General features: G+C 69.5%; 47 protein-coding genes and 2 tRNA genes (1 of these 49 running past the window's edge). 19 read left to right on the forward strand and 30 right to left on the reverse strand.

Going from position 1 to position 57671, the window contains the following annotated elements; all coding sequences use genetic code 11:
* The 14 genes from AC068D_RS06755 to AC068D_RS06820 form a co-directional block, all read right to left on the reverse strand.
* Positions 1 to 300: hypothetical protein (locus AC068D_RS06755; protein ID WP_478821864.1), on the reverse strand; the 300-nt coding region annotated here is incomplete at its 3' end.
* 286 nt (positions 301 to 586) lie between these two features.
* Entirely contained in the window at positions 587 to 1351 is a 765-nt protein-coding gene (locus AC068D_RS06760) for a TIGR03936 family radical SAM-associated protein (protein ID WP_478821865.1), read from the reverse strand.
* A gap of 125 nt (positions 1352 to 1476) precedes the next feature.
* Complete coding sequence (locus AC068D_RS06765) at positions 1477 to 1842, reverse strand: hypothetical protein (RefSeq protein ID WP_478821866.1); 366 nt, start codon at positions 1840 to 1842, stop codon at positions 1477 to 1479.
* A gap of 363 nt (positions 1843 to 2205) precedes the next feature.
* The gene (locus tag AC068D_RS06770) at positions 2206 to 4140 is read right to left on the reverse strand and encodes a TIGR03960 family B12-binding radical SAM protein (protein ID WP_478821867.1); all 1935 of its coding nucleotides are present in this window, start codon (positions 4138 to 4140) and stop codon (positions 2206 to 2208) included.
* A 109-nt stretch (positions 4141 to 4249) separates the two neighbouring features.
* Complete coding sequence (locus AC068D_RS06775; RefSeq protein WP_478821868.1) at positions 4250 to 5956, reverse strand: CYTH and CHAD domain-containing protein; 1707 nt, start codon at positions 5954 to 5956, stop codon at positions 4250 to 4252.
* Between the two features lie 461 nt (positions 5957 to 6417).
* Complete coding sequence (gene rodA / locus AC068D_RS06780; protein ID WP_478821869.1) at positions 6418 to 7617, reverse strand: rod shape-determining protein RodA; 1200 nt, start codon at positions 7615 to 7617, stop codon at positions 6418 to 6420.
* Positions 7618 to 7620: 3 nt separating this feature from the next.
* Complete coding sequence (gene mrdA / locus AC068D_RS06785) at positions 7621 to 9789, reverse strand: penicillin-binding protein 2 (protein WP_478821870.1); 2169 nt, start codon at positions 9787 to 9789, stop codon at positions 7621 to 7623.
* Positions 9790 to 9808: 19 nt separating this feature from the next.
* Positions 9809 to 10477, reverse strand: coding sequence for a rod shape-determining protein MreD (mreD, locus tag AC068D_RS06790; protein ID WP_478821871.1), 669 nt, complete (start codon positions 10475 to 10477; stop codon positions 9809 to 9811).
* Positions 10478 to 10494: 17 nt separating this feature from the next.
* On the reverse strand, positions 10495 to 11502 hold the full coding sequence (gene mreC / locus AC068D_RS06795) for a rod shape-determining protein MreC (protein WP_478821872.1): 1008 nt from the start codon (positions 11500 to 11502) through the stop codon (positions 10495 to 10497).
* Positions 11503 to 11651: 149 nt separating this feature from the next.
* Positions 11652 to 12671, reverse strand: a complete 1020-nt coding sequence (locus tag AC068D_RS06800; RefSeq protein WP_478821873.1) for a rod shape-determining protein — start codon at positions 12669 to 12671, stop codon at positions 11652 to 11654.
* Positions 12672 to 12934: 263 nt separating this feature from the next.
* Positions 12935 to 13348 carry a nucleoside-diphosphate kinase gene (gene ndk, locus AC068D_RS06805; protein WP_478821874.1) on the reverse strand — a complete coding sequence of 138 codons (414 nt, stop codon included), beginning with the start codon at positions 13346 to 13348 and terminating at the stop codon, positions 12935 to 12937.
* Between the two features lie 154 nt (positions 13349 to 13502).
* Complete coding sequence (locus AC068D_RS06810) at positions 13503 to 13868, reverse strand: DUF4233 domain-containing protein (RefSeq protein WP_478821875.1); 366 nt, start codon at positions 13866 to 13868, stop codon at positions 13503 to 13505.
* 5 nt (positions 13869 to 13873) lie between these two features.
* The gene (gene folC / locus AC068D_RS06815; RefSeq protein ID WP_478821876.1) at positions 13874 to 15385 is read right to left on the reverse strand and encodes a bifunctional tetrahydrofolate synthase/dihydrofolate synthase; all 1512 of its coding nucleotides are present in this window, start codon (positions 15383 to 15385) and stop codon (positions 13874 to 13876) included.
* A 248-nt stretch (positions 15386 to 15633) separates the two neighbouring features.
* Positions 15634 to 18255, reverse strand: a complete 2622-nt coding sequence (locus AC068D_RS06820; protein ID WP_478821877.1) for a valine--tRNA ligase — start codon at positions 18253 to 18255, stop codon at positions 15634 to 15636.
* A 137-nt stretch (positions 18256 to 18392) separates the two neighbouring features.
* Here AC068D_RS06820 and AC068D_RS06825 point away from each other — a divergent pair, with 137 nt between their 5' ends.
* Entirely contained in the window at positions 18393 to 19415 is a 1023-nt protein-coding gene (locus AC068D_RS06825) for a hypothetical protein (RefSeq protein ID WP_478821878.1), read from the forward strand.
* A gap of 342 nt (positions 19416 to 19757) precedes the next feature.
* Complete coding sequence (locus AC068D_RS06830; RefSeq protein ID WP_478821879.1) at positions 19758 to 20018, forward strand: hypothetical protein; 261 nt, start codon at positions 19758 to 19760, stop codon at positions 20016 to 20018.
* A gap of 78 nt (positions 20019 to 20096) precedes the next feature.
* Here the strand turns inward: AC068D_RS06830 and clpX are convergent, their stop codons facing one another.
* The 5 genes from clpX to AC068D_RS06855 form a co-directional block, all read right to left on the reverse strand.
* Positions 20097 to 21380, reverse strand: a complete 1284-nt coding sequence (gene clpX, locus AC068D_RS06835) for an ATP-dependent Clp protease ATP-binding subunit ClpX (protein WP_318106826.1) — start codon at positions 21378 to 21380, stop codon at positions 20097 to 20099.
* A gap of 143 nt (positions 21381 to 21523) precedes the next feature.
* The gene (locus tag AC068D_RS06840) at positions 21524 to 22201 is read right to left on the reverse strand and encodes an ATP-dependent Clp protease proteolytic subunit (protein WP_351566859.1); all 678 of its coding nucleotides are present in this window, start codon (positions 22199 to 22201) and stop codon (positions 21524 to 21526) included.
* 92 nt (positions 22202 to 22293) lie between these two features.
* Positions 22294 to 22899: an ATP-dependent Clp protease proteolytic subunit gene (locus AC068D_RS06845; protein WP_478822034.1), complete on the reverse strand. Its 606-nt coding sequence runs from the start codon at positions 22897 to 22899 to the stop codon at positions 22294 to 22296.
* Between the two features lie 425 nt (positions 22900 to 23324).
* Complete coding sequence (gene tig / locus AC068D_RS06850; RefSeq protein WP_478821880.1) at positions 23325 to 24710, reverse strand: trigger factor; 1386 nt, start codon at positions 24708 to 24710, stop codon at positions 23325 to 23327.
* A 191-nt stretch (positions 24711 to 24901) separates the two neighbouring features.
* Positions 24902 to 24978 (reverse strand) — tRNA-Pro (locus AC068D_RS06855).
* Positions 24979 to 25133: 155 nt separating this feature from the next.
* Between AC068D_RS06855 and AC068D_RS06860 the strand changes: the two genes are divergently transcribed.
* Positions 25134 to 25204 (forward strand) — tRNA-Gly (locus tag AC068D_RS06860).
* A gap of 522 nt (positions 25205 to 25726) precedes the next feature.
* On the forward strand, positions 25727 to 26233 hold the full coding sequence (locus AC068D_RS06865; protein ID WP_478821881.1) for a hypothetical protein: 507 nt from the start codon (positions 25727 to 25729) through the stop codon (positions 26231 to 26233).
* 194 nt (positions 26234 to 26427) lie between these two features.
* Here the strand turns inward: AC068D_RS06865 and AC068D_RS06870 are convergent, their stop codons facing one another.
* Positions 26428 to 26622: a hypothetical protein gene (locus AC068D_RS06870; protein WP_478821882.1), complete on the reverse strand. Its 195-nt coding sequence runs from the start codon at positions 26620 to 26622 to the stop codon at positions 26428 to 26430.
* Between the two features lie 404 nt (positions 26623 to 27026).
* On the opposite strand from AC068D_RS06870, the gene AC068D_RS06875 reads away from it, so the two are divergent.
* Positions 27027 to 28193, forward strand: a complete 1167-nt coding sequence (locus AC068D_RS06875) for an acyltransferase family protein (RefSeq protein ID WP_478821883.1) — start codon at positions 27027 to 27029, stop codon at positions 28191 to 28193.
* Here the strand turns inward: AC068D_RS06875 and AC068D_RS06880 are convergent.
* Both AC068D_RS06880 and AC068D_RS06885 read right to left on the reverse strand, forming a co-directional pair.
* Positions 28141 to 28590 (reverse strand): HD domain-containing protein, encoded by a 450-nt coding sequence (locus AC068D_RS06880; protein WP_478821884.1) that lies wholly within the window; start codon positions 28588 to 28590, stop codon positions 28141 to 28143. The two genes, AC068D_RS06875 and AC068D_RS06880, sit on opposite strands and share 53 nt — an antisense overlap.
* 151 nt (positions 28591 to 28741) lie before the next feature.
* Positions 28742 to 29884 carry a SpoIIE family protein phosphatase gene (locus AC068D_RS06885; RefSeq protein ID WP_478821885.1) on the reverse strand — a complete coding sequence of 381 codons (1143 nt, stop codon included), beginning with the start codon at positions 29882 to 29884 and terminating at the stop codon, positions 28742 to 28744.
* Positions 29885 to 29991: 107 nt separating this feature from the next.
* On the opposite strand from AC068D_RS06885, the gene AC068D_RS06890 reads away from it, so the two are divergent.
* Entirely contained in the window at positions 29992 to 31221 is a 1230-nt protein-coding gene (locus tag AC068D_RS06890; RefSeq protein WP_478821886.1) for a GNAT family N-acetyltransferase, read from the forward strand.
* Positions 31222 to 31332: 111 nt separating this feature from the next.
* Here AC068D_RS06890 and AC068D_RS06895 read toward each other — a convergent pair whose 3' ends face one another.
* Positions 31333 to 32151 carry an Fpg/Nei family DNA glycosylase gene (locus tag AC068D_RS06895; protein WP_478821887.1) on the reverse strand — a complete coding sequence of 273 codons (819 nt, stop codon included), beginning with the start codon at positions 32149 to 32151 and terminating at the stop codon, positions 31333 to 31335.
* On the reverse strand, positions 32151 to 32645 hold the full coding sequence (locus tag AC068D_RS06900) for a ribose-5-phosphate isomerase (protein ID WP_478821888.1): 495 nt from the start codon (positions 32643 to 32645) through the stop codon (positions 32151 to 32153). The genes AC068D_RS06895 and AC068D_RS06900 overlap by 1 nt, the downstream gene beginning before the upstream one ends.
* 181 nt (positions 32646 to 32826) lie before the next feature.
* Here AC068D_RS06900 and AC068D_RS06905 point away from each other — a divergent pair, with 181 nt between their 5' ends.
* Complete coding sequence (locus AC068D_RS06905; protein WP_478821889.1) at positions 32827 to 34260, forward strand: amino acid permease; 1434 nt, start codon at positions 32827 to 32829, stop codon at positions 34258 to 34260.
* A gap of 123 nt (positions 34261 to 34383) precedes the next feature.
* Here AC068D_RS06905 and AC068D_RS06910 read toward each other — a convergent pair whose 3' ends face one another.
* Entirely contained in the window at positions 34384 to 34977 is a 594-nt protein-coding gene (locus AC068D_RS06910; protein ID WP_478821890.1) for a biotin transporter BioY, read from the reverse strand.
* Between the two features lie 274 nt (positions 34978 to 35251).
* Here AC068D_RS06910 and AC068D_RS06915 point away from each other — a divergent pair, with 274 nt between their 5' ends.
* The 3 genes from AC068D_RS06915 (at position 35252) to AC068D_RS06925 (ending at position 39111) form a co-directional block, all read left to right on the forward strand.
* Positions 35252 to 36646 (forward strand): amino acid permease, encoded by a 1395-nt coding sequence (locus AC068D_RS06915; RefSeq protein WP_478821891.1) that lies wholly within the window; start codon positions 35252 to 35254, stop codon positions 36644 to 36646.
* A gap of 177 nt (positions 36647 to 36823) precedes the next feature.
* Positions 36824 to 38314, forward strand: a complete 1491-nt coding sequence (locus AC068D_RS06920) for an amino acid permease (RefSeq protein ID WP_478821892.1) — start codon at positions 36824 to 36826, stop codon at positions 38312 to 38314.
* A 161-nt stretch (positions 38315 to 38475) separates the two neighbouring features.
* The gene (locus tag AC068D_RS06925; protein WP_478821893.1) at positions 38476 to 39111 is read left to right on the forward strand and encodes a superoxide dismutase; all 636 of its coding nucleotides are present in this window, start codon (positions 38476 to 38478) and stop codon (positions 39109 to 39111) included.
* Positions 39112 to 39296: 185 nt separating this feature from the next.
* On the opposite strand, the gene AC068D_RS06930 is transcribed toward AC068D_RS06925, so the two are convergent.
* The gene (locus tag AC068D_RS06930) at positions 39297 to 39935 is read right to left on the reverse strand and encodes a mycothiol-dependent nitroreductase Rv2466c family protein (RefSeq protein WP_478821894.1); all 639 of its coding nucleotides are present in this window, start codon (positions 39933 to 39935) and stop codon (positions 39297 to 39299) included.
* Positions 39936 to 40065: 130 nt separating this feature from the next.
* On the opposite strand from AC068D_RS06930, the gene pepN (AC068D_RS06935) reads away from it, so the two are divergent.
* Complete coding sequence (gene pepN, locus AC068D_RS06935; RefSeq protein WP_478821895.1) at positions 40066 to 42657, forward strand: aminopeptidase N; 2592 nt, start codon at positions 40066 to 40068, stop codon at positions 42655 to 42657.
* Positions 42658 to 43073: 416 nt separating this feature from the next.
* Positions 43074 to 44087 (forward strand): hypothetical protein, encoded by a 1014-nt coding sequence (locus tag AC068D_RS06940; RefSeq protein WP_478821896.1) that lies wholly within the window; start codon positions 43074 to 43076, stop codon positions 44085 to 44087.
* Positions 44088 to 44724: 637 nt separating this feature from the next.
* Here the strand turns inward: AC068D_RS06940 and AC068D_RS06945 are convergent.
* The 4 genes from AC068D_RS06945 to AC068D_RS06960 all read right to left on the reverse strand — a co-directional run bounded on the left by AC068D_RS06945 (position 44725) and on the right by AC068D_RS06960 (position 47132).
* Positions 44725 to 45192 carry an NUDIX hydrolase gene (locus tag AC068D_RS06945; protein ID WP_478821897.1) on the reverse strand — a complete coding sequence of 156 codons (468 nt, stop codon included), beginning with the start codon at positions 45190 to 45192 and terminating at the stop codon, positions 44725 to 44727.
* Between the two features lie 78 nt (positions 45193 to 45270).
* Positions 45271 to 45750 carry an HPP family protein gene (locus tag AC068D_RS06950; RefSeq protein WP_478821898.1) on the reverse strand — a complete coding sequence of 160 codons (480 nt, stop codon included), beginning with the start codon at positions 45748 to 45750 and terminating at the stop codon, positions 45271 to 45273.
* Between the two features lie 3 nt (positions 45751 to 45753).
* Positions 45754 to 46659: a pyridoxamine 5'-phosphate oxidase family protein gene (locus AC068D_RS06955; RefSeq protein WP_478821899.1), complete on the reverse strand. Its 906-nt coding sequence runs from the start codon at positions 46657 to 46659 to the stop codon at positions 45754 to 45756.
* A gap of 14 nt (positions 46660 to 46673) precedes the next feature.
* Positions 46674 to 47132, reverse strand: a complete 459-nt coding sequence (locus tag AC068D_RS06960; protein WP_478821900.1) for a VOC family protein — start codon at positions 47130 to 47132, stop codon at positions 46674 to 46676.
* A 122-nt stretch (positions 47133 to 47254) separates the two neighbouring features.
* Between AC068D_RS06960 and AC068D_RS06965 the strand changes: the two genes are divergently transcribed.
* The 7 genes from AC068D_RS06965 to AC068D_RS06995 form a co-directional block, all read left to right on the forward strand.
* Complete coding sequence (locus AC068D_RS06965) at positions 47255 to 47806, forward strand: CGNR zinc finger domain-containing protein (RefSeq protein WP_478821901.1); 552 nt, start codon at positions 47255 to 47257, stop codon at positions 47804 to 47806.
* 301 nt (positions 47807 to 48107) lie between these two features.
* A complete protein-coding gene (locus AC068D_RS06970; RefSeq protein WP_478821902.1) occupies positions 48108 to 51446 on the forward strand; it encodes a S8 family serine peptidase in 3339 nt (1112 codons plus the stop codon).
* Between the two features lie 174 nt (positions 51447 to 51620).
* On the forward strand, positions 51621 to 52649 hold the full coding sequence (locus AC068D_RS06975; protein ID WP_478821903.1) for an aspartate-semialdehyde dehydrogenase: 1029 nt from the start codon (positions 51621 to 51623) through the stop codon (positions 52647 to 52649).
* A 196-nt stretch (positions 52650 to 52845) separates the two neighbouring features.
* Positions 52846 to 55416 carry an aminopeptidase N gene (gene pepN / locus AC068D_RS06980; RefSeq protein WP_478821904.1) on the forward strand — a complete coding sequence of 857 codons (2571 nt, stop codon included), beginning with the start codon at positions 52846 to 52848 and terminating at the stop codon, positions 55414 to 55416.
* Between the two features lie 203 nt (positions 55417 to 55619).
* Positions 55620 to 57134, forward strand: coding sequence for a sensor histidine kinase (locus AC068D_RS06985; RefSeq protein WP_478822035.1), 1515 nt, complete (start codon positions 55620 to 55622; stop codon positions 57132 to 57134).
* Entirely contained in the window at positions 57131 to 57556 is a 426-nt protein-coding gene (locus AC068D_RS06990) for a roadblock/LC7 domain-containing protein (RefSeq protein ID WP_478821905.1), read from the forward strand. Before AC068D_RS06985 ends, AC068D_RS06990 begins: the two co-directional genes overlap by 4 nt.
* On the forward strand, positions 57553 to 57671 hold the 5' portion of the coding sequence (locus AC068D_RS06995) for a DUF742 domain-containing protein (protein WP_478821906.1). 244 nt of this gene lie beyond the right edge of the window; the window shows 119 of its 363 coding nt (coding positions 1–119); its start codon is at positions 57553 to 57555; its stop codon lies off the right edge, out of view. The genes AC068D_RS06990 and AC068D_RS06995 overlap by 4 nt, the downstream gene beginning before the upstream one ends.

Consider the following 57671-nt stretch of genomic DNA (forward strand, 5'->3'; position numbering starts at 1 on the left):
CGCAGGCGCGGTCGCCTTACGAGCAGCCCGACGACGCGTACGCGGCGCGGGCGCCTCGGCGGCCACGGTCGCGGCGCCCTCCGCGGAGGCTGTCTCCTCCGCGGGCGCGGCCGGTATGGCCGCGGCGACGGACGCGGTCACATCGGTGACGTTCTCCACCGTGGCGGCACCCGTCGGAGGGCCCGCCGGGCGCGAAGCGGCGCGGCGACGGCGGCGCGGCGGCAGCGTGTCGCTGGGGGTGGAGTTCTCGTTGTCTTCTGTGTTGTCCCCGGTCGTACCGGGGACGTTCTGCTCGAGCATGCGGGCGGTTCTCCCGTCACGCTCCCGGGCGCCGCGTCTGGTTCCGGTCCGGCGGCACGTCCGCGTGATGCGCGGAGGCCGCTGTCCGGGGCGCGGGCGCCGCACGGGAGCTGTATGTCTGGCTCGCCGGTTCCGTACGCGATGTACGCACGGCCTGGCGAAAGTCTCCTGGTCTGCGCGCTGCCCGACCCAGGTGGCTCCCGAGTACGAGGGCGGCGCTTCGACGACTGCCCCTACGCGGGACCGGCACCTGCAGGCGCCGTCGCTGGGGATCCCCCCAGCGGAGCTAGGGGGAGGCGAGTCCGGCGACCCCTGAGCGATCGGCTGGGGCGGCCGTGACTGCCTCGCGGTCGGGCGCGAGCGGGTCGGTCACCGTGCCGGACTCCTCGTCGAAGAGCCCCTGCGCCAGCCTGGTCACCGCTGCGGGGACCGGCGGCGCCAGGTCGGCCACAGCTCGGAGACCGGACAGGACGTCGTCGGGTCGCACGGCAGGTGTCACGTGCCGCACAACCAGCCGCAGTATCGCACAGGGCCCCTCTCCCGGCCTATCAGCCTGTGGAGAGTCCGCCCTCAGCCCGGCCACGGCACCCCGTGCGTCGAACGTCCGGATGCCGTTCTTGGTCTTGCGCTGCACCTCCACCGTCTCGGCGGCGAGGAACGACTCCACGGCACGCTCGGCGTCCTCGACACCGACGCCGTCGAGCCGCAGTTCCCAGACGGAGGCGGTCAGCCGGTCCGCGAGGCCCGACGTGCGTGCCTCGACCGCGTCGGTGATGTCGAGCCCGGCGGGCAGTGACTCGTCGAGCAGGGCCCTGAGTTTCTCGGGGTCCCGGGCCTCGGTGAGTGCGATCTCCAGGTACTCGGCCTCGGAGCCCGTGCCGGTCGGCGCGGCGTTCGCGTACGACACCTTCGGATGCGGGGTGAAGCCGGCCGAGTACGCCATGGGCACCTCGGCCCGGCGCAGCGCACGCTCGAAGGCGCGCTGGAAGTCGCGGTGGCTGGTGAACCGGAGGCGGCCGCGCTTGGTGTAGCGCAGTCGGATGCGCTGCACCGCGGGTGCGGGCGGCGGGCCTTCGGGCTGTCGCTTGCCCAGTGGTTCTTCTCCTCGGTGCGGGGCGTGCGCGGTGGGGCGCCGCCCTTCTGTGGCTTGCGGTGTCCCCGTGGGGCCCGCCCGGCTCACACCCGCTTGTGCAGGGAGATCTCGGGTCCGGGCGCCGCGCCGGGGACGGTCTGTGTGTGTTGCCTACCTCCCAGATTACGCTCGCGGGCCCGTGCCGGTTCCACGGCCTCGGGCGGGCGCGGTCCGCCGACCAGTACCCGCCAGGCCTCACGACGGGCCTGCCGCACGGTTTCGCGGGCCGCTGCGAGCGCCCCCCGGACGACTCGTCCGGCCTCGGCGGCGGTCCGCCGTGCGGGTGTCCAGAGCTGATCGCGCACGAAGTGGCCGAGCGGAGTGCAGACGTTGCGGTAGGTCCAGGCCGCCGGCCGGCCGAGGAGATTCCGGCCGAGCCACTTCAGTGCGCGGCCGGCAGCCGTTTCCACACGGGCGGGCCTTCGCCGGAGTGTCGCCGGTGATCGTCTTCATGACGGAGCCGGCGAACGTTTCGGACCGGTCGTCCCATGGGCCCGCACCGCCGTCGAGGGCGCCGGGAGCCGAGCGACCGCACGCCGGGGGCCGCTCCGGGTGATCAACGCAGTCAAGGAGCATCAGCATGCCGACGGCGGCGGAATGTGCGCCACCGCTGAGGCCGTCCGTGAATCCGCCGGGCACGGTCAGTTGCACGGGCCGAATGCGGCAGGAATCGCCCGGAAACCATGGGCATGGGTTTCACGGGCGTTCGTACCGACAATGCCCCGCCCCTCGGAACCACCCACTTCCGGAGTGGTTCTGAGGGGGCCCGTCGGTCAGCTGCCGCCGTTCACCACGCTGAGTGGCAGCAGCTTCTTGCCGGTCGGGCCGATCTGGATGTCGAGGCCGAGCTGCGGGCAGACACCGCAGTCGAAGCACGGCGTCCACCGGCAGTCCTCGACCTCGGTCTCGTCGAGCGCGTCCTGCCAGTCCTCCCACAGCCAGTCCTTGTCGAGACCGGAGTCCAGGTGGTCCCAGGGCAGGACTTCCTCGTAGGTGCGCTCGCGGGTGGTGTACCAGTCGACGTCGACGCCGAACGCGGGCAGCGTCTTGCCCGCGCAGTCCATCCAGCGGTCGTACGAGAAGTGCTCGCGCCAGCCGTCGAAGCGGCCGCCGTCCTCGTAGACCGCACGGATGACGGCCCCGACGCGGCGGTCGCCACGGGAGAGCAGGCCCTCGACGATGCCGGGCTTGCCGTCGTGGTAGCGGAAGCCGATGGAGCGGCCGTACTTCTTGTCGCCGCGGATCTTGTCGCGGAGCTTCTCCAGTCGGGCGTCGGTCTCCTCGGCGGAGAGCTGCGGCGCCCACTGGAACGGGGTGTGCGGCTTGGGCACGAATCCGCCGATCGACACCGTGCAGCGGATGTCGTTCGAGCCGGAGACCTCCCGCCCCTTGGCGATGACGTTGACCGCCATGTCCCCGATCTGGAGCACGTCGTCGTCGGTCTCGGTGGGCAGACCGCACATGAAGTACAGCTTCACCTGGCGCCAGCCGTTGCCGTACGCGGTGGCAACGGTGCGGATCAGGTCCTCCTCCGAGACCATCTTGTTGATGACCTTGCGCATGCGCTCGGAGCCGCCCTCGGGGGCGAAGGTGAGGCCGGAGCGACGGCCGTTGCGGGTCAGCTCGTTGGCCAGGTCGACGTTGAACGCGTCCACGCGGGTGGACGGGAGGGACAACCCGATCTTGTCCGCCTCGTACCGGTCGGCCAGGCCCTTGGCGATGTCGCCGATCTCGCTGTGGTCGGCAGAGGACAGCGACAGCAGCCCGACCTCCTCGAAGCCGGTCGCCTTGAGCCCCTTGTCGACCATGTCGCCGATACCGGTGATGCTCCGCTCCCGCACGGGGCGCGTGATCATGCCGGCCTGGCAGAAGCGACAGCCACGCGTACAGCCCCGGAAGATCTCCACGGACATCCGCTCGTGGACCGTCTCCGCGAGGGGGACGAGCGGCTGCTTGGGGTACGGCCACTCGTCGAGGTCCATGACGGTGTGCTTGGACACGCGCCACGGGACGCCCGACTTCTTCGGTACGACGCGGCCGATGCGGCCGTCGGGCAGGTACTCGACGTCGTAGAACCCGGGGACGTACACCCCGCCGGTCCTGGCGAGCCGGAACAGCAACTCCTCGCGGCCGCCGGGCCGGCCCTCGGCCTTCCAGGCCCTGATGATCTCGGTGATCTCCAGAACGGCCTGCTCGCCGTCGCCGATGACCGCGCAGTCGATGAAGTCCGCGATCGGCTCGGGGTTGAAGGCCGCGTGGCCGCCCGCGAGGACGATCGGGTCGTCGATCGTGCGGTCCTTGGCCTCCAGCGGGATACCGGCGAGGTCCAGGGCCGTGAGCATGTTGGTGTAACCGAGCTCGGTGGAAAAGCTCAGGCCCAGGACGTCGAAGGCCTTCACCGGTCGGTGGCTGTCGACGGTGAACTGCGGGACGCCGTGCTCCCGCATCAGCTCCTCGAGGTCCGGCCAGACGCTGTACGTGCGCTCGGCGAGGACGCCCTCGCGCTCGTTGAGCACCTCGTAGAGGATCATGACGCCCTGGTTGGGCAGGCCGACCTCGTAGGCGTCGGGGTACATGAGCGCCCAGCGCACGTCGCAGCTCTCCCACGGCTTGACGGTGGAGTTCAGCTCACCACCGACGTACTGGATGGGCTTCTGCACATGCGGGAGCAGAGCTTCGAGCTGTGGGAAGACCGACTCGGCAGACATCAGGAACCTTCGTGGCTGACAGAGGGAGCGACTCTCAAGCGTAACCCGATCGCAGGGCCCTCCTGTCCGCGCGGCGGCCCGCACCGTCGGGCCGCCGCGCGGAGCGACGTCAGGTCCGGAGCGCCTTGCGCAGCCCGGGCCGGGAGGCTTCCTCCCACACGCCCGGCAGCTCCCGCTCCCGTTCGGCGGCCGCAGCCTCCTCCCTGCCGTGGAGAAGTCCCCAGGTGAACGCGGATTCGCCGGCCGCGTGGGCCTGGATCGCGAGGTCGCGGAGGGTTCCGCGGGCGACGACGCTGTCCTGGTGATCCCCGAGCACCGTCTGTACGGCCTTCATGCGTGCGGCGAACTTCTTCGCCGGTTTTCCGAGCGCGGGAGTCACGGCCTCGGCGGCATACCGGGCACGCTTGGCGGCCTTGCGTGCGTCGTGCATGGCGAGATCGCGGTCATGACCGGCTGGGAGACCCAGTGCGTGCGCCACTCGCCCCGCCAGGCGCCGGTAGTCCTTGAGGACGGCTTTGGGCAGGGCGTCGCCGGGCCTGGCAGTGGCCGCCTTGAGCAGCGGCGGCTCGTCGAGCAGGGCGTCCAGGGTGCCCAGGAGGGCGAGATAGCGCTTGGTGTCCAGCACGGCGACGGAGCGGCGTCGCGCATCGGCGCGATGCGCGGTGCCCCAGATCCGCAGCCTGGCGCGGACCGGGCCGAGCACCAGCGTCTTCGGCAGTTCGCCGATCCGCCCGCGCATCCGCTCGGCGAGCACCTCCTGGTCCCGGGCGACGCCCAGTTCACCGGCGAGCCACTTGAGCTCGTCCCCGATCGGGTCGGTGACCCCGCGGTCGACGATCTTCCGGAACGTCTTGAAGGCGCTGCGCATCCGGCGTGTGGCGACCCGCATCTGGTGCACGGAGTCGGGGAGGTCGCGCCGCACGGCGGGGTCGAGGGCGACGATCGCGTCGCGCTGCTCCCGGAGATACGCGAGGACGTGCTCCCCGGCGTCCTTGGAGCCGAGCCGTGCGCCGCGGTCCCGGACGCTCGCCGCGGCGTCGCGAGCCTTGGGGGCCTTGTGCGACCTGGCGTCCGGCCGTGGTGTGGCGTCGGCGTCGCGGGACGACTGCAGCTCCGTGCTCCCCGTGTCCGCCGTACCGGCGGAGGCCTTGGCGCCTCGCTCCGCCGCGCTCCTCGCCGCCGAGGCGGCGGCTGCCGCGGCGGGGACGGGCTCCGTCGGCTCCGTCTCCGAGAGGGCGCGGGCCAGCTTGGACTTCGAGGACGACGGACGGACACCTCCCTTGCGAAGGCGCTTGTCCACTGCGTCGAGCACCGCCGGATCGGTGTCGTCGGCGAGTTCGACCTCGATCTCGGTCCAGGACGTCGTGCCGCCGCCTGCCGTGAGGCGTTCCGCGCGCACGGTGTCGACGGACAGTTCGGCGAGGAGTTCACCGTCCTCGTCGACCAGATGGCTGACGTCACGGGAGGACAGCAGGCGCACGACCGGGGAGACTGCGGCGTCGCGCGTACGGGAGCGGACGAGGCCCGCGAGGGCACGCGGCAGGGTGTCGGCCAGGGGCGCCCGGATCTCGTCCCGAATGCCGGTGGACACCGGGAACTTCAGGTGCCAGCCCTCGTCGTCCCCGCCGGTGCGCCGGCGCAGTGTGATGTCGTCGGCCGCGAGGCGCAGCTCCGCGGTGTCGTAGTAGACGGCATCCAGCTCCACGACGCCCTTGCCGGTGACGGCCGACACCCCGCCCGCACCGGTCAGGTCCGGCAGCCGGATCCCGGCCTCGGCTTCATACTTGCGTTCTATCTCTCGCTTCGTGTCCGCCATGAACCGAATCTAGTCGCCCGGACGCGGGTACGGCAGTACGCCCCGGCCGTCACCGCCCCTTGCCCCCGGTCGGTCGTCCGTCGGACTCCGTCGCTGCCGGTCCTCACACACCTGCTGACCCGCGCCTTTGAACGGCGGGTCAGGATATGTCGACGCCGTCCTCGGTGCCCCGCCGTGTGCCGGGCCCGACCGAGTACGTCCGGGTGCGGGGCGCCCCCTCGGCCCGGCGCCCCGCGCGCCGGACGCACGGAACGCCTCAGGCCCCGCCCTTCGGGCGGACGACGCTGTTCTGCGGACCAGTCCCAGGGTCTTTCGTCTGGATCGGGCTGGATCGGGCTGGATCGGTGAGCGGGTCCGGTGCGTGCGATCGCAAGGCGGAGGAAGGAGCCCACGCGGAGCGTGGGCGACCGACGACGTGCGTGCCGGGGCACGCGAGCCCGGCAAGGTCCGAACGAGAGGCCCTAGGCCGTCAGCGGCCGTTGGACCCGGATCGACTGGAGCAGTCCGACGGCCACCCACACCGCGAACATGGACGAGCCGCCGTACGACACGAACGGCAGCGGCAGCCCGGCGACCGGCATGATGCCGAGCGTCATGCCGATGTTCTCGAAGGACTGGAAGGCGAACCAGGCGATGATGCCGGCCGCGACGATCGTGCCGTACAGCTCGGTTGTCTCGCGGGCGATCCGGCAGGCCCGCCACATCACCACACCCAGCAGAACGAGGATGAAGCCCGCTCCCACGAAGCCGAGTTCCTCCCCCGCCACGGTGAAGACGAAGTCCGTCTGCTGCTCCGGCACGAACTGACCGGTCGTCTGCGAGCCCTTGAAGAGGCCGGTGCCGAGCAGTCCGCCCGAGCCGATCGCGATGCGTGCCTGGTTGGTGTTGTAGCCGACGCCGGCCGGGTCGAGATCGGGGTTGGCGAAGGCCGCGAAGCGGTTGATCTGGTACTCGTCGAGCAGTCCGAGCATCGTGACCAGGACGGCGCCCACGACACCGGTGCCGATCAGCCCGAGAACCCATCGGTTGGAGGCGCCGGAGGCGAGCAGCACCCCGAGCACGATCACGGCCATCACCATGACCGAGCCGAGGTCCGGCATCAGCATCACGATCGCCATGGGGACGGCCGCAAGGACGAGCGACTTGGCGACGATGCTGTGGTCGGGATGGTCGTGGTCGCCCGCGTCGACCTGCGCCGCCAGCATCATCGCCATGCCCAGGATGATCGTGATCTTCACGAACTCGGAGGGTTGCAGCGAGAAGCCGCCGCCGATGACGATCCAGGCATGCGCGCCGTTGATCGTCGCACCGAGCGGGGTGAGGACCAGCAGGACCAGCAGGACGGAGATGCCGTACAGCACGGGCACGGCGCCGCGCAGTGTGCGGTGGCCGAGCCAGATGGTGCCGACCATCAGGGCCACACCGATTCCGGTGTTCAGCGCGTGGCGGAACAGGAAGTAGTACGGGTCGCCCTGGTTGAGCTCGGTGCGGTTGCGGGTCGCCGACCACACGAGCAGGGCGCCGATGAACGACAGCGCGAGGGCCGAGAGCAGCATCGGCCAGTCGAGCCGGCGCAGCATCGAGTCGCGGGCGGTGAGCCTGGCCCAGGGGCCGCGCTCGGGCCCGTAGCGCGAGACCGAGAAACGAAGGGTTCCGGACACGGCTCAGTCCCTCCGTCCCGTGGCGGGCGGACCTGCGAGCACCGGATCCTCCGGCTTGGGCTTCTGAGGGGCGTAGGGCTTGATCTTCGGGGCGTCGATCGAGCCGTCCGGCTGGATCTTCGGCAGCGTCTTCTGCGGCTTCGGCAGCAGGGCCTTCTTCAGGTCCTGGTTGCCCTCCATGTCGAGCCCGTACAGCGCGTTGTAGATGTTGCGCACGGCGGGGCCCGATGCCCCGGAGCCGGTACCACCCTGGGAGATCGTCATGACGATCGAGTAGTCCTTGGTGTACGTGGCGAACCACGAGGTCGTCTGCTTGCCGTGGACCTCGGCCGTGCCAGTCTTGGCGTGCATCGGGATCTTGTCCTGCGGCCAGCCGCCGAATCGCCAGGCGGCGGTACCGCGGGTCGCGACTCCCGCGAGGGCTTCGTCTATCAGGTCGCGCGTCTTCGCGTTCATCGGCAGCTTGCCGTGCGGCGTGGGCTTGATCTGCCGCACCCGCTTGCCGTCCGCGCTGACGACCGCCTTGCCGACGGTCGGGTCGTAGAGGGTGCCACCGTTGGAGATGGCCGCATAGATCGCGGCCATCTGGATCGGGGTGACGAGCGTGTCGCCCTGGCCGATGGAGTAGTTGACGGAGTCACCGGCGCGCATCAGATTGCCTTCGAGGCAGTTCTCGTAGGAGAGCTGCTGGACGTAGCTGCCGCCCTTCTTTCCGATCTTGCACCAGTAGTCCTTGTTGGCCTCCCAGAACTTCTGCTTCCAGCGGCGGTCGGGGACCCGGCCGGTCTCCTCGTTGGGCAGATCGATGCCGGTCTCGGCGCCGAGGCCGAACTGGTGGGCGGTCTTGTAGAACCAGTCGTTCGCGTTCTTCTTGGGCTTCATACCGCCGTCCTTCTTCCACTGCTCGTGGGAGAGGGCGTAGTAGACGGTGTCGCAGGAGACCTCGAGGGCCTGGCCGAGGGTGATGCTGCCGTGGCCCTGCGACTCGAAGTTCTTGAAGACCTGGTTGCCGATCGAGTACGAGCTCGGGCAGGGGTAACGGCCGTTGAAGTCGTAGCCTGCGTTGACGGCGGCGGTGGTCGGGATGACCTTGAAGATGGAGCCCGGAGCCGCCTGTCCCTGGATGGCCCGGTTGAGCAGCGGGAAGTTGGACTTCTTGCCGGTGAGCCTGGCGTAGTCCTTGGCCGAGATGCCGCCGACCCAGGCGTTGGGGTCGTAGTGGGGCAGCGAGGCCATCGCCACCACACGGCCGGTCTTGGCCTCCATGACGACCACGGCGCCGGAGTCCGCCTTGTAGTTCTCGTTGGTGTTGTCGTCGAAGACCTTGCGGGCTTCCTTCATCGCGTGGTTCAGCTCCCACTCGGCGACCGCCTGGACGCGGGCGTCGATGGAGGTGACGACGTTGGCTCCGGGCTCGGCGGGGTCCGCCTTGGCCTGGCCCATGACCCGGCCGAGGTTGTCGACCTCGTAGCGGGTGACGCCGGCCTTGCCGCGCAGCTCCTTGTCGTAGCTGCGCTCGAGCCCCGAGCGGCCGACCTGGTCGGAACGGAGGAACGGCGAGTCGGTGTCCTTGGCCTTCTCGATCTCCTCGTCGGTCACGGGCGAGAGATAGCCGAGCACCTGCGCGGTGTTGGCCTTGCCGGGCGCACCGTAACGGCGTACGGCGGTGGGCTCCGCGGTGATGCCGGGAAAGTCCTCCGCGCGCTCCCGGATCTGCAGGGCCTGCTGGGTGGTGGCTTCGTCGGTGACCGGGATCGGCTGATAAGGCGAACCGTTCCAGCAGGGCTGCGGGGTCTTGGCGTCGCAGAGCCGGACCTTGTCCATGACGTCCTTCGGCTTCAGGCCGAGGACCGCTGCGAGCCTGGTGAGGACGCCCTTGCCGTCGTCCTTCATCTTCATCAGCTCGGTGCGGGACGCGGAGACGACGAGGCGGGTCTCGTTGTCGGCGAGCGGAACACCGCGTGCATCGAGGATCGAGCCGCGGACGGCAGGCTGGACGACCTGCTGGACGCCGTTGCCCGACGCCTCCTTCGCGTACTCCTCACCGTTGCGGATCTGGATGTACCAGAGACGGCCGCCGAGGGTGGCGAGGAGGGAGAAGACCAGGATCTGGATGACGACGAGCCGGATCTGGACCCGGGGTGTCCGCCCGGTTTCGGGGATGTTGGTCACGCTGGCGATGCCCCCTCGGTCACAGTCGCTTGATTCCCTTGATGCGTCCGGCCCTGGACGCTCTGTTCCTGGCCGCCTTCACCCGAAGTCCGCCGCCGCGCTGGCCTCCGATGCGCAGTCCGGTGCCGAACGAGGTCCAGCCGCCCGACACGTCCGAGGCGCCGGACTGGCTGTCGGCGAGCGGGTCGTTCTCGGCGCGTCTGGCGAGCGCCATGATCAGCGGCACGGTGAACGGCGCGAGCAGCAGGTCGTACACGGCCGCGGTGAACAGCAATGAGCCGAGGCCGACATGGCGGGCGGCGGTGTCGCCCACCAGGGCTCCGACGCCGGCGTAGAGCAGGGTGGACCCGATGGCGGCACCCACGACCACGAGCATCGGTGCCGTGGCCGAGGTGAGCCTGCCGCTCTCCGGCCTGACGAGACCCGCCAGATAGCCGATGACGCACAGCACGAGGGCATAGCGCCCCACGGCGTGGTCGGCCGGCGGGGCCAGGTCGGCGAGCAGGCCCGCACCGAAGCCGATGAGCGCGCCGCTGGTGTGTCCGTACACGAGCGCAAGGGCCAGGACCACGAGCAGCAGCAGGTCCGGGACGGCCCCGGGGAGCTGGAGGCGGGCGAGGACGGTGACCTGGACGACGAGTGCGACCACGACGAGGGTGGTGGAGAGCAGCATCCGGTTGAAGCGCATGGTGTTCACTCCTCCTGCTACTCGTCGTCCCGGCCCGCGCCGGTGCCTGTGCCGGTGTCCGTGCCGGTGCCCACGTCCGTGCCGGCGCCCGGGCCTTCGTCCGCGCCCCTGCCGTTCGGCGACGGGGTCACCGTCACGGTGACGGTGGGCGTGGGGGTCGGCTTCGGCTTGGCCGGGAGCACGGAGTCGCGCGGGTCGGTGCGCGGCGCCTGGACCACCACTCCCACGATGTCGAGCTTGGAGAAGGCGGCGTAGGGGCGGACGAAGACGTTGCGCGTCAGGTCGCCCCTCGAGGGGTCGACGCGGACGACCTCGCCCACCGGCACCCCGGGCACGAACGGTTTGCCGGCCTGCGATCCGAAGGTGACCAGCCGGTCGCCCTTGTGCACCTTCGCCTTGCCGTTGAGGAGCTGAACGGAGAGCGGCCGGTCGCCCTGGCCGGTGGCGAAGCCGAGCTCGTCGGTGCGCTCCATGCGGGTACCGACCGTGAAGTCCGGGTCGTTGGCGAGGAGTACGGTCGCGGTGTCCGGGCCGACGGTGGTGACCCGGCCGACCAACCCGTCACCGTTGAGCACGGTCATGTCGCGCTGGATGCCGTCCCGGGAACCGATGTCGATGGTGACGGTCCAGGAGAAGCCCTGGGCTGCTCCTATGGCGATGACCTCCGCGGCCTTGATGCCGTACTGCCCGTTGGCCGCCTTCTTCAGCATGTCGTCGAGCTGGCGGATCCGGCTGCGGTTGCGGTCGTCGCTGCCGAGCCGTGCCTTGAGGGCCGTGTTCTCCCGCTCCAGAACGGCGATGCGGTCGTGGCGCTCCCCCGAGTCCCGGATCGCGCCTATGGCGTTGCCGATCGGATCGACTGCGGCCGCCACGCCGTTCTCGACCGGTCCGAAGGCTGCGGCGGCTGCCTGCCGGGCGCCGTCCACCGGTGACTCCTGGCCGCCGCGGATATCCACCGTGATCAGCGCGAACGCGATGGCGATCAGCAGGACCAGGAGCAGCCGGCTCTCTTTCGTGTCCCTCACGTGCGGCGGCCGTGCCTTCCTCGTCGGAATGTGTGTGCGTGCCGTTGCTTTGTGCCGTTATACCAACGATCGTCCGTATGGGTCGGCAGCGCCCATACGGGGCGTCCCCCGGACCGGACCCGGCCCGGGGGAAGGATCCGCTTGTGCCGCTATCTGCGCGGCTGGGCGTCCAGCACCTGCTGGAGCGCCTCGAACTCCTCGACGCACTTGCCCGACCCGAGCGCGACGGAGTCCAGGGGATCCTCGGCGATGTGGATCGGCATGCCGGTCTCGTGACGCAGCCGCTCGTCGAGGCCGCGCAGCAGGGCGCCGCCGCCGGTGAGGACGATCCCGCGGTCCATGACGTCGCCGGACAGCTCCGGCGGGCACTTGTCGAGCGTGGTCTTCACCGCGTCGACGATCGCGTTGACCGGTTCCTCGATGGCCTTGCGCACCTCCGCGGCCGAGATGACCACCGTCTTGGGCAGACCGGAGACCAGGTCGCGGCCGCGGATCTCGGTGTGCTCGTCCTTGTCGAGGTCGTACGCCGAACCGATGGTGATCTTGATGCTCTCGGCGGTCCGCTCACCGAGAAGGAGGCTGTACTCCTTCTTGACGTGCTGGATGATCGCATTGTCGAGCTCGTCACCGGCGACCCGGATGGACTGTGCCGTGACGATTCCCCCGAGCGAGATCACGGCGACCTCGGTGGTGCCGCCGCCGATGTCCACCACCATGTTGCCGGTGGCCTCGTGGACGGGGAGACCGGCTCCGATGGCAGCGGCCATCGGCTCCTCGATGATGTGCACCTGGCGGGCACCGGCCTGGGTGGACGCCTCGATGACGGCGCGGCGCTCAACACCGGTAATACCGGAGGGCACGCAGACGACAATGCGCGGGCGGGCCGCCCAGCGCCGCTTGTGGATCTTGAGAATGAAATAGCGGAGCATCCGCTCCGTGATCTCGAAGTCGGCGATCACGCCGTCCTTCAACGGGCGCACCGCCACGATGTTCCCGGGCGTGCGGCCGATCATCTTCTTGGCTTCGGAGCCCACCGCGAGGATGCCGCCGGTGTTGGTGTTGATGGCGACGACGGACGGCTCGTTGAGGACGATCCCACGACCCCTGACGTACACCAGCGTGTTGGCGGTCCCGAGGTCGACAGCCATGTCACGGCCGATGAACGACATTGAGTTCCCCTTGTTTCCCATGAGGATGCGTCGGGCCTTCCCAAATCGAGCTTTGATGGCTTATTAGGTCGGCGAGGAGGGTGCTGCGGCGTGAAGGCTTCCATCGTAGTGCCGCCTTCACGGACACCGCGCGCTGGGCCCACCTCAATAAGGGTGACGCCGAGTCGGAGCGATGCGTTCCCGCAATCGCGGCACGTATGCCGAAGGGCGACCGAAATTCCTTCGGTCGCCCCAGGTACGAGCGCTGGATGGCTGACGATCAATCAGGAAAGACCCGGAAAGAAAATCTTCAGTTCCCGGATGGCGGACTCCTCGGAGTCCGAGGCGTGGATCAGGTTCTCCCGGACGATCGTGCCGTAGTCGCCCCGGATGGAGCCCGGTGCGGCCGCGATCGGGTCGGTCGGGCCGGCCAGGGCGCGCACGCCCTCGATGACACGCTCGCCCTCGACGACCACGGCGACGACCGGGCCGGAGGACATGAAGGCGACCAGCGGCTCGTAGAAGGGCTTGCCCTTGTGCTCGCCGTAGTGCTGCTCCAGGGTCTCCTGGTCCAGCTCACGCAGCTCCAGCGCGGTGATCTGCCAGCCGGCCTTCCGCTCGATGCGGCCGATGATCTCGCCGATCAGGCCGCGGCGTACGGCGTCGGGCTTGAGCAGGACGAGCGTGCGCTGGCTCACGGGCGGGCTCCTTCGAGTGCGGGTCTCAGGGCGAGTCCATGGACGAGTCCGGAGACGGGTTCAGATGGCATCCCGGACGAGTCCCGGAATGAGGGTCATACGGGAAATGGGTCTTGCTGCACTTCAGAGGCTACAGGGCGGCAGGGGTGACCCGTCACGCAGCGTCAGGCCCTGGGGATGCCCCGGCTGCCTCCTGCGCCGCCCACCGGGCCTTGGCCTCGTCGATCTTCCGCCCGTAGTGCACCGAGGCCCACCACAGACCGGCGAACACCGCACCCAGGATGAACATCATCGGGACGACGAATCCGCTGGCCACGAGCCCCAGCTGCAGCGCCCAGCCGAGCTGCACCCCGCCGGGACGGGTGATCATTCCGCACAGCAGCACGGACAGCAGCATCGCGACGCCGCAGACCGTCCAGACCGTGGTCATGGTCAGGCCGGGTTCCTTCATCGCCACCAGCCCGGCGAAGCCGATCACGAAGAACTCACCGATCAGAGTGGACGCACAGAGCGTACGCATGGGATTCAGCCCCTCCCCAGCAGCAGCCGGGCCTCGCCGACCGTGATCACGGAGCCGGTCACCAGGACGCCCGCGCCCGAGTACTCCGCCTCCTCCTCGGCCAGCGTGATCGCCGCCTCCAGCGCGTCGTCCAGGCGTGGCTCGACGACTACGCGCTCGTCGCCGAAGACCTCCACGGCGATCGCTGCCAGCTCGTCGGCGTTCATCGCCCGATGGCTGGAATTCTGTGTGACGACGATCTCCGTGAAGACCGGCTCGAACGCCTCGAGGACGGCCTTCACGTCCTTGTCCCCGCTCGCCCCGACCACACCGATGAGACGTGAGAACCCGAACGCCTCCGTGATGCCCTCGGCGGCCGCCCGCGCTCCCGCGGGATTGTGCGCGGCGTCCAGGACGACGGTCGGGCTCCGGCGCACGACCTCAAGGCGGCCCGGCGAGACGACGGACGCGAACGCGGAACGCACCGTGTCCGCATCGAGCGTGCTCGCGTGCTGCTCCCCGATGCCGAAGAACGCCTCGACCGCGGCCAGCGCCACCGCCGCGTTGTGCGCCTGGTGGGCGCCGTACAGAGGAAGGAAGATCTCCTCGTACTCCCCGCCGAGCCCGCGCAGCGTCAGCAGCTGCCCGCCGACCGCGACCTCACGCGACACGACACCGAACTCCATGCCCTCGCGGGCCACTGTCGCGTCCACCTCGACGGCCTTCTTCAGCATGACCTGAGCGGCGTCCACCGGCTGCTGCGCCAGGATCACCGTCGCGCCCTGCTTGATGACGCCCGCCTTCTCGCCCGCGATCTCACCCGCGGTGGTGCCGAGCCGGTCGGTGTGGTCCAGGTCGATCGGAGTGACCACGGCAACCGAACCGTCGATGACATTGGTCGCGTCCCAGCTCCCGCCCATCCCGACCTCGACGACGGCCACGTCCACCGGTGCGTCCGCGAAGGCGGCGTACGCCATACCGGTCAGCACTTCGAAGAACGAGAGCCTGAACTCCTGGGAAGCGTCGACCATCTCGACGTAGGGCTTGATGTCGTCGTAGGTGGCGATGAAACGCTCGGCCTCGATCGGCGCGCCGTCCAGGCTGATCCGCTCGGTGATCGACTGGACGTGCGGTGAGGTGTACCGCCCGGTGCGCAGTTCGAAGGCGCCGAGCAGCGCCTCGATCATCCGGGCCGTGGAGGTCTTGCCGTTGGTGCCGGTGATGTGGATCGAGGGGTAGGCCCGCTGAGGCTCACCGAGCACGTCCATCAGCGCGGCGATACGGCCGACCGACGGCTCGAGCTTCGTCTCGCCCCAGCGGGTGGCGAGATCCGCCTCGACCTCGCGCAAGGCCTTGTCCACCTCGGGGTCGGCCGGACGGGACGGCACCTGGTCGCCCTGGGGCGGTCCGGCCTGGGTGCGCAGCGTACGGCTGCCGGCCTCGATCACCGCCAGGTCGGGGTCACGATCGGTCTCTGCGTCGACGATCTCGTCGAACTCATCGGGCTCATCGAAGGGGCGCGGCTGCTGCTCACTCACGCTGCCAGTCTACGGAGGCCCCGCCGGGGTCCCGACGGGAGCAGGGCCGAAACGTGGTGTGCGCCGTTCCTCCGCGGTATGTCCCCCTGCCGTCCGGGGGACATGGGGGTGCAGATGCGCAGACCCCCGGGGCCGGCGTGGCTCCGGGGGTCTGCTGTGCGAACGGAACGGTCCCGGTCGGCGGACCGGTCACAGGCGCGGGCCCGGCGACCGTCGGGCCCGCCCGGGCCGCCCCGCCCTGAAGCGGATCAGGCCTGCGGCAGGTTCGCCAGCTGGGCGCCGATGCGCGCGATGTCCTCCTCGGCCTTGGCGAGGCGGCCACGGATCTTTTCGACCACATTGTCCGGAGCCTTCGCCAGGAACGCCTCGTTGCCGAGCTTCGCCGTGGCCTGGGCCTTCTCCTTCTCGGCAGCGGCCAGGTCCTTCGCGAGCCGCTTGCGCTCCGCGGCGACGTCGATCGCCCCGGACAGGTCCAGCACGACCTCCGCACCCGCGACCGGCAGCGTCGCCGTCGCGTGGAACGACTCGCCCTCCGGCTGCAGCCGCAGCAGCTGTCGGATGGCGCCCTCGTGCGGCGCCAGGGCGGTGCCGTCGAGGGTGAGGCGGGCCGGGACCTTCTGACCGGGCTGCAGCCCCTGGTCGGAGCGGAACCGGCGGACCTCGGTGACGACCCGCTGGACGAGCTCGATCTCCTTCTCCGCCGCCTCGTCGCGGAAGCCGGAGTCCCCGGGCCAGTCGGCGATGACGAGCGACTCACCGCCCGTGAGCGTGGTCCACAGCGTCTCGGTGACGAAGGGGACCACCGGGTGCAGCAGACGCAGCGTGACGTCGAGGACCTCGCCCAGAACGCGGGCGGAGACCTTCGCGGGCTCGCCACCGGCCATGAACGTGGTCTTGGACAGCTCGACGTACCAGTCGAAGACCTCGTCCCACGCGAAGTGGAACAGCGTGTCGGACAGCTTCGCGAACTGGTAGTCCTCGTAGTACGCGTCGACCTCGGCGACCACCCTGTTCAGCCGCGACAGGATCCAGCGGTCCGTCGCCGACATCTGCTCGGGCGACGGCATCGAGCCCTCGACCGTGGCGCCGTTCATCAGCGCGAAGCGGGTCGCGTTCCAGATCTTGTTGGCGAAGTTGCGCGAGCCCTGGACCCAGTCCTCGCCGATCGGGACGTCGACACCCGGGTTGGCGCCGCGGGCCAGGGTGAACCGCAGCGCGTCGGAGCCGTACTTGTCCATCCAGTCCAGCGGGTTGACCGCGTTGCCGAAGGACTTCGACATCTTCTTGCCGAACTGGTCGCGGACCATCCCGTGCAGGGCGATGGTGTGGAACGGCGGGGTACCCTCCATCGCGTACAGGCCGAACATCATCATCCGGGCGACCCAGAAGAAGAGGATGTCGTAGCCGGTGACCAGGACGGAGTTCGGATAGAACTTCGCGAGGCTCTCGGTCTGCGCCGGCCAGCCCATCGTGGAGAAGGGCCACAGGCCGGAGGAGAACCAGGTGTCGAGGACGTCGGTGTCCTGGTGCCAGCCCTCGCCGGACGGCGGCTCCTCGTCGGGGCCGACGCAGACGACCTCGCCCTCCGGGCCGTACCAGACCGGGATGCGGTGGCCCCACCACAGCTGACGCGAGATGCACCAGTCGTGGAGGTTGTCGACCCAGTCGAAGTACCGCTTCTCCATCTCCTGCGGATGGATCTTGACCTTGCCGTCACGGACGGCGTCACCGGCAGCCTTGGCCAGCGGGCCGACCTTGACCCACCACTGCATCGACAGCCGCGGCTCGATCGTGGTCTTGCAGCGCGAGCAGTGGCCGACGGAGTGGACGTACGGACGCTTCTCGGCGACGATCCGGCCCTCGGCGCGCAGCGCGGCGACGATCGCGGAGCGGGCCTCCAGGCGGTCCAGGCCCTGGAACGGGCCGTGGGCGGTGATGACGGCGCGCTCGTCCATGACGGCGAGGTTCGGCAGACCGTGCCGCTGGCCGATCTCGAAGTCGTTCGGGTCGTGCGCGGGCGTGACCTTGACGGCGCCCGTGCCGAACTCGGGGTCGACGTGCTCGTCGGCGACGACCGGGATACGGCGGCCGGTGAGCGGCAGCTCGATCTCCTTGCCGACGAGGTGCTTGTAGCGCTCGTCCTCGGGGTGGACGGCGACGGCCGTGTCACCCAGCATCGTCTCGGCACGGGTCGTGGCGACGACGATGGAGTCCTCGCCCTCCCCGTAGCGGATCGAGACGAGCTCGCCGTCGTCGTCCTGGTACTCGACCTCGATGTCCGAAATGGCGGTGAGGCAGCGCGGGCACCAGTTGATGATGCGCTCGGCGCGGTAGATCAGCTCGTCGTCGTAGAGCCTCTTGAAAATGGTCTGGACCGCCTGGGACAGGCCCTCGTCCATCGTGAAACGCTCACGGGACCAGGCGACACCGTCACCAAGACGCTTCATCTGCCCGGAGATCTGGCCGCCGGACTCGCCCTTCCACTGCCAGACGCGCTCGACGAACGCCTCACGCCCCAGGTCGTGGCGGGACTTGCCCTCCTTGGCGAGCTCACGCTCGACGACGTTCTGCGTGGCGATACCCGCGTGGTCCATGCCGGGCTGCCAGAGCGTCTCGTAGCCCTGCATCCGCTTGCGGCGGGTGAGGGCGTCGATCAGCGTGTGCTCGAAGGCATGGCCCAGGTGCAGGCTGCCCGTGACGTTCGGCGGCGGAATGACGACGGTGTACGGGGGCTTCTCGCTCTTCGCGTCCGCCTCGAAGTAACCGCGGTCTACCCAGCGCTCGTACAACTTCCCCTCTACCTCGGCCGGCGCGTACGTGGTCGGCAGTTCGGGGTTGCTGGCTGGCTGCTGCTGAGTGTTTTCGGTCACGGGCCACAGTTTAGAGGTGTCACGGTCCCGTTCTGAAACGGGAATGTTCCGTAACGGTGTGAGCCCCGGTGCCCCGGCCCTGCGCCCGTTCCGACAGGATGTTCGGTACGCATAAGCATCTGGAGGGGAACCCAGTAATGAGCTACAACCAGCCGGGCCCGTACGGCGGTCAGCCCCAGCAGCCCGGACCGTACGGCCAGCCGGGCCCCTACGGCCAGCCAGGTCCTCACGGCCAGCCGCCGCAGGCCCCGCAGCCCGGCTACGGCCAGCCGCCGCAGGCACCCCAGCCCGGCTACGGCTACCCGCAGCAGGCCCCGCCGCCGCAGCAGGGATACGGATTCCCCCAGCCCCAGCAGCCCGGCCCCTACGGCCAGCCGCCCCTGGGGGCACCTCCCGGGCCGCAAGGCCCAGGGGGACAGCCCCCGTACGGCGCAGGCCCGGGCGCCTACCCGCCTCCCCCGCCGGCTCAGGGCGGCGGCGGCAAGAAGGCCGGCCTGGTCATCGGCGGGGTGGCCGTGGTCGTGGCGATCGGCGTGGGCGCGTACTTCGTGCTCGGGGGCAGCGCGGTGGCCGATGACACCAAGGGATACAAGATCACCCCGGCGGCCACGGTCGGTGAGTTCAAGAAGGACAAGGACAGCCCGGAGGCTCTTACCGCCAAGGAGAAGAAGGAAGTCGAAACCCTCCTGGGGATCAAGAACCCTCAGCAAGCGGGCGCCACATACAAGGCGGGGGACCCGAGCGATCCGTCGAAGGCGAAGTCTCTGAGCCTCAACGGACTGTGGGGCGAGATCCCCGACCCGGAGAAGGCGATCGACGGCTACTTCCGGAAGCTCGAGGAGGGGGAGAAGGACGACGAGGAGGACTTCAAGGTCGAGCTGGTCGGCAGCCCCACCGCTGTCGAGCCCGAAGGCTTCGAAGGTGCGCTCATGAAGTGCCAGAGCGCCAAGTTCACGCCCACCGGCGACGCTGCCCCGTCGGGCTTCGGATCCAAGGAGCTCGAGCTTCCGATCTGCGTCTGGGCCGACTACAGCACCATCGCCGCCGTGAACGTCATCAACGTGGCGCAGATCGTGGGCACGGGCGGCAAGGCCGTCCCGCAGGACGAGGTCGCAGGCTTGGCGGCCAAGCTCTACAACGCCTCGCGCACCAAGGTCTGATCCGCGGGCACAGACGGCACGGAGGGGCGCTCGACCAGCCGGCGGGACCGGCGCGGCGTCCGAGTGGTCCTCTCGACATTCCCATCCAGAACTGGCATTCGATAGGCTGGAGTCGATCAAGTCTGACCAACTCGACCATTCTTGGGGGCAATTGTGCGCAGGCGAGCCATGTATGCGATAGCTGGAGGTGTTGCATGCCTCCTCGTGCCATTGGCCGCCACACCGGCTGCCGCGGCCCATTACGACTCGAGATGCAGCCCTGTGATCGGCGGTGTCATCGTCACGCCGCCGGCAACCGGTGGGGGAACGTGGAACTTCGCGAGCCGCACGCGCCTGAACCCTGTGACGCTCACGGTCCAGGACCGCAAGGCGGACGGAATGACCGTCGGCGTCCGGCTCGTCACCCGCAAGAGCAACGGCACCAATCACGCCTGGCCGTGGAAGCGTCTCCACTCCGGTTCCGGGACATCCCAGAGCTGGGGAACCTCTGCCACGGACAGCGGAGGCATCCGACTGGCCTGGACGCAGGTGGGAGTGTTTGACGGCAACACTCTGAAAATGATGTGCGACACGGCCAAAGGAACCAATCTCCACTGGGGGTAGCGGCAGAAACGGCACCGAGGCGCCCGGCCGGTTCGTCGAACCGGCCGGGCGCCTCGGTCTTCGTACGTGCGTCCAGCGCTACGCGCTCTTCTCGTGCCGCCCGTCGTTCTTCACGATCCGCGGCACCAGCGTCGGGTTCACGTTGTTGTGGACCACGTCCGCCGTGATGACGACGCGGGCCACGTCCTTGCGGGAAGGCACCTCGTACATCACCGACATCAAGACCTCTTCCATGATGGCCCGCAGACCGCGCGCGCCCGTGCCGCGCAGGATCGCCTGGTCGGCGATGGCCTCGAGGGCCGGGCGGTCGAAGTCCAGCTCGACACCGTCGAGTTCGAAGAGGCGCTGGTACTGCTTGACCAGGGCGTTGCGCGGCTCGACCAGGATCTTGAGCAGTGCCTCACGGTCCAGGTTGTGCACCGAGGTGATGACCGGCAGTCGGCCGATGAACTCGGGGATCATGCCGAACTTCACCAGGTCCTCGGGCATGACCTCCTGGAACTGGTCGCTCGCCTCGATCTCGCGCTTGGAGCGGATCGTGGCGCCGAAACCGATGCCCTTGGCGCCCGCGCGCGATTCGATGATCTTCTCCAGGCCGGCGAAGGCGCCGCCGACGATGAAGAGGACGTTGGTCGTGTCGATCTGGATGAATTCCTGGTGGGGGTGCTTCCGTCCGCCCTGGGGCGGGACCGAGGCGGTCGTGCCCTCCAGGATCTTCAGCAGTGCCTGCTGGACGCCTTCACCGCTCACATCCCGTGTGATCGACGGGTTTTCGCTCTTTCGGGCGACCTTGTCGATCTCATCGATGTAGATGATCCCGGTCTCGGCCTTCTTGACGTCGTAGTCCGCGGCCTGGATCAGCTTCAGCAGGATGTTCTCGACATCCTCGCCCACATAGCCCGCCTCGGTGAGCGCCGTGGCGTCGGCGATGGCGAACGGGACGTTGAGCATGCGGGCCAGCGTCTGGGCCAGCAGTGTCTTGCCGGAGCCCGTGGGGCCCAGCAGCAGAATGTTGGACTTGGCGAGCTCGATCGCGTCGTCCCGGCCCTGCGCGCCGCCGTTCTCACCGGCCTGGACACGCTTGTAGTGGTTGTACACCGCGACCGAGAGGGCCTTCTTCGCGGGCTCCTGCCCGACGACGTACCCCTCGAGGAACTCGTAGATCTCGCGCGGCTTCGGGAGTTCCTCCCACCGCACCTCGGAGGTCTCGGCGAGCTCCTCCTCGATGATCTCGTTGCAGAGGTCGATGCACTCGTCGCAGATGTACACCCCGGGGCCTGCGATGAGCTTCTTCACCTGCTTCTGGCTCTTTCCGCAGAACGAGCACTTGAGCAGGTCGCCGCCATCACCGATGCGTGCCACGAGGTGCTTCCCCTTCGCCTGGGAGCGCTTGGTTCAGCGGCTCCTGGTGCCTCATATCCGACGGTACCTTGCCGGGCCCCTCGTTCGGGCCCCCCTTGGCGCGGTTCACATTGACGTGTACCGCGCCAAGGGAAGGTCGGGCGTCAGGCGGCCGCTGCGGCCGTGCTCTTACGGGTCGACACGATCTGGTCGACCAGGCCGTACGCAAGGGCGTCCTCGGCGGTCAGGATCTTGTCCCGCTCGATGTCCTCGCGGACCTTCTCGATCGGCGTCGAGGAGTGCTTGGCCAGCATCTCCTCGAGCTGCTCACGCATCCGGAGGATCTCGTTGGCCGCGATCTCCAGGTCCGAGAGCTGCTCCCGGCCGGTCTGCGAGGACGGCTGGTGGATCAGCACACGGGCGTGCGGAAGGGCCATCCGCTTGCCGGGGGTGCCGGCTGCCAGCAGGACGGCGGCGGCGGAGGCCGCCTGGCCCATGCAGACCGTCTGGATGTCCGGCTTCACGAACTGCATGGTGTCGTAGATGGCGGTCAGCGCGGTGAAGGAGCCACCAGGGCTGTTGATGTAGATCGAGATGTCGCGGTCCGGGTCCATCGACTCCAGGCACAGCAGCTGCGCCATGACGTCGTTGGCGGAGGCATCGTCGATCTGGACGCCGAGGAAGATCACGCGCTCCTCGAAGAGCTTCGCGTACGGGTCGTACTCGCGCACACCCTGCGAGGTGCGCTCGACGAAGCGGGGGACGACATAGCGGTTGTCCACCTGCGGGCCCGTGTAGAGGCCGCTCGCGGAGAGGTTGTTCTGCATATCGGTGTTCACCATCCTGGTGGCGTTCAGCGGGCTTGAAGGTATGGGTGGGCGGGCCGGGTCCGGGTTCTCGGTCCGGGGGCCGGAGGGGCCCCCGGTACGGAGGCTCAGGCCCCGGTGCCGCCGCCGCCCGGAACGCCCGAAGCGGCGGAGATGATCTCGTCGATGAGCCCGTAGTCCTTGGCTTCCTCGGCGGTGAACCAGCGGTCGCGGTCGCCGTCGCGGATGATCGTGTCGACGGTCTGGCCGGAGTGGTGGGCGGTGATCTGCGCCATCCGCTGCTTGGTCCGGAGCAGGTACTCGGCCTGGATCTTGATGTCCGAGGCCGTACCGCCGATACCGGCCGAGCCCTGATGCATCAGGATGTCGGTGTGCGGCAGCGCGAAGCGCTTGCCGGTGGCGCCGCCGGTGAGCAGGAACTGGCCCATCGAAGCGGCCATGCCCATGCCGATGGTGACGACGTCGTTCGGGATGTACTGCATGGTGTCGTAGATCGCCATGCCGGCCGTCACCGAGCCACCGGGGCTGTTGATGTAGAGGTAAATGTCCTTCTCGGGGTCTGCAGCCAGGAGAAGGAGCTGCGCCGTGATCTTGTTGGCGATGTCGTCGTCGACCTGCTGGCCCAGGAAGATGATGCGCTCGCCGAGCAGCCGGCTGTAGACCTGGTCGCCGAGGCCTCCACCGATGGACGGCTCACCGGCGGCGTTAGGCATCAGAATCGTCACGTAATCCACCTGCTCGTCTCTGACGGCTGCGGCCGTCTCAGCGTCTTCAGTACTGCCGAGGGCCGGCCCCGCTGCCCAGGACTGGCCCCGGGGCGGAGAGTCCCCTGCCCTCGTATTCAAGGACCCTAACGCGCTGGTGGGCGGGCGCCATCCCGGTTCCCGAACTGTTCGCTGGGAGCGCAAGGTGCGGGGGCGCGCGGCCGGGCCGCGCGCCGTCGGCCCGGGACCGGTACGACGACGGGCCAGTACGACGACGGGCCAGTACGACGACGGGCCAGTACGACGACGGGCCAGTACGACGACGGGCCAGTACGACGACGGGCCCGGCCGCGCACGGGGCGCGGCCGGGCCCGTCGTACGACTCCCGTCGTACGGAGCCGGCGCCAAGCTCAGGCTTCGGTCGAGCGCGAGGCTCAGGCCTCGGTCTTCTCGTCGGCGTCGCCGGACGCCGCGGCGGCGACCTCGGCGGCCTCCTCGACCTCGTCCTCGTCGTCGCTCAGGTCGACGACCTCACCCTTGGTGTCCTTGACCGTGGCGGACTCGACGACCGTGGCCAGCGCCTTGCCGCGAGCGACCTCGCCGACGAGCATCGGCACCTGGCCGCCCTCGACGACGGCCTGGGCGAACTGGTCGGGGGACATGCCGGAGGAAGCAGCACGGCGCATGAGGTGCTCGGTGAGCTCCTCCTGGCTGACGTTCAGCTTCTCGCGGGAGACCAGCTCGTCGAGCACGAACTGGGTCTTGATGCCCTTGACCGCCTGGTCCTTGGTCTCGGAGACGAACTCTTCCTCGGTCTTGCCCTGGATCTCCAGGTACTTGGCGAGGTCGATGCCCATCTGACCGAGCTGGTGGTGCTCCAGGTTGTGCTTACGGGTGTTGATCTCGTCCTCGAGGAGCTTCTCGGGGATCGGGACCTCGACCAGCTCGAGGAGCTTGTCCAGGACACGCTCCTGGGCCTGGGTGGCCTGGTCGTACTGCTTCATGTTCTCGAGGCGCTTGCGGCTGTCGGCCTTCAGCTCGTCGAGGGTGTCGAACTCGCTGGCCATCTGCGCGAACTCGTCGTCCAGCTCGGGGAGCTCACGGGAGGCGACCTGAGTGACCTTGACGGTGACCTCGGCCTCCTTGCCCTCGGCCGATCCGCCCTTCAGCTCGGAGGTGAAGGTGGCCTCACCACCGGCCTCCAGACCGGTGACGGCCTCGTCGATGCCCTCGAGGAGCTCGCCGGAGCCGATCGTGTACTGCACGCCGTCAGCAACGCCGTCCGCGAGGGTCTCGCCGTCGACCTTGGCCACCAGGTCGACGGTGACGACGTCGCCATCGGCGGCGGCGCGCTCGACCGGGTTGGTGGTCGCGAAGCGGGAGCGGAGCTGCTCCACGGACTTCTCGACGTCCTCGTCGCTGACCTCGATCGCGTCGACCTCGACCTCGATGCCGGAGTAGTCCGGGATCTCGATGGTCGGTCGGACGTCGACCTCGGCGGTGAAGTTCAGCGTCTCGCCGTCCTTCAGCTCCGTGATGTCGACCTCGGGCTGGCCGAGCGGGTTGATCTCCGCCTCATTGACCGCCTCGGTGTAGAACTTCGGGAGGGCGTCGTTGACGGCCTCCTCCAGCACCGCACCGCGGCCGAACCGCTGGTCGATGACCCGGGCCGGGATCTTGCCCTTACGGAAGCCCTTGACCGTGACCTGCTGGTTGATCTTCTTGTACGCCGCGTCGAGGCTGGCCTTGAGCTCCTCGAAGGGCACCTCGACAGTGAGCCGAACCCGGGTCGGGTTCAGGGTCTCCACGGCGCTCTTCACGGTTCGGTCTCCTTGGTGGCTGAATACTGGGGTTCTGCTGCGGTCACCGCGGGGTGTGATGTCCGGCGGCGGCTCAGCGGATAGGGCCCGGCTCTTCAGACACTCGTCAGACACACGGGCACACAGCTTGCATAGTAACCGCAAGCGGGATGAGCCCCACAACGCGACCTTGTGCGGTGATCATTGAGTGATGGTCGGGGTGGCGGGATTTGAACCCACGGCCTTCCGCTCCCAAAGCGGACGCGCTACCAAGCTGCGCCACACCCCGTCGGTGCGACACGTAGGGTACATGCCCGCAGGCGCTGCTTCGGCCGCTTTTCCGGCACGCACGCCCGGCGCACCGAATGGGGTGTGCGGTCACCGCCGGGGACCCGCTACGATGCTCTTCGTGCCGCGGCGTTCACCACCCGTGGCGCGGTCCTCGCGGGCGTAGCTCAATGGTAGAGCCCTAGTCTTCCAAACTAGCTACGCGGGTTCGATTCCCGTCGCCCGCTCTTGATGGCTCAGGGCCAGGTCGGAGGTTCATTTCCCCGACCTGGCCCTGAGTTCGTTTCCGGCCCTTCTCCGGCCTGTGCGCCCGTTCGAGCCGGGATCCTGTTTGCGGGCCTGCTCGACGACCACGGGAGCGCGGAGTGGGGGTGTTCCCGTGTGGCGGAGATCATGGAACTCCGGACTCCCGGTGCCGGCCCGATCGCCTTCGCCACCCCTACTGCGGCGGTCGCCGGTCGCCCCGGCTGCCGACCGGTACGGTCCGGCCATGGACCCGGCGGGTGCCGGTCGTCCGCAGCGGCCGCGCACCTTCACCGGCGTTCTGCCCCACGTCGCGCGACATTCCGTGCTGCACACGGAGATTCGCCCTGCTGTACGACCCTGATGCGTTCGCCTGCCTGTTGACGCGGTCCCGGCGGGGCGTCGCCTTCTCGGCGCGATGAACACGCGACCATCGGGGGCTGTGCCGGCGTGGAGCGCGAGGCTCGTGCGCACCCCACGCAGGGAAGACCGGACGGGAGTGCGCCGTGGCAATGATTGGACTGTTCTGGATCGCCGAGGACTCGGTGTACGTGGGTTCCCCGCCGGCGGCGGACGGGCGCTGCGCCAGGCTCACCGCCGAGGGTGTGGAGGCCGTGGGCCCCGGCGGTGACACCCGGGCCTGGACATGGGCGGCCCTGCGGTCTGCGGCTGTCGAGGCAGCGCCCGTGCGCGGCACGCCGGCCGGACGACTGGGGACAGCCCTGGAGACGTTGCTCACCGCGGTGACCGGGGTCGGGAACGAGCCGCCGGAGATGGTTCTCGCCCTGGAGACGGCGGGCGGCGTGGACGAGGTACCGGTGTACGCGGCAGTCGCTGGTTACGGCCCGGAGGAGATCGCTCTCTCCCAGTCCTTGCTGGCCGGGTTCGTGGCGGGCACGGCCGATCCGCGGACCGTCGCGGCCTGGGGCCGGCAGAACAGCGGCAACGGCACGCCGAAACCGGGCACGCGTGAGGACCTCCTGCGTGTATGGGCGGAAGGCTCGGGTGGCTAGTGCCGTGACCGGTCAGCGGCAGGGCGCACACGACCGGCGCGCCCCTCGGTACGGCTGAGCACATCCACCTCAGCCCGCTGCGGCACCGTGACCCGGGCGGAGGCGTGTTGCCGGCAATCGGAGGAAGCCGACCAGCCGGAACCGCAATTGGATCCAGCCACTTCTCGATCATCCGGCCGAATCCGATGGCGTCGTCAGAATCTGATCGCGTTGATCGAGTCCGCTATCGAGTTGAGAAAGTTATTGATCGACGGCGCCATGCCCGTCGAGGCGAGGAAGAAGCCGAACAGTGCCGCGACGATCGCGGGTCCGGCCTTGATCGAGCCCCCGCGGACCATCACCACGAGGATGATCGCCAACAGCAGCACCACAGACAGTGAAATGGCCACAACTGATCACACCCTCGGTCGGTCCGCTTGCCCGCGCGGGAGTATGCGGCCCGGCACACCCCCATGCCTCCATCGTGCCACCAACCTCCGGCCGATGGCTGCCAGGTGACACACCGTCGGCGTCCGGGTCGCATCAGCGCGGCCCGCCCGCCGGCGGGACCGCCTGGCCGACGCTTGACGTTTACCCGCCGGAGCGAAATACACACAGCCGGACCACAGGAAATTCAACAAATAACGGTGAGGAAATTCACCCGGTCATTCAGCGTGTTGATTTGCACTGTTTAAGAGGGATTAATTGGGGCATATCGGGCGTTTGGCCACTGTTTCAGTGGTGAATGGGCGGACCGGGACGGACCCTCGCACGGGTTTTACGGAATGGATTACGCAAGGCTAGGGTGCCTCGAATGTTCCACGCTCCGAATGGATTGCAGAGGGACCGGCTCCCCGAGGCCTCCCGGGAGCCGGAGCCTGTCCGTGCGACGACGGCGACGGCGGATCCAGCACGCCCGGCTGCGCCGGCCAGAAGACGCGACCCCTACTTCGACAACGCCAAGTACCTGGCCATCGTGCTGGTCGCGGTGGCGCACGCCTGGGAACCGGTGATGGACGGCAGCCGCGCCACCAGAGCGCTGTACATGTTCGTCTACACGTTCCACATGCCGGCGTTCATCATCATCTCGGGCTACTTCTCGCGGAGCTTCACGGCAAAGCCCGAGCAGTTGCGGCGGCTGGTGGGCGGGGTGATCGTGCCGTACGTCGTCTTCGAGGTGGCGTACACGCTCTACAAGCGGTGGGCCGACGACGATCCCGGGCACCCCTTCAGCCTGACCGACCCGTTCTATCTCACCTGGTTCCTGCTGGCCCTGTTCATCTGGCGGCTGTCGACGCCGCTGTGGCGCGCGATCCGCTGGCCGCTGCCCGTCGCGCTCGTCATCGCCGTGTTCGGTTCCATGACCCCGGGCATCGGTGCCGATCTCGATCTCCAGCGCGTGCTGCAGTTCCTGCCCTTCTTCGTCCTGGGGCTCACGCTGAAGCCGGTCCACTTCCAGCAGGTGCGGCGGCGTGAGGTACGGCTACTGGCGCTCCCCGTGGTCGCGGGAGCGGCGGTGTTCACCTACTGGATCGCGCCGGATCTGGGGATGCGCTGGTTCTACCGCTCGGCCGGGGCCGGGGACCTGGGTGCGCCCTGGTGGGCGGGGCCTGCCATGACGCTCGGCCTGTTCGCCTGCTCGCTGCTGCTCACCGCCGCCTTCCTGGCCTGGGTGCCGCGCCGGCAGACCTGGTTCACCGTGCTGGGTGCGGGCACCATCTGCGGGTATCTGCTGCACGGCTTCCTGGTGAAGACCATCGACTACCTGGACCTTGTGACGGAGAACCCGTGGCTGGCCCGGCCCAGCGGAGAGATCGCGGTCACCCTGACCGCGGCCGCCGCAGTGACGGTGCTGTGCACACCTCCGGTGCGCAGGGCGCTGCGGTTCGTGACGGAGCCCGAGCTGTCATGGGCGTTCCGCCGGGACGTCAAGCGCCTGTCAGGCCCAGCAGCCGCCGCATCGTCGCGTACTTCTCGGTGAGCCGGTCCCGGGTGGGCTCGTCCAGCAGGGCGAGCCGGGCCGGGTCCGCATTGTGCGCGAGGTCGGACTCCTTGATGAGCAGGGTGCCGGGAGTGGCGAGGATGCGCCGTGTGTACGACTCGATGTCCTCGCCCTCGCCCTTGGTCATCGCCAGGACCATGTCCTTGACGTGCTGCGGGAGTTCGGCACCGGCCAGCCACTCCCGGGAGAGCACGCCGTCCTCGATCGTGTCGTGCAGCCAGGCGGCCGCGATCTGGTCCTCGCTCCCGCCCCGGGCCCGTACACCGTCGGCGACGGCCTTGATGTGCTCGGCGTACGGCCGTCCTGCCTTGTCCGTCTGCCCCGCATGGGCGTCGCGGGCGATGGCTTCGACCTGGGCCGGCGTGAGATTCGGCATGGCTCCGACTCTACGGCGCCGGGCGCCGGGCCTTCGGGCGGATTCCTCTTCCGGGAGCCGGGGCGGAAGGCCCATGGCGGCCTCCCCAGCTGCAGCACGCGGCACAGCCGGACGGCGCGTCCGCCGCCAGGGGGCCGGGGCGACGGTCGGCTCAGACGTTGCGGCAGAGCAGCAGCAGCGCCCGGTCGTCGTTGACGTCCTTGGCCACGGCCTCGATCAGATGCCAGGCGGCCCCCTCGAAGCCGGTCGCGACGTACCGGTCCGCCTCGCCGGTCAGCCGGTCCATGCCTTCCGCGATCTCGCGGTCCGACGCCTCCACCAGCCCATCGGTGAAGAGCATCAGCACATCACCGGGCCGCAGAGTGCCCTTTATCGGGTCGAACTGGGCGCCGTCGTACACACCGAGCAGCGGCCCCTCGGCGGCCTTCTCCTCCCAGCGTCCCGTGCCCGCCTGCAGCTGGAGGGCCGGGAGATGGCCGGCCGAGAAGAGTTCGTAGTCACCGGAGTCGAGGTCGAGGACGAGATGGACGGAGGTCGCAAAGCCCTCGTCCCAGTCCTGGCGGAGCAGATAGCCGTTGGCCGCGGGAAGGAATCCGTGAGGCGGGAGCGAACCGAGAAGCCCGCCGAAGGCGCCGGACAGCAGGAGGGCGCGTGAGCCCGCGTCCATGCCCTTGCCCGAGACGTCGGTGAGGACGACCTCGAGCGTGCGGCCGCCGTTCGTACGGGCCGCGACCACGAAGTCGCCGGAGAAGGACTGCCCGCCGGCGGGTCGCAGCGCCATCTCGCGGTGCCAGCCGCTCGGGAGCCGGGGCAGCGCGCTCTGCACCCGGATGCGTTCGCGCAGGTCGAAGAGCATGGTCCCGCCGCGCCGCCAGGGCACGCCGACCCGGGCCCTGAACTGTGCGATGAGCAGCCCGAAGAATCCGCAGGCCGCCACGGTGAGCACCGTTCCCGGGGTGACCCGTGCCGGGCCCTCCAGATACGGGCCGAGTGCGAGGGACTCGACGATCATGGCGCAGGCGGCCGCCGCGTACAGACCCAGGAGACTGGCGGGCCGCAGCAGCAGTCCGCCGGCCACGATGGGCAGCACGAGTGCCGCCGGTGAGAACCAGACCGGCATCGCGATCGTGCCGCAGGCGATCGCCGGGATGGTCAGGAGCAGCCCCACGAGGGCGATCCAGTCGGAGCCGTCGCCCCGGAAGTAGTCGACCCCGGACTTGCGCAGCCCGGTGCGGACCCGGTGTGCGGTCCTCCGCAGCCGGGCCGTGATCGAGTCTGCTGCGCCACGTGCCATCGTCGTGGACCCTATCCACCCGCCCGGGCCGCGTGCAGGGGGACCCCCGTGACATTGCGTGGGAAATCGGGTCGCGACGGACCGCACGCCGCTGGTAGGGATGGCATATGACAACTGAACTGCGGGTACTGCGGCAGCCCGAGTGGGACATGTGGTACGGGATGCTGGAGCGCGCCTTCGGCGGTGTCGCCGAACCCCGTCAGGAGCGAGAGCTGTTCCGCGCGCTGACCGAGTTCGACCGGTCGATCGCCGCGTGGGACGGCGACGAGTGCGTGGGTACGGCCGGGGCGTTCAGTTACGAGGTCTCGGTGCCCGGCGGCGCGTTCGTTCCCGCTGCCGGAGTGACCATGGTGAGCGTCGCCTCCACGCACCGGCGGCGCGGAGTGCTGACGTCGATGATGCGGCGTCAGCTGGACGACGTACGCGAACGGGGCGAGCCGCTTGCCGTACTTACGGCGTCCGAGCCGGACATCTATGGCCGGTTCGGGTACGGCGTGGGGACTTATCAGATGAGTGCGGAGATCGACACGTCCCGGGTGCGGATCATCGCGCCACCGGGGACGGACGACGTACGGCTGCGGTTCATGCCGGTCGAGGAGGCGGCCGGGGCGTGCGAGGCGGTGTACCTGCGCACGATCGGCACACGGCCCGGGATGCTCGCCCGGACACCCGGTTGGGAGCAGCTGCCGCTGCTCGACCCACCGTCCGAGCGCGAGGGGGCATCGCCGATGCAGTGCGCAGTGGCCGAGCGGAACGGCGAGGTGGTGGGTTATGTCCGCTTCCACAACAAGCCGGAGTGGAATGCGTCGGGACCGGAGGGGTCGATCACTCTGCGGGACATCGACGCGCTGGATCCGGCGGCATACGCGGCCCTTTGGCGCTTCCTGTTCGCCATCGATCTGACCTCGACCGTTCGCGTGCGGAACAGGCCGGTTGACGACTCGCTGTGGCAACTGGTCAGCGACATCCGGCGCTGCCGTGCCGCGGTGCGGGACTCCATGCACGTACGGCTGGTGGACGTGGGTGCCGCGCTGGCGGCGCGGACCTATCGCACACCGGTCGATGTGGTGTTCGAGGTCGAGGACGCGTTCTGCCCCTGGAACGAAGGGCGTTGGCGGCTCACGGGCGATGCGAAGGGCGCATCGTGCGAGCGGACCGAGGACCCGGCGGAGCTGGCGCTGTCGGTGCGGGAGCTGGGCGCGGCGTATCTGGGTGGGGTGACCCTGTCCTCGCTGGCCGGCGCGGGGCGGGTGCGGGAGTTGCGGGGCGGCGCGCTCACCGGGGCGTCGCTCGCCTTCGGCTCGGACGCCGCGCCGTGGCTGCCGCACGGTTTCTGAACGGGTGCCGCATCCCCCGGGCCGCTCGGCCGCCCCGGCCGCCCCGGCCGCCCCGGGCGCCCCGGGCGCCCGACCGCCCCGGACCGGACCGCCCGGTCGCGGTCCGGGGCACTAGGCAGGCTGGCAGGCCGGGCACCAGAAGAGATTGCGGGCGGCGAGACCGGCGGTGCGGATCTCGCCGCCACAGATGTGGCAGGGCATGGCTGCCCGGCGGTAGACGTAGACCTCACCACCGTGGTCGTCCACACGGGGCGGGCGGCCCATGGCCTCCGGGGTGTGCTCGGGGCGGACGGTGTCGATGCGGTTGTTGCGCACGCCTTCACGCATGAGCGCGACCAGATCCGCCCAGAGGGCGTTCCACTCGCGTTCCGTGAGTTCCCTACCCACCCGGTACGGATCGATGCCGTGACGGAAGAGGACCTCCGCGCGATAGACGTTGCCGACGCCCGCGACGACCTTCTGGTCCATCAGCAGGGCCGCGATGGAGGTACGGGAGCGGGAGATCCGGGCCCACGCGCGCTCGGGGCCGTCGGCCGGGCGCAGCGGGTCGGGCCCGAGGCGGTCGTGTATCGCACCCTTCTCGGGATCCGTGATCAGGGCACATGTGGTGGGTCCGCGCAGGTCGACGTACGACTCGGGATCTGCGATCCGCAGCCGCACGGTCTCGGTGGGCGGGGGCGCCGGGGCGTCGCCGAAGTTCACCTTGCCGAAGAGACCGAGGTGGACATGGACCCATTCCTCGGCGCCCGGGCCGCGGAAGCCGAGGAAGAGATGCTTGCCGTGCGCCTCGGTGCGTTCCAGCACGGCGCCGTCGAGCAGCGCCGCGGAGTCGGTGAACTTCCCCTGCGGGCTGGTCACCCGCACGGACCGGCCGCCGAACCGTTCACGGTAGTCGGCGGCCAGTCGGTGGATCGTGTGCCCCTCGGGCATCAGGCGGTCGGCTCCTGCGGGTGGTGGGCCGGGATCGGCGGGAGCTCACCCGTGGTCTCGTACACCGAGAGCATCTCGATACGACGGGTGTGACGCTCCTCACCCGAGTAAGGGGTCGCGAGGAAGATCTCGACGAACTTCGTCGCCTCCTCCTGTGAGTGCATCCGGCCGCCGATGGAGATCACATTGGCGTCGTTGTGCTCGCGTCCGAGCGCGGCGGTCTGCTCGCTCCAGGCGAGCGCGGCGCGCACGCCCTTGACCTTGTTGGCGGCGATCTGCTCGCCGTTGCCGGAGCCGCCGATCACGATGCCCAGGCTGTCCGGGTCCGCAGCCGTCCGCTCGGCGGCGCGCAGACAGAACGGCGGATAGTCGTCCTGGGCGTCGTAGATGTGCGGGCCGCAGTCGACGGGCTCGTGGCCATGGGCCGTGAGCCACTGGACGAGGTGGTTCTTGAGTTCGAAGCCGGCATGGTCGGAGCCGAGGTACACGCGCATGATCCGAGTGTGGCATGCGCGATGCCGGGTAGCGGTCAGCGGGTCGGGACGACGGCCTGGGCGTGGCCGGGAGCGAGTGCCCCTCATCACGATCCGGAGTCAGGACTTCCGTACGGGCGGGTCACCGGTTTGAATGCGGAGGCTCGTCACCCGAGCGACTCGCACACGTAAGGAATCGTCCATGAACCCCCAGCCGACCCTTACGAAGGCAGGCGGAAACACCGGAGAACCCGGTATTCCGCAGCCTTCCGACGGTCTCAAGGCCGGACTGAAGAACCGCCATCTGTCCATGATCGCCATCGGTGGCGTGATCGGCGCAGGACTGTTCGTCGGGTCCTCCGGCGGCATCGCCGCTGCCGGTCCCGCCATCCTCGTGTCGTACCTGCTCGTCGGTGCGCTGGTCGTCTTCGTGATGCGGATGCTCGGTGAGATGGCTGCCGCCAGCCCCAACTCGGGCTCGTTCTCGGCGTACGCCGACCGGGCACTCGGCCGCTGGGCAGGCTTCTCCATCGGCTGGCTCTACTGGTTCTTCTGGGTCGTCGTGCTGGCGGTCGAGGCCACCGCCGGTGCGGTGATCCTCGAGGGCTGGGTCCCCTCCGTACCGCAGTGGGCCTGGGCACTGATCGTGATGGTCGTGCTGACCGCGACGAACCTCGCCTCGGTCTCGTCGTACGGCGAGTTCGAGTTCTGGTTCGCGGGAATCAAGGTCGTCGCCATCGGCGCCTTCGTGGTCATCGGCCTGCTGGCCGTCTTCGGCGTGCTGCCGGGCTCCGACAACCCCGGCGCGGGCTTCGCGCACCTGACCGACGCCGGCGGCTTCCTGCCCAACGGCGCGGGCGCCATCCTCACCGGTGTGCTGATGGTCGTCTTCTCCTTCATGGGCAGCGAGATCGTCACACTGGCCGCCGGTGAGTCCGAGGACCCCCGTCGCGCGGTCACCAAGGCCACCAACAGCGTCATCTGGCGCATCGCCGTCTTCTACCTGGGCTCGATCTTCGTCGTCCTGACGCTGCTGCCGTGGAACGACAAGTCGATCACCGAGAAGGGCTCCTACGTCGCGGCCCTGGACTCCATCGGCATCCCGCACGCCGGCCAGATCATGAACGTGATCGTCCTGACGGCGGTGCTGTCCTGCCTGAACTCGGGCCTCTACACCGCCTCGCGCATGGCCTTCTCGCTCGGTGAGCGCGGTGACGCGCCGAAGGCCTTCGCCAAGGTCAACGCCAAGGGCGTGCCGACCGTGGCCATCCTGGCCTCGGTCGTGTTCGGCTTCGCCGCCGTCTACTTCAACTACGCGTTCAAGGACACCGTCTTCCTCTTCCTGCTGAACTCGTCGGGCGCGGTCGCACTCTTCGTCTGGCTGGTGATCTGCTTCACCCAGCTGCGGATGCGCGGGATCCTGCTGCGCGAGGCGCCGGAGAAGCTGACGGTGAGGATGTGGCTCTTCCCGTATCTGACCTGGGCCACCGCCGCGATGATCGTCTTCGTCCTCGGCTACATGCTCTTCGACGACGCCAACCGCGAGGTCGTGCTGCTGTCGCTGCTGGTCGCGGCCGTCGTGCTGGCCATCGGTTTCGTCCTCGACCGCAGGCGCAAGGCAGCCGTCGAGGCCTGACGGCCCACAGCTCCGTATGCGCCCAACGCCGAAGCCCCGGCCCGCTTTCCGCGGGCCGGGGCTTCGGCCTTGTCTGCTGTGCATTCGGCCTTGTCTGCTGTGCAGAGGGCGCACGCAGGGTGATCAGCCGCGACGGCCGACGGCCTTCCACGCCGCCGGCAGGACGCCCATGGCGAGTGCCGCCTTGAGCGCGTCACCGATCAGGAACGGGGTGAGACCCGCGGCGACGGCCTGACCGAGCGTCATTCCGGTGGCCAGGGAGAGGTAGGGGACGCCGACCGCATAGATGATCGCGGAGCCCAGCGCCATCGCACCGGCCGTGTGCAGGACGGAACGGTCCGCGCCGCGGCGGGCGAGGGCACCGACCACGGTGGCGGCGAGCAGCATGCCGAGGATGTAGCCGAAGGACGGCATCGCGTATCCGGACGTCGCCTGGGCGAACCACGGCATGCCCGCCACGCCGGCGATCGTGTACAGCGCGAGGGAGAGGAAGCCGCGGCGGGCGCCGAGTGCGGTGCCGACGAGCAGCGCGGCGAAGGTCTGGCCGGTGACCGGAACCGGTGAGCCGGGAACGGGGACCGAGATCTGGGCCGCGACACCCGTGAGCACGGCTCCGCCGACGACGAGCGCTGCGTCCACGGCGGACCTGGTACGACCGGCGGGCAGCAGATCGGCGAGAACGAGTCCGGACCGGACAGGGGCGGCAGCAGTGCTCATCGGGACTCCGCGAGGGTGAGGGACGACGACCGAAATCGGTGTGGACATGGCGACGCTAGTCCACGGGTGACGGCACGATCACCGTCGGTCGATGACAAAGCACTGGTCAGCAGGTTGGTGGAGTTCGCACAAAGCGATCCGGGTACGCACCGTGCGCGCGTGATGCTCGTCACTGAGGTGGAGGGCCCGGGAGCCCGTTTTGGTGATGGGGAAGGGCCTCGGAGAGACTGTGGATTCCTGCCAAATCTCCGAGAGCCCCGAGAGTCCGAGCACCATGCACGAAGCACCGCCCAGCCCGTTGGCCACCCAGGACGAACCGCTCTCGCACGGGCTGAAGCAGCGCCATCTCACGATGCTCGGCCTCGGCGGGGTGATCGGGGCCGGCCTCTTCGTCGGCTCGGGCGCCGGGATCTCGGTCGCCGGGCCCGGAATCGTCGTGTCGTACCTGCTCGCGGGCGCGCTGGCGATGCTGGTGATGCGGATGCTCGGCGAGATGTCGGCAGCCATGCCCGCGTCGGGCGCCTTCTCGGTGCACGCGGAGCGGGCACTGGGCCGCTGGGCCGGGTTCAGCGTGGGCTGGCTCTACTGGTTCCTGCTGGTGGTCGTCCTCGCCGTGGAGGCGACGGGCGCGGCGACGATCGCGAACGGCTGGGTGCCCGGTGTGCCCCAGTGGGCCTGGGTGCTGATCTTCATGGTGGTGTTCACCGCGGCCAATCTCGCTGCCGTGAAGAACTTCGGCGAGTTCGAGTTCTGGTTCGCCGCACTCAAGGTCGGCGCGATCGTCCTGTTCCTGCTGCTGGGAACACTGGCGATCTTCGGAGTGCTGCCGGAGACCGATCCGGTGGGGCTCCGCAACCTCACCGGTCAGGGCGGATTCCTCCCGGGCGGCTGGGAGGGCGTGGTGTCCGGCGTCCTCGCGGTGATCTTCGCCTTCGGGGGCCTGGAGGTCGTCACCATCGCGGCCGCCGAGTCCGAGGACCCGGCCCGCGCGGTCGGGCGTGCAGTGCGCAGTGCGGTGTGGCGCATCCTCCTCTTCTACGTCGGCTCGATGCTGGTCATCGTGACCGTGCTGCCGTGGACGGCGATGAAGCCCGGGCAGAGCCCGTACGTCGCCGTCCTCGATGCCATCGGGGTCCCCGCGGCCGGACAGATCATGAACATCGTGGTGTTCGTGGCGTTGCTGTCCGCCCTCAACGCCAATCTGTACGGCTCCTCGCGGATGGTCTTCTCGCTCGCCGAGCGCGGCGAGGCACCGTCGGGCCTGCTCACCGTGTCGCCCGGCGGGGTCCCGCGACGGGCCGTGTTCGCTTCCGTGGCCTTCGGCTTCATCTCCGTACTGCTCAATCTGAAGTGGCCGGACTCCGTCTTCCTCTACATGCTCAACGCGGTGGGCGCGGTGCTGCTGTTCGTCTGGGCACTGATCGCGGTGTCACAGCTGCGGCTGCGGCGGCGTATCGAGCGCGAGGCGCCGGAGAAGCTGACGCTGAGGATGTGGGGCTTCCCCTGGCTGACGTGGCTGGCACTGGCGGGGATGGCGGCCGTGCTGCTGCTCATGCTGGGTGACGACGAGGCGCGGCCGCAGGTGCTGTGGTCCTCGGGGGCCACGGTGGCGGTGCTGCTGGTCGCATGGGTGAGGGAGTTGCGCGACAGGCGGTCGGGCCGCGTCTGACGGGTCGGGGGTCGACATGCCCATGGGGTACGGGAGTTGTGCGCCAAGCGATCAAGAAGTGCCCGCGTCTTCACATTGTGTGAGCATCTTGTCCGTATAGCGGTCGGCCGTGCTCCCTGAGCGGGACGGGGCCCACACTGTGGATTCCCCTTACCCGCTGATGAACAGGGCACGTCCATGTCTCGCACTTCGGCGCCCGCGCCGGCGCCCGTCACCGACGGCAATGTCGGCTCGGCGGCGCTCGCGCACAGCCTCAAGCAGCGCCACCTGTCGATGATCGCCCTCGGCGGTGTGATCGGCGCCGGTCTCTTCGTCGGCTCCGGCGCCGGAATCGCCGCCGCCGGCCCGTCGATCGTCATCGCCTATGCGGTATCCGGCGTGCTGGTCATGCTGGTGATGCGCATGCTGGGAGAGATGTCGGCGGCCAACCCGGCCTCCGGGTCCTTCTCGGTGCACGCCGAGCGGGCCATCGGACCCTGGGCCGGCTTCACGGCCGGCTGGTCGTTCTGGGTGCTGCTGTCCGTCGCCGTCGGCCTGGAGGGCATCGGCGCGGCGAAGATCGTCAGCGGCTGGCTGCCCGGCACACCGGAGTGGGCCTGGGTCGCGCTGTTCATGCTGGTGTTCTGCGGAACCAACCTGGCCGCTGTGAAGAACTTCGGCGAGTTCGAGTTCTGGTTCGCGGCACTCAAGGTCGGCGCCATCACCCTCTTCCTGGTCCTCGGCGGCCTCGCGATCCTCGGCGTCCTGCCCGGCACGGACGCCCCCGGGACCGCCAACCTCACCGGGGACGGCGGCTTCCTGCCGAACGGCTCCGAGGGCCTCGTCATCGGTCTGCTCGCGTCCGTGTTCGCCTATGGCGGCCTGGAGACGGTCACCATCGCGGCCGCGGAGTCCGAGCACCCCGTCCAGGGCGTGGCGAAGGCCGTGCGTACGGCGATGTGGCGTATCGCGCTCTTCTACATCGGCTCGATGGCGGTCATCGTGACGCTGGTGCCCTGGGACGACCCGGACGTCGCCAACCCGGACAAGGGCCCGTACGTCACCGCGCTGAACCACCTGGACATCCCGGGCGCGGGCACCGTGATGCAGGTCGTGGTGCTGGTCGCGCTGCTCTCGGCAATGAACGCCAACATCTACGGCGCCTCCCGCATGGCGTACTCGCTGGTCGCCCGCGGCCAGGGCCCGAAGGCGGTCGGCAGGGTCTCCGGCGGTGTGCCGCGGATCGCCGTACTCGTGTCCTCGGTCTTCGGTTTCCTGTGCGTGCTGCTCAGCTACTGGCGCCCCGACGACGTCTTCCCGTGGCTGCTGAACATGATCGGCGCGGTGATCCTCGTCGTCTGGCTCTTCATCGCCGTCTCCCAGCTGCTGCTGCGGCGGCGCACCGAGCGCGAGGCCCCGGAGAAGCTCGTGGTGCGGATGTGGCTGTACCCGGTGCTCACCTGGGTCGCCATCGCGGGCATGCTCGGCATCTTCGTCCTGATGCTCCGTCAGCCCGACACCCGTGATCAGCTGCTCGCGACCGGTGCGATGACCCTGGTGCTGGCCGTCTGCGGCTTCGTCCTGCAGCGGCGCCGGCCGGCCCCGGACACCGCGGAGCGGCCGGACGGCGCGACCGGCGCGGAGCGGACTGCCGACGCGGGTACCGGGACGGCCGCCGGCGACCGCTGACCCTTCCCGCGCGGGCGCTCCCGTGCAGCAGGCCGGACCCCCGGGCCACCACGGCCCGGGGGTCCTCCGCGTTCTGGGCCGAGGGCTGATCTTGATGGCATCCTCTTGCTGCTAGCCTGCATTTGCGAATACCTTGCAATAAGCAGTCGGAGGGCTCGGACATGGCCATTTACACGCTTCCTGAACTCCCGTACGACTACGCGGCGCTCGAGCCGGTGATCAACCCGCAGATCATCGAGCTGCACCACGACAAGCACCACGCCGCCTACGTCAAGGGGGCCAACGACACGCTGGAGCAGTTGGCGGAGGCGCGCGACAAGGATCAGTGGGGAGCGATCAACGGCCTGGAGAAGAACCTCGCGTTCCATCTCTCCGGGCACATCCTGCACAGCATCTACTGGCACAACATGTCCGGTGACGGCGGCGGCGAGCCGCTGGAGAAGGACGGTGTCGGCGAGCTCGCGGACGCGATCGCCGAGTCCTTCGGCTCTTTCGAGAAGTTCAGGACGCAGCTGTCCAAGGCCTCAGCGACCACCCAGGGTTCGGGCTGGGGCGTGCTCGCACACGAGCCGGTCAGCGGACGGCTCATCGTCGAGCAGGTCTACGACCACCAGGGCAATGTCGGCCAGGGATCCGTCCCGATCCTGGTCTTCGACGCCTGGGAGCACGCCTTCTACCTCCAGTACAAGAACCAGAAGGTGGACTTCATCGAGGCCATGTGGAAGGTCGTCAACTGGCAGGACGTGGCGAAGCGCTACTCCGAGGCCAAGGAGCGGACCCCGCTCATCGCTCCGTGACCGGAGCCCCCGAGTCGCCCTGCTCGTGATCGTCTTCTCAACGTTCACCGGCGGGCGGAGAGAAGAAGGGCCCCCGCGAGGACGTGACTCGCGGGGGCCCTTCCGTATGCGTCCTCCACGCCTTTCGAGCGCATCCAGCCCGCCGGGTGCTCATGGGCCGGAGATCCTCCGAGGCTTCGGGCGCCTCACAGATTGGAGAAGTCCGGACCCTTCGTACGGGTCCGCTTGATCTCGTAGAAGCCCGGTACCGACGCCACCAGCAGCGTCCCGTCCCACAGCCTGGCCGCCTCCTCGCCCTGGGGAGCAGGGGTGACGACCGGACCGAAGAAGGCGATCTGCTCGCCGTTGTCGCCGGGCACCGCGATGACCGGCGTGCCGACGTCCTCACCGACCTTGGAGATGCCTTCCTTGTGCGAGGCGCGCAGCTCGATGTCGTACGCGTCCGACTCGGCGTAGTCCGCAAGCTCCGCGGGAAGCCCCACCGCCTCCAGGGCCTCCAGGATCACCTCGGGGGTGGCACCGCGACCCTCGTTGTGGATGCGCGTGCCAAGCGCGGTGTAGAGCGGGCCGACGACGTCGTCGCCGTGCTTCTGCTGGGCGGCGATGACGACTCGGACCGGACCCCAGGCGTCCTTGAGGGCCTCGCGGTACGTGGCGGGCAGTTCGTCCAGCCTGCCCTCATTGAGCACGGCCAGACTCATGACGTGCCAGCGGACGTCCACCGGGCGGACCTTCTCCACCTCGAGCATCCAGCGGGACGTCATCCAGGCCCACGGGCACAGCGGGTCGAACCAGAAGTCGGCAGGGGTCCTGCTCTCGGACATGTCTCTCCTCGGGTGGGATGCGCATTCAGGGGGCCAACACCTCCGACGGCCGAGGGCATTCCCCGGACGCCTGCGGCCGGCCGCGCGTGCGAGGATCGGTGGCGTTCGAACGAGACACGAAGGAGTGGCCGTGCCCGGAGAGAATCTGACCCGCGACGAGGCCCACGAGCGGGCCGCGCTGCTGTCCGTCGACGGGTACGAGGTCTTCCTCGATCTGCGGTCCGCGACCGGGGAGGCCGGGCCGGAGCCACGGACGTTCCGCTCGGTGACGACGATCCGCTTCCGTGCGGCCGAACCGGGTGCCGCAACCTTCGCCGACCTGGTCGCCCCGTCCGTGACCTCCGTCATGCTGAACGGGGAGGAGCTGGACCCCGCCACCGCGTTCGACGGCTCCCGGATCGCGCTGCCCGCTCTCCGCGCCGAGAACGTCCTGGTGGTCGACGCGCAGTGCGCATACAGCAGGACCGGTGAGGGCCTGCACCGCTTCGTCGACCCGGAGGACGGCGAGGTCTACCTCTACACGCAGTACGAGCCGGCCGACGCCCGCCGCGTCTTCGCGAATTTCGAGCAGCCGGATCTGAAGGCTCCCTTCCGTTTCGAGGTTGCCGCGCCGGAGGAGTGGACGGTCTGGAGCAACGGGACGGAGGAGTCGCGGGACGGCGACATCCGGCGCTTCGCCGAGACCAAGCCCATCTCGACGTACATCACGGCGGTCGTGGCCGGTCCGTACCACTACGAGACCGACCTCTACACACGCACATTCGACGCGGGCACCACTCGGGCCGACGGCTCTGCGGAGGCGCGGGCCCTGGAGATCCCGCTCGGCGCGATGTGCCGCAAGGGACTGGCCAAGCACTTCGACGCGGACGACATCTTCAGGGTCACCAAGCAGGGCCTGGACTTCTTCCACGACAACTTCGACTACCCGTACCCCTTCGGGAAGTACGACCAGGCCTTCGTGCCGGAGTACAACATCGGGGCGATGGAGAACCCGGGGTGTGTGACGTTCCGGGAGGAGTACGTGTTCCGGGGGAAGGTGACCCAGGCCTCGTACGAGCGGCGGGCGAACGTCATCCTGCACGAGATGGCGCACATGTGGTTCGGCGACCTCGTCACCATGAAATGGTGGGACGACCTGTGGCTCAAGGAGTCCTTCGCGGACTTCATGGGGTCCTTCTCGATGGTGGAGGCGACCCGCTTCCACAACGGCTGGGTGACCTTCGCCAACAGCCGCAAGTCCTGGGCGTACCGTGCGGACCAGCTGCCTTCCACACATCCGGTCACGGCCGACATCCATGACCTCGAGGACGCGAAGCTCAACTTCGACGGCATCACGTATGCCAAGGGCGCGTCCGTGCTGAAGCAGCTGGTCGCCTATGCGGGACGCGACGCGTTCCTGGAAGGTGCGCGGCGCTACTTCAAACGGCACGCCTACGGCAACACCCGGCTCGGCGACCTGCTGTCGGTTCTGGAGGAGACGTCCGGGCGGGACATGACGGCCTGGTCGCAGTCGTGGCTGGAGACCGCGGGCGTCAACTCGCTCACACCGGTGGTCACCTACGACGCGGGCGGCCGGATCACCGAGCTGGCGGTGCTCCAGGACGGGGACAGGCTGCGGCCGCACCGGGTGGCCGTGGGTCTCTACCGGCACGAGGGTCCGGACCTGGTCCGGTACGCCCGTGCCGAGGTGGACGTGACCGGGGCGCGCACGGCCGTCGAGGAGCTGGCGGGGGCGGAGAGGCCCGCACTGGTGCTGGTGAACGACGACGACCTGACGTACTGCAAGATCCGGTTCGACGAGGGCTCGCTGGAGACGCTGCGCTCGCACCTCGGTTCCATGACGGACCCGCTCGCCCGGGCACTGTGCTGGTCGGCGCTGTGGAATCTGACCCGGGACGCGCTGATGCCCGCACGGGACTTCGTGGCGCTGGCCACGGACTTCGCGGGACGGGAGTCGGACATCGGTGTGCTGCAGATGGTGCACGCCTGGGCACGTACGGCGCTCGTGCACTACGCGGCGCCCGAGTGGCGCGAGGAGGGCGGGCGGCTGCTGGCCGAGTGCGCGCTGCGGGAGCTCCGGCTCGCGGAGCCGGGGAGCCAGCACCAGCTGACGTGGGCGCGGTTCTTCGCGACGGCCGCCGTGACGGACGCCGATCTGCAGTTGCTGCAGGGACTGCTGGACGGCACGGCGAAGATCGACGGTCTGGACGTCGACCAGGAGCTGCGCTGGGCCTTCCTGGAGCCGCTCGCATCGCACGGGGTGGCCGACGAGACGTCGATCGACGCGGAACTCGCCCGCGACGACACGGCGTCGGGCAAGCGCCACCAGGTCCGGTGCCTGGCGGCGCGGCCGTCGGCGGCGGTCAAGGACCCGGCGTGGGCACAGGTGGTGGAGTCGGACGCGCTCTCCAACGCCCTGGTGACGGCGACGATTTCGGGCTTCGTACAGTCGTCGCAGCGGGAACTGATCGCCCCGTACGCGGAGAAGTACTTCGAGGCGATCGAACGTGTATGGGCCGACCGCTCGATCCAGATCGGCATGGACGTGGTGCAGGGCCTCTTCCCGGACCTGCAGGACGACCCGGCCACGCTGGAAGCGACGGACAACTGGCTGTCCACCCATCCGTCGGCCCCTCCGGCCCTGCGGCGCCTGGTCCTCGAGGCACGAGACGATCTCTCCCGCGCCTTGCTCGCCCAGTCCCGCGACGCGGCACGGGCCTGACAGGGGGCAAGGCCCGGTCCCCCTTCGGCGATGGGTGCGGGCGGCGCGGCGCGTCGCCCGCACCCACCCGGCCGCGGTTCCGCACAGCACCATCGCGGCCCCCGGCCCCCTGTTTCCGGCCCCGCCCTGCACCGGCAACAACTGGGCGAGTGGGGCGGGCGACCGCGCCCGGACGGCGCCTCGCGCCGCACCGGAGGCGCGGTGCCTGTTGCGTCGGCGACGAGGCTCCACCGGGTTCGAACTTCCGGTCTGGGCCCAGGACTTGACCCATACGGACGTCGGGCTTCTTTGCGGCGTTCGGGTGGTGTGCCTGATCGGCAGTCGAACGCCCGTACTTTAGGGCGGTGTTGTCCGGAATTGTCGACGAGCGTGTAACAACGGTTAGCGGGCTGCCGTGGCGAGGGAATTGGCGATGCATGAACCCCAACACCCCTCTCTCGCCCCGCCCCTTGAGCCACCTCTCGGATGTGCAGAACCGCGTTCTCACCGCCGCACAGCTGCGCGAGCACGGTGTGCCCGCCGCACGGGCCGCCGAACAGTGCAGGCCCGGGGGGCCATGGCAGCAGATGCTGCCCGGTGTCTATGTGCTGCATCCCGGGCCGCCCACCAGCGAGGAGCGGCTGCACGCGGTGCTGCTGTACGCCGGGCGGTCCGAGGGGCGCGCCGATGTCATGATCACCGGGCTCGCCGCGCTCGCGCTGTACCGGTTCGCGTCCGCGCCTCCACTGTCGTCGCTCGACCGGATCGACGTGCTCGTACCGCGCACCAGGCGGCTTCGGTCGGCCGGCTGCGCCCGGCTGATCCGAACCCAGACGCCCCCGAGGCCGCAGGAGTTGACGGGGCTGCCCATCGCTCCGGTCGCCCGCGCCCTCGCGGATGCCGTCGCGCGACTGTCCGACGCGGCCGCCGTGCGCCGGCTGCTCACCGAGGCGGTACGCAGCGGCCACTGCGAACCGGCCGCCGTCGTGAGGGAGTTGAACCGGGCCAGACTGCTGTCCCGGCCCCATCTGGTGGATGCCGTGGACTCACTGCTCGCAGAGGGGCGGGCGCTCGCCGAGGAACGGCTCTACGAGCTGGTGCATCTGTACGGACTGCCCGACCCGCTCTGGAACGTGGATCTGCGGCTGCCGGGTGGTCCCTGTCTCGGCGGAGTCGACGCGTACTGGCCCGAACAGGCCGTCGCCCTCGAACTCGACACCCGCGCGCCTCGTCCGGGCCGCTCCGGCGACGACGGGGCGGGGCCGGACGAGGAGTGGGCGGAGTACGACCACAGGCGTGAGCATCTGGAACGGCTGGGGATCACGGTCGTGCGCATCTCGCCGAAGGGCCTGCGGGACGCCCCGGCCCAGCAGGCGACGGTGATCCGTACGGCGTTGATGGCCTCACCGCACCGGGAGCCCGCCGCGTATGTCGTGGTCCTCCCCCGGTGACAGGCCTGCCCGGTCCTGTCGGGGCGATCTTCTCGGGCCCGCGACGACAGCTGCGGCGCTCCACCCGCTACCGCCGGGAGGTGCCCCCACGCTGCGTTGTCGGAGTCGCGCGAGTGCGCCCAGCACCCGGGCGATCTCCCCCGGCCTCCCGCCGGGCCCGACCGCCTGGTGCTGTGTCCGGATGGGTTCACCGGCTCGCGACGCCCTGCACGGCGCTCCCCCTGGCTGCCGCTGGGAGGCATCCCCACGCTGCGTTGTCGAATCACCCGAGTGCATCCAGTACGAGGGTGATCTCCCCCAGCCTCCGGCCGGTGGGGGTACCCCCGGCGGAGCCAGGGGGAGCACCCCCACCGCCTTGCGATGCCTCCCCTCGGCCCTGACGGGCCCGGGGCCCATGCGTCCGACGCCGCGGGCCGATCCTCAAAGACGCCGGGCGCCGGCTGCCGCGGCTGCCGGCGCGACGAAAGCCGTGGTGGCGGCGACCGAAGCCGCCACCACTGCGGCGACGGCCGTCCGGAGCATGCAATCAGGACGTACGGTCAGGCGAGGTCTCCTGTCGGACGGTACGCAAGGACTCGACCGGCAGAACTCCGCCGGGCCGCGACCCGTGCCCAACGCACAGGGGATTGAGCGGATCTCAGTCTTTCGTGGAGCGATGTCCGTCCACGCGGCCCGAGGCGGGCCGTTCTCGCCACAGTTGGAGACCGATGTCGACGAGCGCGACGCGTTCGAGATCCGGAACCGCGTCCAGTGCGTGCCACGCGGCGAGATCGGTGGAACCGTTCTCCTCGGGGCGCAGCTCACCGCCGGTGATGCCGGCCTCGTAGACGATGCGCAGGCTCTGGAAGTCCGATTCGCCGCCGAGTCTGCGTCCACGTCGCACCCGCATGGAGTCGATGCCGAGCAGGGCGGTCACCTCGGCCGAGCAGCCCGTCTCCTCCGCGACCTCGCGGACGACCGTCTCGAGCGGGTCCTCCCCGTGATCCATGCCGCCGCCGGGCAGGGTCCATCGCTTCGTGCCGTCGCGGGCCACCCAGCGGGCGAGCAGTATCCGCCCGTCCTGAACGCAGACGGCGTAGGCCGCCACCCTCAACTCCTGACTCATACGGTGAGATTACGGGACAGCCCTGAGGGGACATCCCAGCCGCCGGCATGTGGTCGTCGCCGTCACCGGAGCCGGGCGTCACAGCCAATAGGCCGGATACGGACGGCCCGTCGCCCGGGCCCCCAGCACTCCCACCACCACGAGCAGCACACAGGCCGTCGCCAGCAGGGCGAGGAACGGGAGTACGGGCGGAGACTGCAGTGCCACGATGACCGCGGTCGCCGCGGCGGGCGAGTGCGGTGCGCGGGCCGCCATCATCACCCCGAGCGCCAGGCCTCCGGCGACGGCCGCGCTCCAGATTCCGGGCCCGGCCGCCGCCAGGACGACGAAGCCGGTGAGCGCGGAGAGCAGCTGACCGCCGATGACGCTGCGCGGCTGGGCGAGCGGAAGGTCGGGGGCGCCCGCGACCAGCGCCATGCTGGCGGCGAGCGGAGGGATGAGCATGGGCCGGTCGACGAGGAGCCCGGCGGCGGCGACGGCGACCAGTGCGAGAACGCTGACAGCGGTGGCTGCGACGACGGTACGGGGCCGGGGACGGGGCAGGGCCGCGCTGGGCACGGATCAGGCTCCTTGCTGCAGTGGTGGGTTGGCGGGCGAGTATGCGGGGTCGCTCCAGCGCAGTGGGCTTGCGGCCGGCGTTTCCACGGCCTCCTCGACGTGGAACCGGACGACCCGGGTCCCGCCGCGGTCGTCGAACTCCGTGCGGGCCGTCCCCGTGAGCTGGAGTGTGGTGCCGGTGGACCAGTCGAGGAAGAGCAGCCCGGCGCCCGGATCGGTCTCCAGATTGCCGAGTGTCAGGAACATCGAGTTCCCCTGGTAGTCCGGCCAGCTGAGCGTGGCCGGTGAGTCGATGCGTACGAAACCGGGGTTGCCGCCGCGGTGACTCGCCTCGGCACCCAGGCCGTCGGCCCGTGACCGGGTGGCGATGAAGAAGGTGTCGGCGGCGCGGATGAACTCCTCCTGGTCGGGGGTGAGTCGTCCGCCGCGCCGCGCGGCGCCGACGTGCGGGGTCGCCGCACGGGACTCGCGCAGCTCTCGTTTCTGCAGATACTTCGGGCAGTTGGAGAAGACCCGCTGGGCCTCGACGACCAGTCCGCGGGTGCTCGGACAGGCGATGCCGTTCAGTCGCATACGGCGTCGGGTGCGCGGGTCGAGGGCGATGGTCCCGACGGGTGTGCCGTCGGCGGTGAGGGCACCGGCGAGCGGATCGCCCTGGGGGATGCCCCCTGCGACCGAGACGGAGTGCGGCCCCGTGACCCGTACGAACCCGGCTGGGCCCGTGAGCAGGCTGCTCCACATCCGGCCGCCCCGGTCCGCCGCGCCGAGCACCAGCATGGGCTGGAGCTCCAGGAACGCGGCGGCGACCGGCCGGATGCCCGGTCCGATGGAGCGGCCGACGTGCTCGGCGAGGTCACGCACTCCGAGGCGGGCCTGGACGGCGAGGGAGCCAGGGCGGTACGGATCCACGGAAACCAGTCCCCCTAGAAGAAGCCGCAGGTCGGGGCATGGGAGGGGGCGGTCGCCCCATCGACGCCCGAGGGGGCGGAGATCTCGAGGCGGATGCCGTCCGGGTCATGGAAGAAGATCCCGCCGGAGCCGCCGGCCGGGCCGTGGGCGACCACACCGTCGTGGGCGAAGGCGACGCCGCGGGAGGCCAGCGCGGCCTCGGCGGCACGGACCCGGCCGACGTCCGCGACCTCGAAGGCCAGATGGTGCAGTCCGGCCCGGCCGGGCTCGTACGCCTCGTCGGCCTGCTGCCAGAGCGTGAGGGTGACGATGCCGTCCTGGCCCAGGAACGCGTACCGCCTGCCCTCCTCCTTGCCTTCGCCGATCACCTCGAAGCCGAGGACGTCGCCGTAGAAGGCGAGTGAGCGCTCGAGATCGCCGACGTTCAGGCCGACATGGCCGGTGCGCAGTGCGCTGATGGCGGTCGTGGTCATGGCATGACACCTCTCGGTCGACTGGGTGACCTAACCTTCTAAGTCGATTTTAAGGGTTAGCCCGACTGCGGTCAACCGGTCACGTACCCTTGAGGGGTTAGCCGAGACCGGGGAGAGTCGCCATGACCGCGTCCACCGCCACCGACCCGCGCCCGCTCATCGGCGAACCCGTCCCACTGGATCTCCTCAACACCCGCTGGATCCAGGACGGCGAGGAGCAGGATCTGCTCGACTCGGTGGACGGCCTGCGCATCTGGCTGACGGGCAGCGGCCTGAACGCCCGCTTCACGGCCGACGGCCCCACCCTGGAGAAGACCCTGGCGGCACGCGACGCACTGGCCGCCGCCGTCGACAACCCCCGGGACCCAGCCGCGGCCGCGAAAGCCGACGCGATCCTCGGCCACGGCCGGATCCGCGCCACCCTCACCGCCGAAGGCCCGGGCGAGCGGGCCGAGTTCGCCGATCCGGCCTGGGGTCCCGGCTGGACCGCCGTCCGCGACTATCTGGAGCTGCTGCGCACCGCGCCGGACCGCATCCGCACCTGCGCGCACGACGCATGCATCCTGCATTTCTTCGACACCTCCCGGAACGGCACTCGTCGCTGGTGCTCCATGGCGCTGTGCGGCAACCGCGCAAAGGCGTCACGGCATTACGCCAAGACCCGCGAGTCCTGAGCGCCACAAGCACCCGGATACTCCGGAATTCCCGCCTCCGCCGCCCGCCGGAGCGAGGCCCGCAGCCAACCGGACGACACCTCTCCGCATGCGGGCCGGTACGGAGCGCCTCTCTACGCGCGTCAAAACGGGGACCATATCCGGCTATTTCCGCCGAGGGACCTCTACCGCCAGTGGCGGATATCCGCCATGACAGCATCCCGCCTCCGGCAACTCTCCACAAACCCCTGTCACTTGCGAAAAAGTGAGCGGTCATCCGGTACCGAATTCCGGACTCTCTCTTTCACATACAGGGATGTAGATGACCCCCGAATCCCAGAGCTCCATATCCGGGCCGAGACGTGCAGCCCGAGTGGCAGCCGCGGCCGGACTCGTGGCCGCGCTGGTCGCCACCGGAGCCGTGCCCGCCTTCGCGGCGGCCCAGGACGATCCCGTCGGCTCCGCACCCGTCAAGTCGGCAGGCTCCGACAAGCTGGGCGCGGCCGACGCCGACCTCCTGGAGGCGGCCGAGGCCAAGGGCGAGAAGACCGTCACCGTGATGGTCGCCACCGCACCCGGCCAGACCGAGCAGGTGGCCGACCAGCTCGACGCCGTCCCGGGCGCCTCGGTCGGCAAGACCATCGACAAGCTCGGCTATGTGCGGGCGACACTCCCGACCGGCAAGGCGGACGCCGCCATCAAGGCGGCCACCAAGCTCTCCAGCGTCCACGGCATCGACCTCAAGCACGAGATCGAGCTGGACGACCCCACCCCTGCCGCCGACCGCCCGGGGGGAATCGCCACCTCGCCGGACTCCGGCGCACACGGCAAGGGCCTGAGCGCGGGCAACTACCCGGCGCCGGACAAGGGCACGCCCGCCAAGAACCCGTACAACCCGTCGTTCGAGACGGGCGCGGTGGAGTTCGTCCAGGACCACCCGAAGTACGACGGCCGCGGCGTGACCATCGGCATCATGGACTCGGGCGTCGACGTCGGTCACCCGGCCCTGCAGAAGACCACCACCGGTGAGCGCAAGATCACCGACTGGGTGACGGCCACGGACCCGATCACGGACACCGACGGCACCTGGCGCGCCCAGATCACGCCCGTCGACGGACCGGTCTTCGCATCGTCGGGCAGCACCTGGAAGGCGCCGGCCGGCTCGTACCAGTTCAGCCGGTTCACCGAGTCGATCACGGCCAACGGTGACATGAAGGGCGACGTCAACCGCGACGGCGACACCAGCGACCGCTTCGGTCTGCTCTACGACCCGGCCGCCGGCACCGTCCGCGTCGACACCGACCAGGACAACGACTTCACCAACAACGAGCCGATGAAGCCGTACAAGGACGGCTACCAGATCGGCTACTTCGGCACGGACAACCCGGCGACCGACGTCGCCGAGCGGATCCCGTTCGTGATCGAGATCCGCAAGAACGTCCCGATGGACCCGCTGGGCGGTGACTGGGTCGGCAAGAAGGCCGACTTCGTCAACGTCGGCATCATCGAGTCCGAGCACGGCACCCACGTCGCCGGCATCACCGCGGCCAATGGGCTGTTCGGCGGCAAGATGAACGGTGCCGCGCCCGGGGCCAAGCTCGTCTCCTCGCGCGCCTGCTCCTGGAGCGGCGGCTGCACCAACGTGGCGCTCACCGAGGGCATGGCCGACCTGGTCATCACCCGCGGTGTGGACATCGTCAACATGTCCATCGGCGGTCTGCCGGCGCTGAACGACGGCAACAACGCCCGCGCCGAGCTCTACTCGCGCCTCATCGACGACTACGGCGTCCAGCTGGTCATCTCGGCCGGCAACGAGGGCCCGGGCATCAACACCATCGGTGACCCCGGTCTGGCGGACAAGGTCATCTCCGTCGGCGCGGCGGTCTCCAAGGAGACCTGGGCCGCCAACTACGGCTCGGTGGTGGAGAAGAAGTACGCCATGTTCCCGTTCTCCTCGCGCGGCCCGCGTGAGGACGGCGGCTTCACCCCGACGATCACCGCCCCCGGCGCCTCCATCAACACCATCCAGACCTGGCTGCCCGGTGCGCCGGTGAAGGAGGCCGGCTACCAGCTCCCGGCCGGCTACGGCATGCTCCAGGGCACCTCGATGTCCTCGCCGCAGGCCGCGGGCGCGAGCGCGCTGCTGCTCTCCGCCGCCAAGCAGAAGAAGATCGACCTCAACCCGGCCGATCTGCGCACCGCGCTCACCAGCACGGCGAAGAAGATCAAGGATGTCGCCGCGCACGAGCAGGGCTCCGGTCTGATCGACATCCCCGGTGCCTGGAACGCCGTCAAGGCAGGTGCCACCGCGCACGAGTACAGCGTGAAGGCCCCGGTCGACACCGCGATCGACCAGTTCCTGAAGACCCCGGGCTTCGGCACCGGTCTGTACGACCGCGAGGGCGGTCTGAAGACCGGCAAGAAGAAGTCGTACACCGTCACCATCACCCGGACCACCGGTCCGGACCGTCCGCTCAAGCACGAGCTGGACTGGAAGTACAACGACGGCACCTTCGACCTGCCGGGCTCCGGCTCCGTGATGCTCCCGCTGGACGAGCCCGTCACCGTGAAGGTCGACGCCAAGGCCCGCACCAAGGGCGTGCACAGCGCCATCCTGGAACTGGACGATGTCCGCACCGAGGGTGTGGACCGGCAGGTGCTGACCACCGTGGTCGCCGCCGACGAGCTGGCCAAGCCGGCCTACTCGCTCTCGGCGTCCGGTTCGGTGCAGCGCAACAGCCACAAGTCCTACTTCGTGAACGTCCCCGAGGGCGCCAAGTCCCTCGAGGTCGCGCTCGGCGGGCTGAAGGACAAGAGCCAGACCCGCTTCATCTCGATCCACCCGTACGGTGTGGGCGTCGAGGACAGCGCCACGGTCAACTGCTACCCGAACTACGACAACCCGGCCAACACCTGCCGCCCCGACCTGCGGTCGTACCCCGACCCGCAGCCCGGTGTCTGGGAGATCGAGGTCGAGTCCCGTCGTACGTCCCCGCTGCTGGACAACCCGTACAAGCTGGACGTCACCGTCCTCGGTGCGGCGTTCGACCCGGCCGTGAAGACGATCCCCGACGCCAAGGTCGGCACCCCGGCCAAGGTCGACTGGAAGGTCTCCAACGGCTTCGCCGCCATCGACGGCAAGCTGAAGGGTGGCTCCCTCGGTTCCGCCAAGGTGACCCGCCCGTCCATCAAGGAGGGCGAGACGCTCGAGACCACGGTCACCGTCGGTGAGGGTGTGGAGCGTCTCGACGTCGCCATCGGCGGTGTCTCGGACGCCGGTGCCGACCTCGACCTGGAGGTCTGGAACGGCGCGACCCGCGTCGGCCAGTCCGCGGACGGCGACTCGGAGGAGGCCGTGAGCCTCGTCAAGCCCGCCGCCGGTACCTACACCGTCAAGGTGGTCGGCTACGCGGTTCCGGCCGGCAGCACCGAGTACAACTACCGGGACGTCTACTTCGCACCCTCCCTCGGCACCGTCAAGGTCGACGAGGCCCAGGCCGTGAAGCTGGCCAACGGTGCGTCGGCGCAGGTCGGCGCGGAGGTCCTGGTGGGCAGCGCAGCGCCCGAGGGCCGGCAGTTCTTCGGCGAGGTGCAGCTGCTGAACGCGCGCGGAACCGCCGCGGGCACCGGCAGCGTCGTGATCGAGAAGGTCACTCCGTAACGGTGTGACCGACTGCACTCGGGGGCGGGCGTCCGTGGGACGCCCGCCCTTCGTGTGTGAGCAGGAGCATGTGTCCCGCCCCTCGGACAATGGATTGGACAAGGCGGGCAGGGACATACGCATCATGGAAGGCACCCAGGCCACGCGGTCTGCACAAACGTACGGAGGAGTCCCGTGAAGGTCGGAATCGTCGGAGCCACCGGGCAGGTCGGCACCGTCATGCGCAAGATCCTCGCCGAGCGGAAGTTCCCCGTCGACGAACTGCGGCTGTTCGCATCGGCGCGCTCCGCGGGCTCCACGATCGAGTGGCAGGGCCGGGACGTCACCGTCGAGGACGCCGCCACCGCCGACTACACCGGCCTGGACATCGTGCTCTTCTCGGCCGGTGGCGCCACCTCCAGGGCACTCGCGGAGAAGGTCGCGTCCCAGGGTGCCGTGGTGATCGACAACTCCTCCGCCTGGCGCCGTGACCCCGAGGTCCCCCTCGTGGTCTCCGAGGTCAACCCGCACGCGGTCAAGGACCGCCCGAAGGGCATCATCGCCAACCCGAACTGCACGACGATGGCCGCCATGCCGGTGCTGAAGCCGCTGCACCAGGAGGCGGGCCTCGTCGCCATGATCGCCACGACCTACCAGGCCGTGTCGGGCTCGGGCGTCGCGGGCGTCGCCGAGCTGCGCACCCAGGCATGCGCGGTCGCCGAGAACGCCGACCGGCTGGCGTACGACGGCGAGGCCGTCGACTTCCCCGAGCCCGGCGTCTACAAGCGCCCGATCGCCTACAACGTCCTGCCGCTCGCCGGCAGCATCGTGGACGACGGCTCCTTCGAGACCGACGAGGAGCAGAAGCTCCGCAACGAGTCCCGCAAGATCCTGGAGATCCCGGAGCTGAAGGTCTCCGGCACCTGCGTCCGCGTCCCCGTCTTCTCCGGCCACTCGCTCCAGGTCAACGCCCGCTTCGAACGTCCGATCGGCGTGGAGCGCGCCTATGAGCTGCTGAAGGATGCGGAGGGTGTCGAGCTCTCCGAGATCCCGACCCCGCTGCAGGCTGCGGGCAAGGACGCGTCGTACGTCGGCCGGATCCGTGTGGACGAGACCGTGGACCACGGCCTTGCCCTCTTCCTCTCCAACGACAACCTCCGCAAGGGTGCCGCGCTGAACGCGGTGCAGATCGCGGAGCTGGTCGCGGAGGAGCTCACGGCCTGACGCACACGGCCGGTCAAGGCGCGGGGCGGGATCCGTACGGTCGGTACGGATCCCGTCCCGCAGCCATGAGCGGCGCCGGCGGCTCCGCCCGATGCCGTACCGGTCACGCTCGGGTGCGAACGCATTACTCGATTCTTTCGGCGCCGGTCTCCGTGGAAGGATGACCGGAAACGACACATACCGAGGAGATGACCGGGTGCCTGGCACAAACCTGACCCGTGAAGAGGCGCAAGCGCGGGCGCGCCTGCTCACCGTTGACTCGTACGAGATCGACCTCGATCTCACCGGGGCGCAGGAGGGCGGCACCTACCGGTCCGTGACCACCGTGCGCTTCGAATCCGCGGAGGACGGCGCGGAGACCTTCATCGACCTGGTCGCGCCCGCCGTCCACGAGGTCGTGCTGAACGACAGGTCGCTGGACGTGGCCGCGGTCTTCCGGGACTCGAGGATCGCGCTGAAGCATCTGCACGCGGGCCCGAACGAGCTCCGGGTCGTCGCGGACTGCGCGTACACCAACACGGGTGAGGGTCTGCACCGGTTCGTCGACCCGGTCGACAACCAGGCCTACCTCTACACGCAGTTCGAGGTACCGGATGCCCGCAGGGTGTTCGCCTCCTTCGAGCAGCCCGACCTCAAGGCCACCTTCCGGTTCACCGTGAAGGCGCCCGAGGGCTGGAGCGTGATCTCCAATTCGCCGACCCCGGAGCCCAAGGACAACGTCTGGGCCTTCGAGCCCACGCCGCGGATCTCCTCGTACATCACGGCCCTGATCGTCGGCCCGTACCACGCCGTGCACAGCTCCTACGAGAAGGACGGGCAGAGCGTTCCGCTCGGCATCTACTGCCGTCCGTCGCTCGCCGAGTTCCTGGACGCGGACGCCATCTTCGAGGTCACCCGGCAGGGCTTCGACTGGTTCCAGGAGAAGTTCGACTACGCCTACCCCTTCGCCAAGTACGACCAGCTCTTCGTACCGGAGTTCAACGCGGGCGCGATGGAGAACGCGGGCGCGGTGACCATTCGCGACCAGTACGTGTTCCGGTCGAAGGTGACGGACGCCGCGTACGAGGTGCGGGCGGAGACGATCCTGCACGAGCTGGCGCACATGTGGTTCGGCGATCTGGTCACCATGGAGTGGTGGAACGACCTCTGGCTGAACGAGTCGTTCGCCACGTACACCTCGATCGCCTGCCAGGCGTATGCGCCCGGCTCCAGGTGGCCGCACTCATGGACGACGTTCGCGAATTCCATGAAGACCTGGGCGTACCGTCAGGACCAGCTGCCGTCCACGCACCCGATCATGGCCGAGATCCGTGACCTGGACGACGTCCTGGTGAACTTCGACGGCATCACGTACGCCAAGGGTGCCTCGGTGCTGAAGCAGCTGGTCGCGTATGTCGGGATGGACGAGTTCTTCCGCGGCGTGCAGGCGTACTTCAAACAGCACGCGTTCGGGAACACCCGGCTGAGCGATCTGCTCGGCGCGCTCGAGGAGACCAGCGGCCGTGATCTGAAGACGTGGTCGAAGGCCTGGCTGGAAACGGCCGGCATCAACATCCTGCGGCCGGTGATCGACACCGACGCGGCCGGCACGATCACCTCCTTCGCGGTCAAGCAGGAGGCACCCGCGCTGCCGGCCGGCGCGAAGGGCGAGCCGGTGCTGCGGCCGCACCGGATCGCGGTCGGCTTCTACGACCTGGACGAGGCCGGGAAGCTGGTGCGCACCGAGCGCGCCGAACTCGATGTCGACGGTGAGCTCACCGCCGTGCCCGCGCTGGTCGGCAAGCGACGCCCGGCGGTCGTGCTGCTCAACGACGACGACCTGTCGTACGCGAAGGTCCGTCTGGACGACGAGTCGCTGAAGGCGGTCACCGAGCACCTGGGCGACTTCACCGAATCGCTGCCGCGCGCGCTGTGCTGGGCCTCGGCCTGGGACATGACCCGTGACGGCGAACTCGCCACCCGCGACTACCTCTCGCTGGTGCTGTCGGGCATCGCGAAGGAGTCGGACATCGGCGTCGTCCAGTCGCTGCACCGCCAGGTGAAGCTGGCCATCGACCTCTACGCGGCGCCGGAATGGCGCGAGGCGGGGCTGACGCAGTGGACGGACGCGACGCTGGCGCATCTGCGCGCGGCGGAGCCGGGCAGCGACCACCAGCTCGCGTGGGCGCGGGCCTTCGCGGCGACCGCCCGCACACCGCAGCAGCTGGATCTGCTGGAGGCGCTGCTGGAGGGCCGCGAGACGATCGAGGGACTGGTCGTGGACACGGAGCTGCGCTGGACCTTCGTGGAGCGGCTGGCGGCAACCGGGGTCTTCGACGAGGAGGACATCGCGGCCGAGCTCGAGCGCGACAAGACGGCCGCCGGTGAGCGTCACGCGGCGACCGCGCGGGCGGCCCGTCCGACGCCGGAGGCCAAGGCGGAGGCCTGGGCCTCGGTCGTCGAGTCGGACAAGCTGCCGAACGCCCTGCAGGAGGCGGTCATCGGCGGCTTCGTCCAGACCGACCAGCGCGAGCTGACCGCCCCCTACACGGAGAAGTACTTCGCGGCGGTCAAGGACGTCTGGGAATCCCGCTCCCATGAGATCGCCCAGCAGATCGCCATCGGTCTCTATCCGTCGCTGCAGGTGTCGCAGGCGACCCTCGACGCAACGGACGCATGGCTGGATTCGGCCGGTCCGAACGCAGCGCTGCGACGGCTGGTCTCGGAGTCGCGCTCGGGTGTCGAACGGGCTCTGAAGGCTCAGGCGGCGGACGCGGCAGCGGCCTGACCTGGCAGGGGCTCAGTCCCCGCGGCTCATGAGACGGGGCGCTCCGGAACCATGTGGTCCGGAGCGCCCTTTCCTTTGCCCGAAAGGGGCCGTCCGGACAGTGTCCGAAGTGTGACCCGGCGTCAACAACCCTGCTCCTGAACGACTATGCTCCCTCACCGTCGTCCTATGATCGTTTCCATTCTGATGCTTTGAGGGTGCTGATGGTCCGTGAGGAATCGTCGCCCGGAAGTGGAAGCCCGCGCACTGCGGCCTCTTTCGGATGGCTGCTGCCCGCTGCTCTGACGGCCGTCGCCACCGCTGCAGCGGTGGTCCTGGTCTCCGCTCCGGCCCGTGTCCCCGTCGCGGTCATCGGCGCCGTCGCCGCCCTGGCGGTCGCGGCCATCGGCGCCGAGGCCGCCCGCCGTGGCAGGCTGATCGACACACTGCGCCGTACCGTCGCCGCACGCGACGTCGTCCTGGCCCACCAGGCGGCCGAGACCGCTCACCTCGCCGGGGCCCTGCTCCCCGAGGTCGTGGACCGGCTGCGCAAGGGCGAATTCCCGGAGGACGTACTCGCCTCACTCACGGCTCCCGAAGCGCACCAGGCCGTCGTCCGCACGGTCGTCGACGCCGTCGTCGCCGAGGAAGACCTGCGTGAATCCGCGCAGCGCGCCTTCGTGAACATCGCGCGTCGTGTCCAGGCCATCGTGCACCAGCAGGCCCAGGAACTGCGTGAGATGGAGGACCGTCACGGCAAGGCCCCGGACGTCTTCGGCGATCTGCTCCGCCTCGACCACGGCACCGCGCTGATCGGCCGGCTCGCCGACTCCATCGCCGTGCTGGGCGGCGCGCGGCCGGGCCGCCAGTGGAGCCGGGCCGTGCCGCTGTACAGCGTGATGCGCGGAGCCATGTCGCGGATCATCGACTACCAGCGGGTCGAGCTGCACTCCGTCACGGATGTCGCCGTCGTCGGACCCGCCGTCGAACCGCTGATCCACGCGCTCGCCGAGATCCTCGACAACGCCACGCGGTACTCGCCGCCGCAGACCAAGGTCCATCTGACCGCCGTCGACGTCCAGTCGGGCATCGCCGTCGAGATCGAGGACGGCGGAGTCAGCATGAGCGAGGAGGCCCGCAAGCGGGCCGAGCGCATGCTCCGCCAGGCGCAGCAGGGCATCGACCTCAACGACCTGGGCGAGACCCCGCGCCTCGGCCTCGCCGTGGTGGGCCGACTGGCGCAGGCGTACGGCTTCCAGGTCTCGCTGCGCTCGTCCGCGTACGGCGGTGTCCGCGCGGTCGTCGTCGTCCCCCAGGAGCTGATCACCACGACCGCCCACGCGACCGGTCTCGCGCACGGCATCGGCGCCTCGTCCGTGCCGCGTGCCACCCTCCCGGCCGTCGCGGCCGCCTCGGTGCCCGCGCCCGCACCGATCGCACCGGTCGCACCGGCGTCGTTTGCCGCTGCCGCTCCCGGCCCGCGCCCGGCCACCGGTCCGGTTGCCGATGACATCGCACCCCTCGTGATCGAGCGGACTGCCAACGGCCTGCCGCAGCGACGCCGCAAGACACCCGCCCCGGCGCCCACCGCACCCGCCACGCCGCCGCCGTCCGCGCCCACCGCGGCTCCCGACCAGGAGCCCACACCTCAGGTGCAGCCCGGCATGTGGCTGGCCGCGTTCCAGAGCGGCCTCTCCGGGGAGACCACCGAAGCCAGCAAGGGGAACACACAGCCATGATTCAGCAGCAGGCCAACATGGACTGGATGCTCAAGGACCTCGCGGAAAGCGTGCCGCAGACCAGGCATGTGGTCGTGCTCTCCGCCGACGGTCTGCGCATGGCCCAGTACGGCACGGACACCGACACGGCCGACCGGCTCGCCGCCGCCTGCGCCGGACTCCAGTCCCTGGCCAGCGCGGTGGCCTCCGAACTCCCCTACAGCGACGGCCGGATGCGGCTCGTGGTGATCGAGATGGACGGCGGTTTCTTCTATCTGATGGCGGCGGGCGCGGGCGCCTTCCTCGCGGTGCTGGCCGACGAGGGGGTGGACGCCGGACTGATGGGACAGCGGATGCGCGATCTCGTCCTTCGGATCGGCGAGCATCTGAGCAGCCCGCCCCGGGTCGAGGACGCCCCGCATGCGGAAGGCCGGGCCAGGTGAGCCACCCGGGCGGCGGGGACTGGGAGGACGCAAGTCCCGAGCGGCTCTACGTCATCACGGGTGGCCGCAGCACCTCGACCGCCCCCGTCGAGCTCGACCTGGTCACGCTGATCGT

This window comes from Streptomyces sp. NPDC043861, assembly GCF_056435905.1.

Bases quoted from the DNA above. Each gene is read 5' to 3' on its own strand.
- AC068D_RS06770 (WP_478821867.1), bottom strand. From the start codon at position 4,140: ATGTCTGCCGAGTCGGTCTTCCCACAGCTCGAAGCTCTGCTCCCGCAT.
- AC068D_RS06775 (WP_478821868.1), bottom strand. From the start codon at position 5,956: ATGGCGGACACGAAGCGAGAGATAGAACGCAAGTATGAAGCCGAGGCC.
- mreD (WP_478821871.1), bottom strand. From the start codon at position 10,477: ATGCGCTTCAACCGGATGCTGCTCTCCACCACCCTCGTCGTGGTCGCA.
- AC068D_RS06800 (WP_478821873.1), bottom strand. From the start codon at position 12,671: ATGTCGTTCATCGGCCGTGACATGGCTGTCGACCTCGGGACCGCCAAC.
- AC068D_RS06810 (WP_478821875.1), bottom strand. From the start codon at position 13,868: ATGCGTACGCTCTGTGCGTCCACTCTGATCGGTGAGTTCTTCGTGATC.
- AC068D_RS06825 (WP_478821878.1), top strand. From the start codon at position 18,393: ATGAGCTACAACCAGCCGGGCCCGTACGGCGGTCAGCCCCAGCAGCCC.
- AC068D_RS06840 (WP_351566859.1), bottom strand. From the start codon at position 22,201: ATGGTGAACACCGATATGCAGAACAACCTCTCCGCGAGCGGCCTCTAC.
- AC068D_RS06845 (WP_478822034.1), bottom strand. From the start codon at position 22,899: ATGCCTAACGCCGCCGGTGAGCCGTCCATCGGTGGAGGCCTCGGCGAC.
- AC068D_RS06875 (WP_478821883.1), top strand. From the start codon at position 27,027: ATGTTCCACGCTCCGAATGGATTGCAGAGGGACCGGCTCCCCGAGGCC.
- AC068D_RS06880 (WP_478821884.1), bottom strand. From the start codon at position 28,590: ATGCCGAATCTCACGCCGGCCCAGGTCGAAGCCATCGCCCGCGACGCC.
- AC068D_RS06885 (WP_478821885.1), bottom strand. From the start codon at position 29,884: ATGGCACGTGGCGCAGCAGACTCGATCACGGCCCGGCTGCGGAGGACC.
- AC068D_RS06890 (WP_478821886.1), top strand. From the start codon at position 29,992: ATGACAACTGAACTGCGGGTACTGCGGCAGCCCGAGTGGGACATGTGG.
- AC068D_RS06895 (WP_478821887.1), bottom strand. From the start codon at position 32,151: ATGCCCGAGGGGCACACGATCCACCGACTGGCCGCCGACTACCGTGAA.
- AC068D_RS06900 (WP_478821888.1), bottom strand. From the start codon at position 32,645: ATGCGCGTGTACCTCGGCTCCGACCATGCCGGCTTCGAACTCAAGAAC.
- AC068D_RS06905 (WP_478821889.1), top strand. From the start codon at position 32,827: ATGAACCCCCAGCCGACCCTTACGAAGGCAGGCGGAAACACCGGAGAA.
- AC068D_RS06910 (WP_478821890.1), bottom strand. From the start codon at position 34,977: ATGAGCACTGCTGCCGCCCCTGTCCGGTCCGGACTCGTTCTCGCCGAT.
- AC068D_RS06915 (WP_478821891.1), top strand. From the start codon at position 35,252: ATGCACGAAGCACCGCCCAGCCCGTTGGCCACCCAGGACGAACCGCTC.
- AC068D_RS06920 (WP_478821892.1), top strand. From the start codon at position 36,824: ATGTCTCGCACTTCGGCGCCCGCGCCGGCGCCCGTCACCGACGGCAAT.
- AC068D_RS06925 (WP_478821893.1), top strand. From the start codon at position 38,476: ATGGCCATTTACACGCTTCCTGAACTCCCGTACGACTACGCGGCGCTC.
- AC068D_RS06930 (WP_478821894.1), bottom strand. From the start codon at position 39,935: ATGTCCGAGAGCAGGACCCCTGCCGACTTCTGGTTCGACCCGCTGTGC.
- AC068D_RS06940 (WP_478821896.1), top strand. From the start codon at position 43,074: ATGAACCCCAACACCCCTCTCTCGCCCCGCCCCTTGAGCCACCTCTCG.
- AC068D_RS06945 (WP_478821897.1), bottom strand. From the start codon at position 45,192: ATGAGTCAGGAGTTGAGGGTGGCGGCCTACGCCGTCTGCGTTCAGGAC.
- AC068D_RS06960 (WP_478821900.1), bottom strand. From the start codon at position 47,132: ATGACCACGACCGCCATCAGCGCACTGCGCACCGGCCATGTCGGCCTG.
- AC068D_RS06965 (WP_478821901.1), top strand. From the start codon at position 47,255: ATGACCGCGTCCACCGCCACCGACCCGCGCCCGCTCATCGGCGAACCC.
- AC068D_RS06970 (WP_478821902.1), top strand. From the start codon at position 48,108: ATGACCCCCGAATCCCAGAGCTCCATATCCGGGCCGAGACGTGCAGCC.
- AC068D_RS06985 (WP_478822035.1), top strand. From the start codon at position 55,620: ATGGTCCGTGAGGAATCGTCGCCCGGAAGTGGAAGCCCGCGCACTGCG.
- AC068D_RS06990 (WP_478821905.1), top strand. From the start codon at position 57,131: ATGATTCAGCAGCAGGCCAACATGGACTGGATGCTCAAGGACCTCGCG.